Below are 57,671 nucleotides of genomic sequence, written 5' to 3'. Positions count from 1 at the left end.
CTGGGAGTTTTCTCCTGATCAGGAAGGCGGAGATCCATTCACCGTGCGTTTAAGCGACCTTCTGTTGAGTATGGTGACTCTGGCTACCAGCTTTATTCTGGCTCGAAACCTGCCCGGTCTGCTGGAAGTGACTTTGTTATCCCGTATGAAACTGCGGGCAGGCAGCAGCTATGCGATGACAACACTGCTTAGTTACACCATCTCCTGTATCGGTTTTGTCACGGCTTTGAGTTTCCTTGGTGCCAGCTGGACCAAACTTCAGTGGCTGATTGCGGCTCTGGGTATTGGTATTGGTATTGGTTTGCAGGAAATTGTTGCCAACTTTGTAGCTGGCCTGATTATTCTGTTCGAACGTCCCATTCGTATTGGTGACACAATTACTCTTGGGGAGCTTAATGGTGAAGTTTCAAGAATTCGAATCCGCTCAACCACAGTGACCGACTGGGACAACAAAGAGATCATAATTCCCAATAAACTCCTGATGGGCGAAAAGCTGATTAACTGGTCTCTCAGTAATCCAATTGTTCGGATTATCCTGCCATTTGAGGTTGCCCACGGTACTGATCCAAAACTGGTTCAGAAGCTGTTACATCAGGCTGCCAGTGAGCATCCAAGGATTGTTGAGCAGCCAGAAACACTGGTACTTCTGATGGAGTACAGCAACAGCTCACTGATGTATGAGCTGCGCACACATGTAGCACATGTGGATGACCGTTTGCCGGTCAGGGATGAATTAAATGCACGGGTTCAGGAACTATTCCGGGAGCACGGGGTCACTGTAGCGTACCCCAAACAAGATGTTTTCTTGCGCTCACCGGGAGCTGGACATGCCTGAATTTGTAACTGAAAGACAGTATCAGGAAATACGGACGATGCCGGACAAGCTGTTGCCCCTGCATTCCTGTATCCGCATTTTTCGGCAACGTGTTGAAGGTGAGGATGCTTGGACCAGTGGTATTCTGATGGATGCCAGCCGTGATCTGCTTTTGCTACAGGTTATCAGTGATCAGATTGACCTAAATGGTTTCCAGATTATTCGCCGCTCCGATATCAGCCATATCGAACGGCCGGTTCCTCAGCAGGAGTTTTTGATGAAAGCTCTAAAGCTGAAAAAGCAGGAGCCTCGACACCCTGGCATAATCAATCTTGATTCCATGCAGAAAGCTCTGCGAACCGCCGCGCGCTTAAGTCCTTTGATTACAGTGCATCAGGAGATTACCGATCCATCTGTTTGCTGGATTGGTCGCCTGAACAAAATCGATAATGACCTGCTCTATCTCCAATGCATGTCTCCAGACGCAAAGTTTGAGAGCAGCCTGGATATGTTTGATGTTGAAAGCATTACCAGAATTGACTTTGGTGGGGCTTATGAAGATGCGCTTTGGCAGGTTTACCAGACATCTTAATAGGGGGTAGGTTCCTTCAAGTGTTCTCAGCTCAGACTAATGTCTAATTTCCCATTTTCCTCCATTAGTTAGTCTTATCTACAGACATTTATGGAGGGAAGGGTCATGGAAATAAGAGGGAGTATCACAACTGGTGGCTATGAATGTAGCGAAACCTCAGGAGCATCTACAGTAACAACTTTTGGGCGGAGGGGGGCAGAAGCAGCTCGACCAGATACCGACTTAAGTCTAGGTGTTGGAGAAAGGACCGGAAGGGCAGAGAAACAATTATCAAAGCACGTCACTGTGTACATATGGCCATATAAAAGTAGACACCATATGGGACACTCCTCATTGAGCATCCATGACAGCAAGAAATCACCAGCTGAGCCGGAAACTTATGTAAGTTGGTGGCCTGAAGGGCAGGCATCTTCCAGACTCGAGCTTTATTTTGGAAAACGACCTCTTCATACAGTAGATTGTTATCTCAATGACAAGTGTAAAATGGTTAAAGAGTCAACGGCTGCTAAGTTACGTGCTGGAGAAGCTGCTCGTAAACGAATTGCTAGTGGTGTAGTAACACAAGAGTTAGTGAAAACTGCTGAATTTAAACCTAGAGGCACTCAAAAGCTGATAGACGAAAGCTTTGGACTCTATGGGGCAGCAGCATCTCATAAGGTTTACCTTCCTATAGCAGGTTTTAATAGCACAGACTCAGGTGATAGCGGTCAGTATTGTTTGTTTGGCCTTGACCAGAAGGCAATGGAAAGCGCTTGGGAAATTAAGAAGAGTAACGGTTTCTACCGTGCCTACAGTACTAAGGACAATTGCTCAGGTGCAGTTGCTGAGATGTTAAGATCTGGTGGAATGACGTTATTTATGAAGGGGCGTCATGCCAAATTATGCGACAACCCAAACAAGATTTGGGATGCGGCAAAACAGTTGAGTACAAGAATATCTCAGCTTAATGATGCAGTTGTGAAATATGAAAAAGATTTGCCTGGTGCTGTTGGGGAGGATGCCCATGCAACCGCTGTATCGCTAATTGAGACTCTGAAAGATTCTGAGGTTTCAGGGAAAATCGTAGCCAAAGCACTCAAAATTAAGAAGCTTTTAGAGGATCGAGGCAATCGAGTCTCTTTAACTTCGGCTGCGATTAGAACAATTCAACTTATAGAAAGCTTGGAAACAAACGATGACCCGAACTTGCAGGAATCTATAGCTGGTTTCAAGAAAGTTCTAATACAAATCAAAAACAATGCAATGGCACTAGATGGTTAATGAAAGATATAAAGGTTGGAGTCGATTTATTGGTATGACTCCAGCCTTTATATAAGAAATTAACGGCTCACGGCTTTAGCCTGGCCTAACCCTTTCAACGCCCAATACCGTGCCGGTTGATACCCCAGCGAACGTTGATAGTAATGCGCAGCTTCTCCCGGGCGTCCCCACTGCAAAAGCACATCCGCATACAGCTCGTTAGCAGGTTTTACCACCAGTGGAATACCATGTTCGTGCACCATGCGATCTTCCAGAATGCTTGCAGCGCGTAGCATGACTTCTGTCTTTTCTTCATTTCCTTTCGCTAACGCACCCAGCGCTTCTGCCAGGCTGTGCATTATCAATACGGCATCATGGGATGGTGGATCCAGGCCTTCAAGATCAAGGTGAATTAATCCCCGGTATTGTTTTAATGCTTTGTTCAGCCCGCTTTTATCATTTACTTTCCAGGCTGCGTAGGCATCTGCAAAAACATTGGCAGCCACAGCGCCAAGGCTGGCATCCATAGATTCAACAACAATGTTTCTGGCTTGCTTAAACTCTTCACTTTCTACTGGGGAATCCACCAGAAAGCCCGCCCGGGCGAACAACAGGTATTTTCTCTTGGTTGAGGTTGGTTTCTTTTTATAGAGAGCGTTGAGCTCTTCCAACACTTTATAAGCCTCACGCTCTTTTCCTTGTTGCAGCAAACCATAGGTAATCCAACCGACCCCGTGATATTCCAGGTTATCTTCATTCAAGCCAATATCTTTGATGCGCTGGAAAGAGGCAGCCCAGGCTCGCCGGTTAATATCCACGACTTTCTGCCAGTCGCCCTGGGTGTAGTAGTAATGGGAGGGCATGTGCAGTGCGTGAATGGAAGCCGATGATATGTTCCCAAAAGTTTCTGCTGCCCGCTTAGCCCAGAAACCCTGTACCGGATTTTCTGAGGCATGAATCAGGTAATGCAGTGCGCCGGGATGTTTTGGATTTTCCTTCAGCACTTCAACAAACATTTTGCGCGCTTCGCTATTCACTTTGAAATCCCGAACACCTCTGCGAGTGCCGAGAGTTGCGTAGGCGTAATAGACTTTAATTTCGAGATCATCCGGGAATTGTTCGTGGAGGGCTTTCAGTCTGTCGCGAAACTGTTGTAGCAGAGAACCTTCTTCATAAGGCAGAAGCCTATGACCATTGCCTTCAACCAGCAAGCGCCCGGCTTCGATCAACCCTTTTTCTTTCTCATTAATGCGTCGAAGGTCGGCATGTTCCAACATCCGTTCCAGTGCATCCTTTGCTTGCTCAGGTTCTTTGGCATACCAGACAAACATATGGCTGGCCATAATCTCGCCCCAGTAAGCCATGGCAAACTCAGGGTCGAGCTTTTGAGCTTCACGAAAGCTCCATGTCGCTTCAGGGAATTCATAGGTGTGAACCAGTTTTAATCCATTCAGAAAATGCTGGCGGGCTTTCTCATTATCGGTCGTTACATCCAGTGAAAGTTCACCAAGATTTTTGCCTCCCTGCCATGGAGGATACATGGCAACATCACCATGGTAGTGAGCAGAAAAGACAAGCTGAGCGAACAGAGTGAAAACCGCTAAAGCAGCTACCTTGAATAGGTTCATAGAAACATCCCTGTGCCTGAATCATTCTTTTCATTTAAGCACTGGATACACAAAGGGGGCGAAGCCATTTCATCAAATGACTTAGCCCCCTCAGAAAAGAAACAACTTCGTAATCAGTAACGAATCCAGCCTTTCCCTGCCAGCTGTTTCATAAACAGAATCACCCGCTGCTGCATGGACTCATAATTGTCACCAGAGAGCGCCTGCAGTTGGACAATGATTTCCTGAACTGTATTCTGACCATCAATCATTAGCCATAAACGGCTACCCAGCTCATCGAGATCTATGCGGGTAATTGGGCCTTTACCTGCCATCCACCGAGCAAAACGTTCCACCCGTTTGTTAGCATGAATCACTAACTGGATTTTGTTACCTTCCAGTTCGTTCCACTCGGTGAGTTCACGGTGTGGTTGGTTCAGAAGGAAATTACCCTTCTTCTCAGCAGTTTTTGTTTTGGCTGAATTCATTACTTTCACAATTACTTATTAAGCTTCTTTTTTACAGATCATGCTGTACAGCCAGAAGCCGAAACCGCAGTAGATCAGGCCGGCAGCAGTGTCACTGCCAGAGAGTGCAGGTATGAGATCAGACATATTGATATCGATACCCATGGTTGCCAGTACTGCAATCAGAACACCTGTGAGTGCACCACCAGCCACAAGGCCGGAAGACAGCAGAATGCCCTTGTTGGTCTTCTCTTCCAGCTCCGCTTCATCCTTAGCGAATTTACGGTTAATCAAAGAGCGGATAATGCCGCCAAAGAGGATGGAGGCGGTCATGTGGATTGGCAGGTAAACACCCAGCGCCACCATCAGTACAGGTAAACCAAGGAAGCGGAAGATCAGGCCCAGGAACATACCGGAGATAACAAATACCCAAGGCAGCTGGGCAGTCATTACACCTTTCAGTACCAGAGCCATCAACATGGCCTGAGGAGCAGGAACATCACTGGAACCAAGTCCGTAAGTGTCTTCCAGCATCAGCAGTACCGCAGCGGCAGCGAAGGCGGCGACAACAACACCAATCATCATGCCCAACTGAACTTTGCGTGGTGTGCCGCCAACAATAAAGGTTGCCTTCAGGCTTTGTGCCTGACCGCCAGAGTTGGAAACAGATACACAAACGACACCGGCAGCAATGATAGACATCATCATGCCCAGATCACCCACATAACCCATCACTTTCATGATTGCGGAAATCACCAACAGTGCAGCGATAGTCATGCCTGAAACCGGGTTACTGGAAATACCCACGTAACCAACCATGCGGCCGGAAACTACACCAAAGAAGAAGGCGAAGAAGATCACCAACAGAGCGCCAACCAGACCAACGTTACCGCCTTCCTGGCCAACCAGCGGCAACCACCACACCAGCAGGAAGCTGAGAACGCTGATACCAATGACCCAGCTGATAGGCGTTTCTTCGTGGTGACGCTTAACTGTGTCATTGCCACCAGAACCTTTCATACCTTCCATAGTTTCCGCAAAGGAACGGATCAGGGACGGGAGGGTTTGAATCAGGCTCAGGAATCCACCCGCAGCCACAGCACCAGCACCGATATAACGCACATAGTTGCTCCAGATATCGATAGGAGCCAGCTCGCTGATAGGCACAGCTGCAGGATAAACAGCAGTAGGAATGTAAGCGCCAAGGTAAGCGATCAGAGGAACCAGCACATACCAGGTGAGCATGGAACCGGCGAACATCGCCAGACCAATCTCAATGCCAACAATAAAACCAATACCGGCTGTGGAAACCACTGCGCTGATACCAAACAGGGAGCTCAAAGGTTTGATTGCCCAGGTTGGGCCATCAGACCACAACCCCATACCGCTGGACAGAAACTTATAAACAGAACCGAAGCTGATACCGGCAATCAAGGTTCTCATGCCCTTACCGCCTTCATGGGTGTTTACCATCATCTCGGTAATCGCCATGGCTTCAGGGAATGCCAGCTTGCCGTGCTCCTGCACAATCAGGTTACGGCGAATGGGGGCAATAATGTAAATACCCATGGCACCGCCGATAATCTGGATCAGCACCAGCTGCCAGAAGTGGGCTTCCACGTTCATGCCCTGGGAGCGCCAGATAAAGATGGCAGGCAGGGTGTAGATCAAACCACCAGCCAGACCTTCACCCATTTCGGCGATGGACTGGACCATGTTGGCTTCAAGAATACTGTCCCGCTCACAGATAATTTTCAGCAGGCCAACACCGAGAATGGAAGCTGGAATACCAGCTGCGATGGTCATACCGACCTGTAAGCCGAGATAAACATTCGCCAGCGCAAATACCGCTGCAAACAAGCAACCTATGAGAACAGCACGAGTTGTTAGCTCGGGCATAGCTTCAAGGTGGGAAACGTAGGGAACCAGATCATCACCATTCACGCCGCCGTAGGCACCGTGAGGCAATCCTTTGCCCTGCGCGTCTTCAACCGGGGCAGAAATGCCACCAGCCTGAATCGCTTCAGTTGACATTAAATACACTCCAAAGGAATCGCAGCCCGGCCTGCTATCGAACAACCGGGATTAGAGAGGGGGATTTCAGGGAGTGGTATAATGCGCGTATGGATTTTGTAATTTATTGACCTGCAACAACAAGCCGCTCCAAGCTTAACAGAGTGAATTAACTCACAAACTCTCTATGGACTGGTGCATTATCTGCAGAGGTGAATTAACACCTCTGCATTGATGACTTGTTATAGATTACTTGATTGTAGAGACAACTGCTTGAGCGCAAGCTTCATCGTGCTCAACATAACCACCTGCAACACCTACTGCGCCAATCAGCTTTCCACTTTCAGAGAAGATTGGAAGGCCACCACCAATCGGTAGCAAGCCAGGGAACTGTTTGAACTCTGGCTTCGTTTCAACAAACTCACCAACCTTGGCAGTAGGCATAGACCAGGACAGAGCAGTTTTGGCTTTCAGGGTTGCACCAAGGTATGCGCCAGGTAAAGCTTCATCCATACGGAAAGAGGCACGCATGTCTTCACCGCGATCAACAATAACCACCGCCATATTCCAGTTCTTCTCTTTTGCTAAAGCCTGACAGGCCTGTACACCTTTCAGGGCAGAATCTGCAGACAAATAAGGGCGGGAGTTTTCAGCCTGGGCATTGAAAGAAAACAGGGCGGTTATAGCTGCAACGGATGTTGCACGGATAAATGCTTTCATAAATTTACTCGAAAACTGATGTTTTTATTAGTGTCTGAATTGCTGTCCGAGTATATCAGTCAGATCTCTTTTGGCGTACCCAGCAGTTATTAACCAGAGAATGCTAACAGGCTTCACCATAGTCGACCTGCACTTCAGCATACCGTTCCTTTATCTTCAGAATTTCAGGTAAAACCTTGTGGAACGCCCTTACAAGTCTGGGGTCGAAATGAATATCTGACTGCAATTCAATCCAGTCTACGGCTTCTTGTACAGGCCAGGCTTTTTTATACGGCCGGTCGCTGGTCAAAGCATCAAATGTATCTGCGATAGCCACTATGCGTGAACTCAGTGGAATGTCATGGCCTCGCAATCCCGATGGATAACCAGAACCATCCCACTTTTCATGATGAGTCAGTGCTATTTCATGAGCCATTCTCATCAAAAATGAATCTTCATTACCAATTATCTGACTGCCAAACTCCGTGTGCATTTTCATGATTTTCCACTCGTCATCAGTGAGCTTTCCTGGCTTGAGTAGAATGTTGTCGGGCACACCTATTTTTCCAACATCATGCATAGGTGCTGCCAGAAACAGGAGTTCAACCCAGGAGGGATGTTCTCCAATTTCCTGTGCTATCAGGCGAGCATAGTGACTCATCCGGATAACATGCATGCCGGTTTCGTTATCTCTGAATTCAGCAGCACGCCCTAAACACTGAACTACCTGCAGCCTGGATTTGTGAAGTTCGTCTGTGCGGCTGGCAATGACATTTTCCAGATACCGGTTCTGGTCATACAGTGCGAGGTGGGTTCGTACCCGTGCTTTCACTATTTCCGGGCGAACTGGTTTCGCAATGTAGTCAACGGCACCAAGAGCAAGGCCGGTGGCTTCGTCTTCATCATTGCTCATGGCTGACACAAAAATAACCGGGATGTCCGCTGTTGATGCATTGTTCTTAAGCTGTCGGCATACCTCATACCCGTCGATATCTGGCATAACAATATCCAGTAGTATCAAATCTGGTTGAGGCGTAGCCTGAGCAATCTTTATAGCTTTGTTACCCTTAAGAGCGGCTTTCACGCGAAACTCTGGCTGCAGAATTTCCCTCAGAACATCAATATTTTCCGGGGTGTCATCAACAACAAGTACGACCTGTGTATCTGTCACACTTTGAACAGAAAACATATTTGTCCCCTTTTACTGCTCACTGATTACCGGAGTCATTCCGTGCTCTTCCATGAATGCATTCACCAGAGAAAGAGCCTGTTCAAAATCGTAATTTTCCAGAGCGCTGTTAATTGCTACCGGTTGTTCCGGATCTTTTGCAACCAGAACCATCTGAGGAGCGATAGCTGCAAAGCTGTCCAGAGCTTCGGTGTCATCTTCCATAAGTAACTCGCGGAGTTCAGTAACCTTCTCTTCAAGAAACTCTGACTCCAGAGCAGAAACAGTTTGTACGCTGTCCGTCGTATGATTCTGCTTTGATGTTTCATTCACAGTCATCTTTTCAACATGACAGAGAAGGCTATCAATGCCGTGTGTGACTTCTTCAATAGAAGCCTGAATGTCCTGTGCTCTGGCAATTAATCGTGGTTTGGCACTTCCTTTCTCTGTTTCTTCCTGTAGTTCTTTGGCTTGTCTGTACAGCTCTCTGGCACCAATATTTCCAGCAACGCCTTTCAATGTATGGGCAAAACGAATGGCTGTCTTTTGGTCGCCATCTTCAAGAGCCCTGAAATAATTGCGGGAGAAGTTTGTTTGATTACTGGTAAAGCGAGTCAGTATCTTCAAATACAGGCTGTATTTGTTCTGGCAAATCTCAAGGCCGGCCTGAGCGTCAATGCCTTTTAGAAGGCTCCAGTCCCAGACTTTGTCTTTCTCCTCCTTTGCTGCAGGCTTGCTGACTTCAGGTTTTTCTTTTTGCTTAGGCATTATCCAGCGAGCCATCTTGGTTAGCATATCTTCCACGTCTATTGGTTTTGCGATGTGGTCATTCATTCCAGCTTCAATGACGCGTTCACGGTCTCCAGTCATTGCGTTAGCCGTCATGGCCAGAACTGGTAAATCCTGCCATTTTGGGTTGGCTCTTATGAAACCGGTTGCCTCATATCCATCCATAATTGGCATCTGGCAATCCATAAGAACGCCATCAAAATCAGAACGAGATAGCCACTCCAAAGCCTGCTGACCGTCTTCTGCCAGCTCCACCTTCATGCCATTGCTGACCAGAAGATCCAATGCAAGCTCCTGGTTTATTTCATTGTCTTCAACCAGCAGGATTCTGGCTCCGGCCAATTTTTCCTGTGCAATTTCCAGTTTATGGCTGGCTTCTTTTTTACTTGTAGAGACCACCTGTTTTTCACCGAAAGCTTTTACTACGGCATCCATCATCGAAGATGCGGTCACTGGCTTGGTGAGATAAGAACGAATAGGGCTTCCCTGCCCATGCATGGTTGCGTAGTCCTGTCCAAAGGCTGTGACCAGAATGCAATGTGGAGGTTTCTGCTGACACTGGTCATTAATAAGCCTGGCAGTGTTCACTCCATCCAGGCCGGGCATGCGCCAGTCCAGAACTGCCAGATGAAAAGGTTCGGATGAAGCTTCAGCTTCGAGGATTTTCTGGAGGGCTTCGCCACCACTAGCGGCTTGCTCAACATGCATACCAAACTGGGCAAACATGGCAATCCAGATTTCCCGGGCTGTCGCACTGTCATCAACAACCAGAACTTTATGGTTTCTCAGGAAAGAAAGATCTGGTGTCACTCTTTTGGATTGAGAAATGCCAAGGGTAATAATGAATTGAAATGAGGAACCGGAATCAGGTTTGCTCTCAACCCAGATACGGCCTCCCATAATATTGATAAGCCGGTGGCAAATCGCCAACCCAAGCCCAGTTCCACCATATCTGCGTGTTGTAGAAGTATCTGCCTGGCTAAAGGAATTGAACAGGCGATTTATCTGCTCTTCTGTTAACCCAATGCCTGTGTCTTTTACCGAGATCTTCAGTTCAATATCGGCCTCTCTGCGCTCCAGGATTTCGGCAGATACCAGCACTTCCCCTTTCTCGGTAAATTTCACTGCATTATTGCCAAGGTTCAGAAGTACCTGGCCCAGACGCAGAGGATCACCAACAAGTTCGGGCATATCGGTAGGAAGTGAGAACAGAAGCTCCAGTCCTTTTTCCTCTGCGTGCAATCCGACAATACTGCTCATGTCACTCAGAACATTTTCCAGGCGAAAAGGAACCTGCTCCAAGTCCAGCTTTCCTGCTTCTATTTTGGAGAAATCGAGAATGTCGTTAATGATTCCAAGAAGAGACTGAGCAGAGCGATACACTTTATCAACGTAGTGTCTTTGCTTGCGTTCCAGACTGGTCTGCAGAACAAGTTGAGACATGCCAATGATCGCATTCATTGGGGTGCGGATTTCGTGGCTCATATTGGCCAGGAAGTCACTTTTGGTAAGAGAAGCATGCTCTGCGACTTCCTTGGCTGTTTTCAGTTCCTTCTCCATTTTCTGACGTTCGGTGATATCACTGAAAACAACAACACAGCCTTTGATTTGTCCCTGATGTTTAATTGGACGACAACTGTATTCAACATGGCACCGGCCACTGCCAGTCTTGAAAACAGCTTTGTAATCTGTCGATGACTTCCCGCTCTCCAAGGCCTGAAGAATTGGCAAAGTGGAATCCGATGATTCTTCGATTATCGGTAAAATAGGACGGCTATGGATGTCTTGTTCTTGGTAGCCAAGGACAGATAGAGCTGCATCATTAATAAACATGACGCACCCATTTTCATCTACGCCGAACAGCCCCTGACCGACAGACGTTAATATCAGTCGACTACGTTCTTCCAGCTTGCTGAGTTCTGCTGTGCGTTTAGAGACTTTCCGATCCAGCTCTCCGTTGAGGGTTTTAAGCCTTTCATTGGCCTGCCGCCCCAGAGAAAGCATGAACATGATGTAAGGGATAGTTGCTGTAAAAACGACTGCCAGAACAAACAAAAGCCCATACTTCAGTACCCGATATCCTCCGAGCACCTCGTCCTTATTCATTTCAGCAATCAAGCCGATTCCGATTTCTGGATTCCATAAAGCAACACCGCAGCTGTTGCTCTCGTCTTGGTTCTGATAGTGATTGAGTGCACTGATGCGAAGCTGTCCCTGATCTTTGCTGCCACTGAAGAAGGTCAGCAAAGGGTTTGATTTTTTAAGAGCAAAGTAGCTCCCTTCAGAAATGGAAGATTTGCTGGTATCCATAACCATTCCCTGTCGGTTTACAGGGCTGATTTCTACCTGTCCGGATACGGCTGTCTCCTGCAGGAAGTGCATAAGCTTTCTGGTGAAATTACTTTCACTGGCAACGAGAGCTATGGCTTCACCATCATCCCCATAGACGGGAGTGATTGTGTAACTTTTCCATATGCCAGATATTGCCCCAAGCCTCTTATCTGTCTCAGATGAAGTTCTATTCAAAGAAGGAAAGACCTTCGGTGATATCCAGTGTGTTTGCCCGAACCTGGCCTGCTGTAGATATCTTGAAGGTATTTCTGAGAGTGTTGTTTTTGTATTTCCAGAAATGAGGTTTCCATCAGTATCAAGAACCAACAACTCATTGCTGCTGAGTGAGTTATGGTACTCCCCCCAGAAACTATGTAACTGTTCCGTCAGGTGCTTCTTGTCATCACCCTGGTTTACGGATAACCCAAGAAGTTTTTCTATCAATGTGCGGGAGTAAGGTTTGTTAACCACATTCGAAATGCCGGCTTTTTCCAGCTGGAACATCCTGTCTACACGTTCATTGGCAGCTTCCAGTGCCAGTACCAGTCGGCTTTGAGCGCTTGCTTCTTCATGTTTGTAGTTGTACTCAAGGATAATCCAGGTCATTGCACCAGTAAGAGAAACAAACAGGGCAATACTGATCATCACCAGTCGAGCAAATTTGGGTGAGCCAAACGACAGGTGAGATGTATCCAGAGTGGAATGGCTAGCCATCACTCTGGAAATAATAAGCAGTAGAACAAAGACGATTACAAATAAGCCGGTGAGAGATACAACGGCAGTTGAGATGAAACTGTTAATTCTATCAAGGGATATCGAGTCCTGATGACGCTGAACAGTTGAATATCGATCCAGGATTGCCTGCCTCTTTTCCTGAGAAAACGTGGCAAGGAATTGATTAACTATCAACAAGAGCGGCTTTTGCTCATTTTGAATTAACCATCGAAGACTGAGAGCCGGTAAATCTGATTGATTAACGAGTTGTAAACTGCCAATGGAGTTAAGCTGCTGGAGGTGGCTGACAACTATTGGCGTTTCAACAACAGCATCGACATCGCCATTGAGCAAAGCCTGAATGCTCGTCATTAAACTGTCCATCTCAAACAGCCTGATAGAAGGATATGCTTGTCTGATCTTTGTTCCGGTTAGATGCTTTCGAGTAACAGCAACACTCTTGCCTTTAAGGTCATCAAATCTAGAAATACTGTGCTGGCCTGCACGAGTGTAAATAGCATCTTTAACCTTGAACAGTGGGTGGCTGAAACTGCCCAGGTTTTCACGGGATTTATCAAACAGGATTGATGCCAGTAAATCAATTTCCCCATCCTGAAAGCGCTTTATCAGCTCACTGAACGTGCCGGGTACAAACTGTAGTTCTATACCTGTGTCTTCCCTAAATTGCAGTAAGTACTCAGCAATAACCCCTTGAGGCTCTCCCGCATCTCCCATAGAAATAAGAGGCGCGTACTCAACTATTCCGATTCGCAAGATTTGCTTGTTCTTAAGCCACTGTTTCTGTTCTGCAGAAAGTTCGAGAGGAGCAGGTAGATGTTTTTCTGCATTAGTATGAGTGATAACTTCACTGAATATTTTCTCAGGGCTGTTTACTTCCTGAGCATGGGAAAAACTTGCTGTGCATATTACGAGAATAGCCAGAACGGCATTTTTTATACTACGTATACCGCAAATATATTGAGCAATGGATAGCCTTGGATACATCATCAGCCAACTACATAGAAACTTAATGACTGGATAAGAGCTTGTTAAACCTTAACGCAATCGGAAACAATTTTTTATTGAGTGATAAAAGGGTGCCTGAACAAGCTCACCATGATGGGATTCTATAATGACGAAAGCAAAACAACTATAAGGTTGAAGTGGAAATTCTATTAATATTTTCAAATTAATTTTTTAAGTATTCAGGTGTCGGCAGAAAAATAATTAATTAATAAGTATTGGTTGCAGTTTTATATGGCTATTAGTGTTAGGGCTATAGAGTAATGGAATGGGTTGTTTTAATAATTGGAATTTACTTTTATTTAAAGTGTGAATAGTTAAGTAGAAGAAGAAAAAATAATGATCGATTCATTATGCCTGAGTCTATGATTTGAACGTCTGGGCACTATGTTTTTTCTGAGAGAAATCTTTAATTTTTTAGTTGTTGTCTCGGTTTGTGCGTATGATTCGCTTTATGAAGTATATGCACATGAAGTTAGTGAATAGCTACGCGCAACTTGGCGCAACCTTTTCCTCCAAGGTCGTACCGCAGCCTTTGGAGCAGCCAAGACTGGTTCATCGAAACCAGACTCTGGCAGAGCAGTTGGGATATGCCTCTTTCTCTGACGATGACTTCGTACAGCTCTGTAATGGTGTAAACCTACCTAAAGACTCTCAACCCATCGCCATGGTTTATGCTGGCCACCAGTTTGGCAGCTGGGTACCAAGGCTGGGAGATGGGCGCGCCATTCTGGTAGGAGAAACCAATACGAGTGACGGCACATTCTATGATCTGCAAATAAAAGGTGCCGGGTTAACTCCTTACTCAAGAAATGGCGATGGCCGCGCGGTATTGCGATCTACCATTCGTGAATACTTATGCAGTGAAGCTCTGCACAGCCTGGGCATTCCTACGACTCGTTCTCTATGCATGATCGACAGTGAAACTCCGGTTTATCGGGAAAAAACAGAAACCGGAGCTGCAATGATCCGCGTGGCAGAAAGCCATGTGCGCTTTGGTACATTCGAATATTTCAGTTATACAAAACAGCGCGACGCGCTTCAGACATTAGCGGATTATGTTATTCAACGTCACTTTCCGGAGTGGGAGGGTGAAGATAATCGTGTCGAACTGCTTTTAGCCGAGGCGGTAAAGCGTACTGCTGAGTTAATTGCCCAATGGCAATCGGTTGGCTGGTGTCATGGAGTGATGAATACCGACAATATGTCGATCCTCGGCCACACCATTGATTATGGCCCTTTCGGCTTTCTCGATGGCTTTGATGCCGGGCATATCTGCAATCATTCCGACTGGCAGGGGCGTTATGCGTTCAGTCGTCAGCCAGATATTGGTTATTGGAATTGCACGGCTCTGGCTCAGGCTTTGTTGCCAATTCTCCCCGGCGGACAGGAAACCGCTCAGACTATTTTGAAAACCTACCCGATGTCTTTTGCCCAAAAGTACTCAGTTCTTTTACGGGCCAAGTTCGGTTTTGCTGCGGCTAAGGAAAACGACAACGAACTGATAGATCAAATCTTTCAGCAGATGCAGGAAGAGAGAACGGATTACACCATTTTCTTCCGTTCTCTGTGTGATGAGGTCGTTGAGAATCTGTTTGTGGATAGAGAAAGGTTCAGAAACTGGTATCAGCTCTATCAGCAGCGACTCAGTGAGGAAAAGCGCTCAGAACAAGATATTCGAGCTGGAATGCTTGCGTCTAATCCCAAATATATTCTCCGTAATCACCTGTTGCAGATTGCCATTGATAAAGCCGAAGCTGGAGACTACTCCGAAGTACACAGATTGTTTGAGGTGATTCAAAAGCCTTTTGATGAACAGCCTGAATACAACTCTTATGCGGATTTACCCCCTGACTGGGCTGGAGAATTGGAAATCAGCTGTTCATCGTAAAACGGGTTACAGCTGATTAACTAACTCTATCTTGTGTTATTCAATCGTTCCCTCTTGTCGGGATCATGTTGTTAATTGTTTCCTTCACATAGAGTGCTTAGATCGCTGGCTACACTCTGGGCTTGCTGCAGATAAAGGCACAACTATGCGGGTTCTCAGAACGTTACTTAGTGTTATGGGGTTGTTTCTAGGCACCACTCTCCCAGCTTATGCGCTGGAGGAGTGCAAAGATGAAGTACTGGTAGTTGTTAAGAAAGATATATTTCCTCATATCGAAAAGAGTGTGTGGGACACCTGGCTGGCGCAGCTGGAGGTAGAAGGCTGGAACGTGGCTGTAATAGTTCCGGAGTTTTACGAAGTGAACTCTCCAAACAAGTTAAAAGAATTCTTGGTGGCGCAAGAAGTTTATTTACCAAGGCTGTTTTCTTCGTCTTACTCCCCTTGTGATGCATGCGGTAAGAATAAGAAGGGTGTGATACTGGTTGGCAACTTTCCTTACGCTTATGCAGGCAGAGACAGGTATAGAGACCTTATAAAAGATGAACTCTTTTTCTTAACAGCAAGCAGTAAAGTCTGGTTGGATGGAAATCCATGGAGCGCGCCTTCTTCCACAAGTGTAAAACCAAATTCCGAATTCAAATCTTTTGATATATGGCTTAGCCGGCTTGGCCCGGGTTTTCGGGTAACAAGGTCTGCAGAAGGGCAGGGGCAGGTTATTACCGAGCACCTGAAACATAATGTCAGTGTCAGGCGTGGCGAAGTGAAGGCTCTTAAAGAGTCGGCCCACCATTCTTATCATGACTATATGTACTCGGGAGAACTGCTTGAAGTTGTTACGGAAACACCAGAAATGCTCTGGCCAGCAAAAGCTTTAGGCAGTCTTGCAGCTGGTAAGGCGTATGTAAGAGCTGCTCTCGAGTATCAGAAAACCAGAGAGAACTGGAAGCAGAAGTGGTTGGGAGATGGATGGGAGCGTTGTTACAGCTATTTTGAAACGAAATACAGGTTAATGACCCGCCCACCCTGCACTCCGATAGAGCCAGGTGCCGCTTGTGTCATGGAGAAATGGGACTTCTATTTTCAGACTCTTCCTTTCTATGTCTTGGTCACAACTTCAACGGCGTTGGTCTCCTATAAGTTTCCTTACTTACGTAAACCAATCTTGGGAATGGCTGCTCTCGCCACAGGTCTTGCCAGTTATCCAGGCTATAACTGCCCGATATTCAGTGGGATTCCCCAAAGGCATGTATTGCCACTGCTGTTGGGAGATGGAACGCTGGATGCTTCCCTGAGAGGGAAAGTAGTTCCTACAAATTAAGGCCTTGTGAACAAGGAGCTACTCTAACTCTCCTGATTTAAATGAAGTTCTCGCTGCATTTTCTTGGTTAAGCCCAACGAGACAATGCGGTGGGATTCTTTCAAATAATACTTCAAATCGTCATCTTCCAAGGTGGGTACATCAAATTGTTGTATCCACTTCATCCCTCTCGAAGCAAGATAGGGCGCAGGCTGATAACCGGGTTTTTCACTTAAGAAGTGATAGTTCTGCTCTGAAGTTTTAAAGGTAAATGCTGGTTTCTCAGCTTTTCCCCAGCCACCCACTGCAAAAACTTTCCCACCAACTTTCCATACATGAGATCCACCCCATTGAACAACATGGCTTGTAGCTGGAAGAGATTGGCAAAAGTCGTTGAACTCGTCATAAGTCATATCTGTTGCTCGTTAAGCTCACCCGGAAGGGAGCATTTTCTTTGCGTAAAGTTCAACATCTAACCCGGTATCTTCCCCACGGGCAATTTTCTTTATAACGCCTGGCCCCGGTTTTGCCATGGTGTTGCGGGCATGCACTTCTTCTCCACATTCGCTGCAACTTAATACTGGCTTGGTAAGTTTCCCGCAATCCTTGTGAATGTATTCCATAGGAATACCATCATCGTCCGATTCCCATTTATCACCCCATTGGGCAATGGCTATGAGGATGGGGTATAGCTCCAGTCCTTTTTCAGTGAGCTTGTATTGATAGCGTTTACGGTTCTCGTCGTAGAGTTCTTTGTAAAGAATATCGGCTTCAATCAAGCGAGTCAGGCGGTCTGAAAGACGGTGCTTGGTAATGCCAAGAGTTGCCTGAAGCTCAGAGAAACGCCGGATTTTCATAAAGATTTCCCGCAGGATCAAAAGAGTCCACCGATCACCAAAAATAGCTACCGACCGCGCAATTGAGCAGGACTGGGAGCTCACCTCACCCCAACGCATAAATAGTCTCCCGTTGTCTTATTTTAACATGGTTCGCTTACAAACTATTTGACAGGTTCCATTATGGAACCATACTATCACCCAACAAGCGTCATATAACAATTATTACAAGAACCAGCATCTGCATTTAAAGCAGATGCATCATCAAGCGGAGCCTGCAGCCAATGGCCAACGCAACTGTCCAGCCTGTGAAAGAGTCCGAGTTTAAAAAGTCATCCTGTGCCCTGTGCAGCATCAACTGCGGTTTGGAAATCAAAACCGGTGGCAAAGATGGCCGTGAACTTTTGAAAATCCGTGGCGATAAAGATAACCCTGCCTCTGAAGGTTATCTGTGTAATAAAGCTGCACGCCTGAATTATTACCAGATGGGTGCTGATCGTCTGAACACTCCCATGCGCAGAAAGCCTGACGGTACTTATGAAGCCGTAAGCTGGGATGTAGCTATTAAAGAAGTCGCTGCTGGCCTTAAAGGTATTCAGCAAAAATACGGCGGCGAGAAGATTTTGTTTATCGGTGGCGGCGGCCAGGGTAACCACCTTGGTGGTGCGTACAGCGATGCCATCCTTAAACATCTTGGGGTGAAGTACCGCACCAATGCTCTGGCTCAGGAAAAGACTGGCGAGTTCTGGGTAGCTGGCAAAATGTTTGGTGGTGGTCCTCATGGTGACTTTGACCATACTGAAGTGGCTGTGTTTATTGGCAAGAACCCCTGGCAGGCTCACGGCTTCCCTCAATCTCGCAAGGTCTTGAGAGAAATTGCTAAAGACCCTAAGCGTTCCATGGTGGTTCTCGATCCTTGCCTGACCGATACCGCAAAGATGGCAGACTTCCACCTGCAACTGAAACCCGGAACTGATGCATGGTGTATCTCAGCCCTGATCGCCACCATCATTCAGGAAGGTCTGGAAGATAAAACCTTTATCGAACAACACACCAAAGGCTTTGAAGAGGTCCGTGATCATTTCCAAACTCTCTCTATTGCTGAATACGCAGCCATTTGCGAACTGGATGAAGAACTGATTCGCAAAACTGCCCGTCGTATAGCATCAGCACAATCTGCAGCGGTATTTGAAGACCTTGGTGTTCAGCAAAACCTGAACTCGACCGTGGTCAGCTATCTTCAGCGCATCATGTATGTGATTACCGGCAACTTTGCCAAGAAGGGCGCTAATAATATTGCCGTGCCGTTTATGTCGGTGACTGATGCCAGTAAAGGGGATATGTCTTCCGGTGGTGGCCAGAAGGTGAAACTTGAAAAGGTCAGCCCAGTACTGGGGTCAAAGATTATTACTGGCTTAATTCCCTGTAATACCATTCCTGATGAGATTCTTACTGATCACCCCAATCGTTTCCGTGCAGCGTTTATAGAAAGTTCCAACCCTGTTCATTCCTACGCAAACAGTGCCCGTATGCGTGAAGCTATGCAGGCTTTGGAGTTCTCGGTTGTTGTTGATGTAGCGATGACAGAAACCGCCCGTCAGGCCAGTTATGTCCTGCCAGCTTCCAGCTCCTATGAGAAATATGAATGTGTGTTCTTTAGTGTTGAGTTCCCAAGAAACTTCTTCCAGTTACGCCAGCCGGTGGTTGATCCATTACCCGGAACACTGATGGAAGCGGAAATTCACACCCGTATTCTGGAAGAGTTGGGTGGTTTGAAAAAGTCTTACGTTCGAATTCTCAAAGCTGCTGCAAAGCTTGGCCATAAAGCTTTTGCCGCAGTGTTTATGCCGTTGTTAGCTATGAAGCCTGAGCTGATGAAGGTTGCGGCACCTTTGATGTATCGAACTCTTGGCCCAACCCTGAAAGACGGTAAGGCTGCATCAACGGCATTCTTCTGGGCATTAAGCCATCAGTTCGTACGCAAGAATTCACAGTATGCAGCTAACGCTGGCTTCACAGGTTCCAAATGGGCAGCAGGCGAAAAGATGTTTGATGCCGTGCTGAACAAAGCATCAGGTTTTGTATTCAGTGATTCCGGTAATTATGAAGACAGCTGGAAGCGTATGCGCCAGCCGGACAAGCGTATTCAGTTGTATATCAAAGAGCTGTATCCACAGATGACTTCCTTGGACGCTTCACAGCTGAAGCCTACAGCTGAGTTCCCTCTGGTGCTCACTGCTGGCCAGCGCCGTGGAGAAACCTCTAACACTATTATTCGGGATGCCTCCTGGGATAAGAAGAACAAGATCGCCAGTCTTTATATTCATCCGGAAGATGCTGAGAAGCTGGAGCTTGCCAATGGTGAAGATGTGAAGATCACCACTAAAACCGGTACTGCCGAAACTTACGTTGAGATCACAACGATTCAACGTCCCGGATTTATCTCTCTGCCTAATGGTGTGGGTTTGGATTACAAGAAAGAAGATGGAGAAGAGGTTCGGGTTGGTGTTTCACCTAACGAGCTGACTTCATCGGAAGACCGGGACTTCTTTGCTGGCACACCATGGCACAAGTATGTGCCTGCCCGTGTGGAGAAGATTGCTTAATAAGGTCTAGCCTCTTGGGGTGAAAGTTGAAGCGTTGACTGGAACCTTTTTAATGCCTTCCTGCCAGTTCAGCATGGTAAGGGTGACACCGCTGGCCAGAGCTTCTGCAATGGCCAGCTTTTGCATATCTTCCATAGATGCCTTACCGTTTTTGCTGGCCTGCAAATATTTCGAGATCATGTCGTAGGCTTTGACGATCTTCAGTTCCTTGGCGGGATTTATAACTTCTTTATCGGTACTCTCTGGGGGCGCAGCATCGCCTTTGGCACCTTCAATAATTGCGTCAGGAACAACCAGCTCTTTTGCCATTAAGTGTGCCAGGTCAGGATCTTTAAGCAGGTTATGTTCCTTTGTCAGCTCTTCTTTTGCGGCTTTAAAACGCTCCAGTCGTGTTTCTGCGTCAGCAATAGCTCCAGTTCTCTGATTATCATCCAGGCAGCGGACATAAAGATCAGGGTTAGCGCGACGAAGTTTCTCCATTCCCTGTTGTACACGCTCCAGATTAACAGGTCTGCCTTCCGGAAGATCCAGCGCAACAAACATTCCCTTCATTTCTAGCCATGTGGCTTTCTCCACCGCTTTAGTAAAAGCAGCCTGAACGGGAAATAATGCTTCACTCTGGCTGGCTACAATGTCGGCAACTTTCTTTGTAGTGACGGGTTCACGCAGCAAGTTATGCTGTTTCAGAAAATCTTTAAGTTGTTGGTAGTCAGGTGGTCGATGGTATTGAACATCATCACTCACAGTGAAAGACTCTGAATAATCAGGTGTAACTTCAGCAAGTTTGTCCCCAAACGAGGGGTGGTAAGAATGAACCTCATCCACCAACCCCTGCCACTGCTGCGCATTCATCAAACTGACTCTTCTGGTTTTATCACGCAGCAGGTTACCCATATCCTGCAACCCCTCCTGGAAGGCTATACCCGCCAGTTCGTTCATTCTCCGTCTGGTTAAATCCCACTGGTTTTCGCTGTCCTGAAGAGGTGTGAGTTTGGCAAGCTTGCTTTCAAGCGGGGTTCGAATTGCGGCCAGTTCCTCTAAACCTGTAATGATTTTTGGAGCCTTAAACCATTCATTAACCGGTTCACCTGACTTGGATACAATTCCGGCATGCTTTAGCCGACCTGATGGCAGAGCCTGATCGGCTTTCACCATTTTGTCCCAGTCCAGGGTGCCGTGTTCAGTTACGAAGACTGGGCAGCTCTGTGCCAGGGCTTCCATACCTCTGACTTGCTGATCCAGGTTATCTGGTCGGAGGAAATGTATGGTTAAGGTGTTGTGTTCATTATTCTGTTCTACAACTCGCGCAAGCCCCGATGAAACCATCAACGCGCACACCTTAGCGCCTTCGGAACCCCGGTTAACAGTTAATCCTCCAGAGTGGCTTTTCTCAATCGATAGAGTTTTATTGCCAGTCACCATAGCGAAACTCTTTTCCAATCGCTGAAAGCTATCCCACAGTGCTGCCTTATGGCTGGCGTTGGGTTGCCTTCGGACAAAGCTAATTAAACGATTGAAAAAGCCAGCTTTTACCGGTCTGCCGGTTACCTGCCGTTGTAATAATGAAATGCCAGTAAATGCCTGCCGCTCTTTTGGCAAATAAGTTGTTACCTGATCCTCAGGCAAAACCGTAACCTTCAGCCCTTGAGAGGTTACCCCTTGGGAGAAGCTTGTTTCCTTATTCTCTGTAGCTTTGGGTTGTACAGCGTTTCCCGCACCAAACGTTTTAAGAGGAATGTGCTTGCCCGGCTCCATGGCAAAATCCTGAATAAGTTCTCTTTTCAGGTTAGCTCAGCATTTCCAGTATCTTTGTTAAAAGCGTTCTTTGTGGGAGATTAGGGGCCATATTTAAGCCACTTGCCATTGAGGTACTCATTTACAATTCGTTGTTTCTCACTCAGGCTTTTCTGGATGTACAGAGGATGAAAGCGATATTTGGGATTTTCTCTATCTTCATCTATTGGTACATTTATGGGAGAAAACGCATTAACGCAATCAGTTGAGAGTCTCCCCCCAAGATTGTTCTCTGAATCCATTTCACGGCAACCAGCTAATAAAATATCTACAAGCGAACGGAGAACTTTCTTATCCTGATGCTTTGACTCATCAAAAATGTAATACCCACCATCCTCGATACTCGTTTTCTTGACATCCCAGCGGATAATGACGATTTCATCCCTATTTTCATGAAACCATTCACGATCAGCCTCAAGGTAAAACTCATAGTCAGTTAAAGGTTCCTCAATGTTTCCCTGATTATCAAAAGCCCATTTCGTGTTGGGCCTTTGAAGTTTTTGTTCTTCTGGTGTGACTTCGTAGAGAATGGCTGGAACAAAACTCTCCGGGTCTTCGACCAAGTCAAAAATTCGGTGCCCAGGGTACGTATTATTTGGCCCCCATGTCCCAGGGTTCCATATTCCCCAATTGGCTCGCCAGCCGAGATGTTTTACCGGGTAAACTCTACTTTCATAGGAATACCATTTCCCGTAATCACGGATAAAAGAAGAGAAATCTATCCCATGAATCGCTGTAAATACGCGCTTCTGTGTGGGGGGGCTTTCGGCAAGGATTCCCTGCGATAAGAAAAATAAAAAGATTACAAAAAGTACATGCAATGAGTTCGTAAGATGGGTCATGTATCTTCCTTGAAAGAGCTCACCAAATTTAATGTATAGAAGAGTTCAGCCTTTATCTCCACTGGATGATTTGTTGACCTCTTCTCCATCCTGGTAAATAGATTGCCCTTCCAATTCGGTACGTTTGTTCGGTACTCTGACTCTGCGAAAAATCAAAATCAAAAATCCGCAGACAGACCTAATGAAAATAGAAACGAAAGCAATTCATGCCGGCTATTCACCCGAGCCGACAACCAAGGCCGTAGCTGTACCTGTTTATCAGACAACATCCTACGCCTTTGATAATACCCAGCACGGCGCGGACTTATTTGATCTGAAAGTTCCCGGCAATATTTATACTCGCATCATGAACCCTACAACTGCGGTTCTTGAAGAGCGTATGGCAGCTCTGGAAGGCGGTATTGGTGCACTGGCAGTTGCATCCGGTATGGCCGCGATTACTTATACGATTCAGACAATTGCTGAAGCCGGCGACAATATCGTTAGCATCAACAAGCTTTACGGCGGAACCTATAACCTGTTCGCCCATACTCTGCCCAAGCAAGGCATTGAAGTGCGTATGGCGCCTCATGATGATATCGATGCACTGGTTGCCCTGATTGATGACAACACCAAAGCTGTGTTCTGTGAATCTGTTGGTAACCCGTTGGGCAATATTGTTGATATCGAAGCTTTGGCGAATGCTGTACATGCCAAAGGTGTACCCCTGATTGTTGATAACACCGTTGCTTCGCCAGCATTGTTGAGACCTTTTGAGTTCGGCGCGGATATCGTTATTCACTCATTAACCAAGTATCTCGGCGGTCACGGGACTTCTGTTGGTGGTGTGATTATTGATTCCGGTAAATTCCCTTGGGCAGAAAACAAAGAACGTTTCCCTGTTCTAAACACTCCTGATCCTTCTTACCACGGAGTTGTTTATACAGAAGCTATGGGCGAGGCTGCCTTTATTGGTCGTGCCCGCGTTGTTCCTCTGCGTAATACCGGGGCGGCAATTTCTCCATTGAATGCCTTCCAGATTCTGCAGGGTATTGAAACTCTTTCTCTGCGCATGGAACGTCACTGTTCCAACGCTCTTGCAGTAGCCAATGCGTTGCAGAATCACCCTCAGGTGGAATGGGTGAATTATTCTGGTTTGCCAGATTCAAAAGATCATGAGCTGTGCCAAAAGTATATGAATGGCCAGGCTTCCGGCATTCTCAGTTTCGGCATTAAAGGCGGGCAGGCAGCGGGAGCGAAGTTTATCGATGCATTGCAGCTTGTAACCCGACTGGTAAATATTGGTGATGCTAAGTCACTGGCCTGTCACCCAGCGTCTACAACCCACCGTCAGTTGAACGACGAAGAGCTGGTAGCTGCCGGTGTCAGCCGGGATATGGTGCGTCTCTCTATTGGTATTGAACATATCGACGATATTCTTGCCGATCTGGAGCAGGCCTTGGCTGCTTCTATCTAATATGCCCTTAAACCTGTGAGGCTTCAGCCTCACAGGTTTTTATGCCCTGCATCAGACGTTATCTTTTCACTTTTCTGTACACTGCTTCCTCATAGTTTTCTGCAGGATATGTTGGAGCACCCTGTATGGATAAATTTGACCGCCAGATCCTCAATCTTCTGCAGGAAAACCGCTACACAGCTGAACAGCTTTCTGAAGAGGTGGGGCTATCTCCCAGCGCTTGTTTACGGCGAGTCAAACATCTGCGAAAGATTGGAGTGATTGAGCGGGAAGTTGTTGTTGTTTCCCCCAAGGCTGCCAGCCGTCCTCTCACCATTATTACCACAGTAACCTTTCACGAAGAATCCCTGGTTCATCATCAGCGTTTTGAGCAGGAAATGAGAGCGCACCCTTTGGTGTCTCAATGCTATTACGTAACTGGTACCAGTGATTTTGTGATGATTTTGAGCGCGGAAAATATGGACGAGTACGAGCGGTTTGCGACGGCTTACCTTCTGAATGCCGCTAACGTGAAACAGTTTGAAACTCAGGTGGTAATGAAAACCATCAAACGCAGCCTTTCATTACCACTGTAAGTAAAGCTCTTCCTACGAAGAACTGTCCAGGGCTTGCAACTGGTTGATCATCTGGTTGCCAATACGATCAACAATAAATGGTGATAGGCCTTCGGTGTAGTTAGTGAAGCGTGGCTCTATATAGCGCCATTGCTTTCTTAATTTTTTCATTGCTGATGCTGAATCACTGCTTAATGATTCTTCTGTGGCGTCCAGCTGTGCACTGACTGCAGCCGCTAAAACATCAAGGTCTTTTTCCAGAGGCCCGCGAGTTTCATCCAGTCGTAAAGGGGATAGATAAGAGCGCATGGCGTAGCGAACCAACATATATTGAAGAGTTATGGCGGTTGCTCTTACATCATTTTCCGGAGACAGGTTCAGACGAAGTTCAGGCGTTAACTGCTCATCCAAAGCCGTATAACTTTTACGCAGGATTTCATTCAGGCGGATGGAGAAGGACCAGCCTGGATCAAGCTCAACTTCACTGATTTTTATTTCTTCCCTGACCTGCTGGTCGAAAGTATCCCATATGGAATTTGTTTTTTGAGAGTTTTTTAGCTCGGTCTGTTCATTGATGTATTGGTATCCAGCTTTTAATCCCGCCGTAATGTTTTCCAGAGCATCAGGGTCTTGTCTGAGAGCAGTATAAGTCACCAGCTGGTTACCAATATGGTAGGCGAGTTGTTGCAGGTGTCGAATTTGTTTTACTGATGGTTCTGCAGGTGTTGCTAAAACAAAAGATGAGAGTAGAGATAAACCCAATGCCAAGGTTAGACGGCGAATAAAACCAGAGAAAATCACAGCAAGATCCTTTTTGCGTTTTTATTATTTTTTCTGACTATATATCAAACAACAGAGGATACCTATATAAGACTCATACGCATCAAACCTGTAGTTCGCATATTTATAGTGAAAAAAGTCACAATTTCGATTTATTTTCCTTTTTTAGGCGTGTTAACACCGAAAATCGCCATTGTAATGCGGGAGAGTTTTTTAAAATAACTTCCATCAAACGTACCCCCTTGTCGGATTTCACAAGAAACTGATTTCGTTTACGGGGATAGTTTTTCCTGAATAAATGGGAGATTCCAATGTCACATCAAGACGGTTTTGGTTCAGAAGAATGCGCTGTTCTGGATACTTTTGATTTTATTGATACTCATGAGCATGCAATTAACGATGAAGTTGATCTGCATGCGGTGGAAGACGTTGAAGAAACTGTTGTTCCCAACGCTCTGAAGAGTATTCCAAACCGTTTTAAATCTCCGAAATACTGTGAAAACTTTTCTCTGGAAACATTGAAGACTGTTCACAACTTCCATAAAGGCCTGCCCGGTTACCAGCCAACCCCTCTGCGTAACCTGTCTACTCTGGCTGAGAAGTTGGGTGTTGGAGCACTGCTTCTGAAAGATGAAGATCATCGCTTTGATTTGAATGCGTTCAAGGTTCTTGGTGGCTCTTATGCTGTTGCCCGCCTGCTTGGTAACAAGTACAACCTCACCAGTGCCGAGCTGACTCTGGAAAACCTGAAAAACAAAATTACTGGACCCATGACTTTTACCTCAGCCACTGATGGTAATCATGGTCGTGGACTGGCCTGGGCCGCACAAAAGCTGGGGCAGAAAGCTGTTATCTACATGCCTGTTGGCACAGTGGAAAAGCGTGTTAATAACATTGAAGCTCTTGGTGCGGAAGTTATCGTCACCGACTGCAACTACGACGACACTGTTCGTATAGCTTATGAGACTTCCCAGAACAACGGTTGGGAATTTGTTCAGGACACTTCCTGGGAAGGTTACACAGATATTCCTCTGTGGATTATGCAGGGTTACACCACCATCGTGAGTGAGTCTGTTGAGCAGATCGCAGCGATGGGAATTGAGAAGCCAACTCACATTATTCTGCAGGCCGGTGTAGGCGCAATGGCTGGTGGTGTTCTGGCAGCATTCGGCAACCACTATGGCTCTGACCAGATGACTACCGTTATTGTGGAACCTGAACGTGCGAACTGCATCTATCATTCTGGTATGCACGACAAGGGTGAAGTCGTGAATGTAACCGGTGATCTGCAAACCATCATGGCTGGTTTGGCTTGTGGCGAGCCCTGCACAATTGGTTGGGATGTTCTGCGTGCAAACGCCTCTGCGTTTATGTCCTGCAAAGATCATCTGGCCGCTACTGGTATGCGTGTGTTGGCAACTCCACAGGGTGATGATGAAGTTGTGACATCTGGTGAGTCCGGCGCTATCGGTGTTGGTGTTCTTTACGCTCTGGCAGGTAAGCCAGAAGGTAAAGAGCTGATGAAGCAGCTGGGTATGGATAAAGACTCTGTTGTGTTTGTTCTCAGCACTGAAGGTAACACCGACCCGGTTAACTACCAGAAGATTGTTTGGGACGGTGCTTTCCCAGCATAAACACGTTTCCTCTAAAGCGGATGCAAGTTTCCAGATGTTTGCGTCCGCTTTATTTTTTTACAGTGAACAATGGTAATCCCGACACACTGCTAGACTTGCCCGCTTCTGTGGATATTGCACGGGTTGCACAGTGTCATTTTTCGACAGTATTCGTGATGCCCTGTTTGGAGCAACAACACCTAACGCCTATGGCGTGCAACTGGCTGAGATGGCAGATGCACGTCAGGGTGCTCTCTATTTTCTCGCCAATACCGATTTCGTTCCTTACCCGAAACAGATTTCCGTAGCTTCCTCTGTATTATCCGGGATTTTTGGTAATACGGTTTTTCTGGAAGATATTTTAACTTTGTCGTCTGCTCTGGTTACCAAAACCCCAATGATTGGCACCAGTTTTGGCCAGGTTTTATCCCGGGCTGGTTCGGCAATGGGGGACTTTGCCAGAAAGATTGATACGGAGATTTCCAACTTCTTTGTCAAAGTTCTCGATAAGCTTGCCTCCCTGTTTGGTCGTTTCAGTGAAACGGTTCGGGAAAAACTTCACTCACTATCTCCCAGTGTTTTAGGTGCGCTGGTAGGCAAGATTGTTTCCCATATTCCCGGCTGGGGTTATGTGAAATCAGCTTCCGCTATCTATCAGGGAGCGCGGCAGGCAATTGCCAGTACGTTCACTTTTTTTTCCCAGATCTGGAGTGGATATGAAGTTGAACTGTTAGGCGGCCATCCCTCAATTATTGCCAATGCTCTTGCAAGACATTCTCTATCAAAGGCCGCTCTAGGTGCCAAGGATGCAGCAGTTGAAACAACTATGATGGGGCTGGAAATTGCCGGTGATATGTCGGGAATGCTGGGTACGGTTGTGAGTGTGCTCAGCACTGTTCTGCAATCGGTGGTCAGCTTTATTGAAGGGATGGTGCAAAAATTCTTCGTGAAGAAAACTCTGCGGGAAGCGGCGGAAGACTGGAAAATACGCGAATCCTCCCGCTCTATGATTTTTAGCCATCAGCGTTTTTCTGAATGGTTTCAGAAGGCTGTTATTCCTTGTCCAATCATCGCTGCAATTACCCTGAACTCTGGCTTTGTTGCCCACCCTTATCGGTTCCTGAAATTAATCGATCCTGATGAACAATTGAAATCGGAAGGCGACTTCGCCAAAGGCGCGAAACATATCGATAAGCTCAAGGATATCAGCAAGAGCTATATTCATGAGTACGTGAAAGAGTATGAAATGCGTTTCTCCGGCAAGGATGGTCTTGTCAGTGCTCGGTTGAACGATGTCATCCTCGGCAAAGCCTACGCAACACCTCCTCCTATGTTTGCTAATAACGCAGTCCGATTAAAGAAGATCCAAACTGATACTCATGAAAGCGACTGGGAAGTTATAGAAGCTTGATCTAGTTTCTCTGCCTTAACACTCGAAAGTTGTAACGAGAGAGGTCGAGATGAAAACCAATGCAAGCCAATATCGCATGCTGTTTGTATGTACGGTTGGCTGCGCGCTCGAAACTTACGACTTCATGATTTATGCCTTGATGGCACCTTATATCAGTACGGCATTCTTCCCGGATGATGGAGCGGTCCAGGGATTGCTGCTCACCTTTGCCACCTTTGGGATTGGTTATCTGTCACGGCCTTTGGGTGGTTTAGTCTTCGGTCATATTGGTGACAGACACGGCCGAAAGAAGCCTTTCGCTGCCACAATCTTATTGATGGCAGCATCCACTGCACTTATTGGCGTGTTGCCTGTTTATGCAACCGTTGGAGTATTAGCTCCAGTCTCCTTATTGGTTCTCAGATTGATTCAAGGACTATCAATGGGAGGTGAAGTTGGAGGCGCTCTCACTTACGTTCAGGAAATCATGCCCAAGCATCCGACGATGGCTTCAGGCGCCGTTTTATGCGGAATGATTATGGGATTAGCGCTGGGGTATGGTGTTCATGCCTGTCTTGAACAGATTTTGGGTTCTTCCGGCATGGCTGAAATCGGTTGGCGGATAACCTTTCTTATCGGCGGAGTGCTTGGGGTTGTTGGTTATCTGATTCGCAGGCACTTTCAGGAAACTCAGGGATTTCTAGCACTTAAACAGTCCAACACCATCAGTCGGATACCTGTTGCTGAATTGTTTGCCTCTCACTTTATGAGAGTTCTGGCCGGAGGTTTGGCGATAATGGCCCACGGTTTTACCGCCATTCTGATACTGATCTTTTTCCCTGTATGGATTGAAAAGCTCTATCCGAAGAGTGGTTTTCAGCAAGCGGTACAAGGTATCTTTTTAAGTTTCGCGGCCGCTGTTCTTTGTCTGGTATTTGGTTATCTGGCTGACCGGTGGAAATATCGTTTGCCGCTGATTTCTTACTGCCTCGTTATTATTCTGAGTCTGCCTATGGCGGGTTTTGTCTTATCTGAGCAGACAAACCTTACTCATCTGGCACTGCAGGCTGGAGCAATTCTTGTGGGGATGGTGTGTGGCAGTAGCCTGTGGATTTTTAACCAACAGTTTCCCGCGCAGGTGCGTTATACCGGTTCGGCGGTTTCTTACAATATTGGTTTTGCTTTAGCGGGTGGAACAACACCTTTCCTGGCAACCTGGCTCATCAATCATTTTCAGAGTAATCAGGCTGCCGGAGTGTTATTAATTGCTGCTGGGCTATGCGGATTTACTGCCCTGCTGATTAATCATCAACAAAATTGCCGTAAGCCTCTGGAGCAAGGTTTTCAAAGCGGGAAAGGCGACCCAGAAAGGCAACACGTACCGAGCCGATAGGGCCGTTACGCTGCTTACCAATAATGATTTCAGCCACGCCTTTATGCTCAGTATCCGGGTTGTACACTTCATCCCGGTAAATAAACATAATTACGTCTGCATCCTGCTCGATTGCTCCGGATTCACGAAGGTCTGAGTTTACAGGGCGTTTGTTCGGGCGTTGTTCCAGAGATCGGTTCAACTGGGACAAGGCAATAACAGGGCACTCAAACTCTTTGGCCATAGCCTTGATGGAACGGGAAATCTCCGAGATTTCGTTGGTTCGGCCTTCGCTGTAACCGGGAATCTGCATCAGCTGCAGGTAATCAATCATCACCATGCCGATTTGGCCATGTTCACGGTGAATGCGGCGCAGGCGGGTACGCATTTCCTGTGGGCTGATACCGGCAGAGTCATCAATAAACAGCTTTTTCTCTTTCAGGCTTTTTACCGCATTGGAAAGCTTGGGCCAGTCTTCATCTTCCAGCTTACCGGTACGGACTTTACCCTGATCTATGCGGCCAAGGGATGACAGGCTACGCATCATTAGCTGTTCGGCAGGCATCTCCAGACTGAATACAACAACACAGTCGTCAGATGACAGTAAGGCGTTCTCCACAAGGTTCATGGAGAAGGTTGTTTTACCCATGGAGGGACGGGCTGCAACCACAATCATATCGGATGGCTGAAAACCGGATGTCATTTCATCCAGATCTTTAAAACCGGTGGTCAAACCGGTAATCATGCCGGTGGTTTTGAAAAGTTCGTCGATTTTCTCAACGGTTCTTTTCAGCAGCTCACGGGCACCGACCGGACCACCTTCTTTGGCTCGGGATTCAGCGATGTTGAAAACTTCCCGCTCTGCCATTTCAACCACATCATCAGCTTTTCGGCCTTCTGGCACATAAGCTGCGTCTGCAATTCGCTGGGATGCGCTAATTAGCTGCCGGAGAACAGAACGTTCATAAACAATCTCGGCATAGGCACGGAGGTTGGCAACACTGGGAATACTTTCAACCAGCTCGGTGAGATAAGAGATGCCACCACTTTCTTCCAGGTGTCCTTTCCGATCAAGCTCTTCTGCAACGGTAATCGGGTCAAACGGCTTGGATTCCAGAGCCAGTGCTTGTATGCATTCGAACAACTGACGGTGGGCAGGGTTATAAAAATCATCAGTTGTGACTTTATCCCCGACCTTGTCCCAGGCTTCATTATCCAGCATCAAACCACCAAGTACCGACTGCTCAGCCTCAATGGAGTGTGGCGGAGTTTTGAGGGAGGCCAGCGCCTCATCAATAGGCAGTTCTCTGGAGATCTCTGTATCCAGCATAAGCTTGGTGGAAACCTGTTTAACGTAAATCTGGAAGAAAAAATTATATTACCGGCTGGGGCAGCCGGGGTAAAACAAATAAAAAAGCCACTGCATCCTGAGATGACAGCGGCTTTTTTTGTATAGGTGTTCGTTGCTGATAGCAGTGGTTGCTAAAAGCCGTGAAACTTATTCAGCTTCAACGAATACCTTAACAGTGGCAGCAACATCAGTGTGCAGCTGCAGAGCGATGTCGAATTCGCCGATGGTGCGGATAGGACCAGCAGGCAGACGAATTTCGCTCTTGGCAACTTCAACGCCAACGGCAGAGATGGACTCAGCCAGGTCGCGAGTGCCGATGGAACCGAACAGCTTGCCTTCATCGCCAGCTTTGGCAGTGATGGTCAGTTCGATTTCATTCAGTTGTTCAGCGCGCTGCTGTGCAGTAGCCAGCTTCTCGTTAGCAGCTTTTTCCAGCTCAGCACGACGAGCTTCAAACTCAGCAACGTTAGTCTTGGTAGCAGGAACAGCTTTACCAAAAGGAACCAGGAAGTTACGGCCGTAACCAGCTTTAACTTTAACCTTGTCACCCAGTGCGCCGAGGTTGGCGACTTTTTCAAGAAGAATAACTTCCATTTGTATCTACCTTTCACCAGAAATTGGATTAGTCCGACATCCTGTGTTCGAGGCGGGCTCGAATATTCAGCAGGCTGTCTAGACAGGCCAGTAATACAACCACGGGATAAACCGCTAACAGCAATATATAAAACAGTACAAACCAGCTTCGCCCCATTCCTTGCTTCGATAACAGAGAGTGGACAAGCACAACTCCGGCAACAAGCAGGGGGACGATAAGAACAGGCTGCATGGCAGCTGCTACCAACCCCGGACTAAAAGAAACCAGCATTAACATCAGCAACATAATGAGCGATGCAATGGGCGAGAAGCGTAGCTCTAACAACTCAGCTCGTAAACCACCGGGGTTATAGAGCCGGGATTGCCAGAAGCGCCCTAACACCAGTGACAGTACAGAACTGATACAGGCGAAAAGGGAAACACTTTTCAAAAAACTGGCTTCAATTAAGGTTCGAAATTCAGCGTTTGTCAGTTCCGCTCCGCGAGCGAAAACAGTACTGAAATCCGATCCATAAAGCTTATAGAAAGCACTGACAACAGTGTTCATTTGCGGGCCGTAGTAAGTTACTACGCACCATGCGGCAATTAAACCTGTTGGTAGCACTCCCAACAGTGTACTGCTCCAGGACATAGTTCGTCGTAAGCACATGGCTAAAACCATTGTGATAACGATGCAGAGCAAACCTAAAGGTTGCCCGGCCCATGTCCAGGCGATGGCTGGAAGAATTGCCCAGAGAGCAACCTGCAAACCATCTGAAAAACCGCGCCGGAGTGTAACCAGCGCGACAGCTGCTGCGCTCAGCCAGAACATCATGGGCGTAGCGGAAGCCAGTGCTGCAACGAATGCAGCCTGTGATCTTCCGCGCATGATGAACTCGCTCAGCGCACGCATTATTCACTCCATGGCGGCGATTACTAAAAACTGCCGCTTTGTCTTACCTGATCGATTAGTGACGATCGGTGTAAGGCAGCAGAGCAACGTAACGAGCACGCTTGATGGCAGTAGCCAGCTGACGCTGGTAACGAGCCTTGGTGCCAGTAATACGGCTAGGTACGATCTTACCGGTTTCGGTGATGTACGCCTTCAGGGTGTTCAGATCTTTGTAATCGATCTCCTGAACGCCTTCAGCAGTGAAACGGCAGAACTTGCGACGACGGAAAAAACGTGCCATTTGCAACGTCTCCTTATTAGACGGTTATCCTGAAATCAGGCTTGAAACCTGGGTTATTCTGCAGCTTCTTCAGAAGCAGCTTTGTCGGCAGCAGGAGCTTCACGACGCTCTTCGCGGCGATCTTCACGACGGTCTTCACGACGCTCATCAGCTTGCATCATGATGGAAGGCTCAGTGATAGCTTCGTTACGACGAATAACCATGTTACGGATAACAGCGTCGTTGAAACGGAAGTTGCTGGTCAGTTCAGCCAGAGCTGCATCACCACACTCAACGTTCATCAGAACGTAGTGAGCTTTGTGAATCTTCTGGATTGGGAAAGCCAGCTGACGGCGGCCCCAGTCTTCCAGACGATGTACAGAACCGTTATCTTCTTCGATGAGCTTCTTGTAACGCTCAACCATTGCGGGAACCTGCTCGCTTTGGTCAGGGTGTACAAGGAACACAATTTCGTAATGACGCATGACTGCTCCTTACGGGTTATCAGCCTCCCTTGTGCGCCGAAACACTGAATTCAGCTCTCGGTGCCAGGTAAGGCAAGGAGTAATGGAAATACCTTCAGGTATCCCCGGGAAATGTATCTGTGAGAAAAGTGTTGCCACTAAAAATCACAGGAACCGGGCATTTTAGAGAAGGGCGTAGAGCCACGCAAGCGAATTGGACGCTGTATTTGCCCGGAAACAGCGTTGAAGACTGTCGGGATAATCCGATATTTCCCTGATGTAAGTGCTCCCTCTACACTGCGGGCTATGAAAACAGCCTTTTTTGCCGTGTAAGTTGAAGGGTTCTTAGCAGGAGCATTTATGAGTAACCGTGAAAAAAAAGATACCTGCCCACTGTGTGGTGATGTAGTGGGGTGTGGTGTTGTGGCTGGAAATGATATTTGCTGGTGTTTTGATCTTCCCCGTTCAGGGACCAAGCCTGAGGGACTATCTGAGAAATCCTGCCTCTGTAAGACATGCCTGGAAAAACTGAAAAAGGCCGTAGAACTCTCGGTTCCTGCTATTTAACCAAATCCTGATAGCGCTGAAGCCAGTCTTTTTCCCATTCAGCCAGCTTCTTGAAAGGCATGGGGCGTGCGATCAGGTAGCCCTGAGAGTAATCGCATCCCATAGATTTAAGCTCATGCCAGCTTTCAGGGGTTTCAACTCCCTCAGCTACGGTTCTGAGGCCCAGGCGGGAAGCCAGCTCAATATTCGAGAGCACGATGGTTTTGCTGGACTCTTTCACTCCCAGCCCCATTACAAATGACTGGTCGATCTTTAGCTCGGAAAAGGGAATGCGGTTTAGCTGCTGAAAGTTGGAGAAACCTGTTCCAAAGTCATCAATGGATAAAGAGAATCCTTTGATTCTCAGCCGGGCGAGAGTTTCCAGACTTCGAGCCATATTTCTCATCACTACATTTTCGGTCAGCTCCAGAGTCATACGGCAAGTCGAAACGCCATGATGAGCCATAATCTCTTCCAGCTTTCCGGGCATATCCATATCTTCAAGGAGTGTCGGTGAGAGATTGACTGCAACAGAAATGTCTTTCCCTTCCCTTTGCCATGTGCAGAGGTGCTCAACAATTTCGTGAACCTGCTTCCATGTGAGACGATCAATAATGCCTGACTTTTCCATAACCGGAACAAAGCGCGCTGGGAAAACAATTCCCTGCTTTGGATGATTCCAGCGGGCTAATGCTTCAGAGGATACCCAGGCACCATCACACATTCTAACTTTGGGCTGATACCAGACTTCGAATTCGTTGTTATCAAGGCCGTGGAGTATTTCTTCTTCAGTGAAAGATTCAGCCCACTTCTCGGGATGTCTTGTTCGTTCTTCCTGACGGTATTGCTTAATAACCCGGCGCATTTTGTCGCGGGTTACCGGTTTCTCTATGTTGCTGAGAACCTGTAATCCGTGCTCCTGGGCCATATCCTCAACGGTATGAACCAGCGCGGAGTCGAGAGCACTGGCAATGACCACTGTTCCGGCGAGTTTTTGTTCTGCGATATGTCTCAGGAATTCAACGCCGTCCATGCCGGGCATATCAAGGTCGCTGAGAACAATATGAACGAGGTCGGGATGGGCAACGATCTGTTTCAGGGCGTCATCTCCATCTTCAGCAGAGAGAACGCACTCGCAGCCTAAATCTTCGAGCACCTTTGTGGCTATGGCTCGTTGGAAGTTGTTGTCTTCAACGACGAGAAGAGTCAGCCCTTTACCTTCATCGGTCATGCCTGAGCCGCCTCTCCCGTTACCTGAAAATTCCCTACTTCTCTGCAAAAAGTCATCAGCTTCCCTGAGCGTCGATGCCCCAACAGAAAATATATCGACCATTGCTCCCACGGCTGCACCCCGTGGAAACAATGGTTAATCTGGGAAAAACAGGATTACTGGCCGGTGGTTATCCGCGTCCACTCACGGGAAACCAGACGGCGTAGCTTGCTATCCAGAGGTTTAAAGATGTACAGCTTCTTCTCAATGGCACCGGAAGGATAAACGCCAAGATTCTGACGAAGTTCCTTGTCTACGTACTGAGTAGCAGCCTTGTTGGGATTGGCGTAGTAAACATAGTCAGTGATGCCGGCAATGACTTTGGGTTCAAGAATGTAATCCAGGAACTTGTAAGCGTTTTCTTTGTTGCGGGCATCTTTCGGAATAGCCATAACATCATAAGAAACCGCTGCACCTTCTTTGGGGATTACATACTCAACACGAACTCCGTTACCGGCGTTCTGAGCTCGCTCGTCTGCAATCATGGCGTCTCCAGACCAGACAATCGCTACACAGATATCACCATTAGCCAGGTCAGACAGCGCTCTGGAGGAGTTAAAGTAAGTCACATAAGGAGTCACTTTAGAAAGCATTTCCGCAGCCTTGCGGTATTCACCACTTCTGCGGGAGTTCGGATCTTTGCCCATAAAGCGCAGCGCTGCCGGGAAGACTTCAGTAGGCGCATCCATAAAGGCAACGCCACAACCTTCAAGCTTCTTCATATATTTGGGGTCAAACACCAGTGCCCAGCTATCGATAGGTGCATCTTTACCCGCGTATTCTTGCACTTTGGCTGGGTTGATAGCCAAACCGGTGGTTTGCCACAGGTAGGGAACACCGTACTTGTTGCCAGGGTCAACAGCATCCATCAGCTTCATGGCTTCAGGGGAAAGGTTGCTGTAGTTCTTCAGCTTGCTCTTATTCAGAGGCTCATAAACGCCAGCCTTGATCTGGTTGGCGAGGAAGTCGTGGGATGGGGCAACAATGTCGTAACCACTGCGACCAGATAGCAGCTTAGCTTCCAGTACTTCATTGCTGTCGTATACGTCGTAAGTGACTTTGATACCAGACTGTTTCTCAAAATCTGGAATGGTTTCCGGAGCGATATAGTCATACCAGTTGTAGATATAAAGCTCACCGGCATCGCTCTTTTCTTCTTCAGCCTGAGCAAAACCAGGAATAACAGCAAGGGCAGAGAGCAGGCAGGTTGCCCGCAGCGCACTGGAAATACGAACCATGGCGGGGTTCTCCAGAAAACAGTGGAAAGAAAGTATAAAGAGAGTTTGAGACGGCGGCGGAGAATAACAGCTTTATAACGGGGTTCAAGATCTTTCAGGCAACAAAAAAGCTGCTCAGACTTTCATCCAAACAGCTTCTTGTAGAACGTTTGAGCTACGTTAGGGCTTGAGGCCGCTCATAAACTCAATTGCGCCACTGATTTCATCTTCAGAACAGTCAGCACAGGTTCCTTTGGGAGGCATGGAACGGATACCGTTAATTGCGTTAGTCAGCAGTGTGTTATAAGAACCGGCAGCAGCCAGTTTCTCTTTCCACGCTGCATCATCACCTTTCTTGGGAGCTCCCAAGACGCCAGCTGTATGGCAGGCTGTACAATACGAGTTGTAAACACTTTCACCACTGCGAGGGCCGCTACTTGCAGCTGCAGCAGGTGCCGCAGTCGCACAAGGCTGACCTTCGAGGCATACCTCACCAACAGGTGCAATACGCTCGGCAATTTCTTCACGGGTAATTTTATCGACTTCAGCCGGTGCAGCCATCACCAGACCTGTCATCATGCCCCCCAGCAAAACAGCTGCCTTAACAGCACGCATCCTGTTGACGTTTGCCACTCGCCTTTCCTCATTATTGCTCACGGACTTATTCGGGAATCCGCCTTAGTTCTCCTGACATGCTTTCTCAACCCCCCAAGATTTTTGTTCTTTGGGTTGCATGTTCAGGAACGTAAAAGACTGGCCCATTTGTTATCGCCGGTTGCGATTATAGACAAATGCTATCTTCTCAACAATGATGCGCGACCGCAGTCAAGACGAGTAAGTCGTATTTCTGAGAGTGAAAGCCGAAGTGCTTGGTAAGAGTTGCCTTTTAAAGCGCTCAAGCGCTTGAGTATCCTCAAAAAAGCCGTAGACTTGCGCAGGTCTCCTGAGTATTATTGGCGCCGCTTTCCGGAGCTCGCTTCAGGAAGTCAACATGCGAAATGCGCCCTTAGCTCAGCTGGATAGAGCGCTGCCCTCCGGAGGCAGAGGCCAGAGGTTCGAATCCTCTAGGGCGCGCCATGTTTTCCACATCAAAGCTTTTCTCTTCATCTACTACTTTAGAACTCCTGCCAAGCTTACATCTTTAAGCTCTTCGGGTATTGGCTTGCCGTTCATTATCAATAGCGCAAGTTTGCCCTGTTTCATTGCTTTCTCACTGCGATCCCCTGAATTTAAAAGCTTTGAGTAAACAGAATCTGCGAACTCTTTCGTATATGGTGCGTCGCTTGCTTTTGGGGAAGCATTAGAGGGAGGGGTGATGATTGATTGTACTTTCAGTTCACCTGCAGATGGAGGTGATGTGTTTGGTTTATGAGCCCTTCCGTACGGCAAAAAGTCACTATCTCGACTGTCTTTTTTCTTCTTTTTCTTGTCTTTGCGATGGGGGGAGATACCTTCAGTTACTTCAACAGCACGAGTAGAGGGAACTTCCATTTGTTGAGGGCGATCTACAGCCTTTTTGGCTGCTACGAATGCCACTCTGCTTTCAAACTGAAAACCAGAGTTTGCAAGGTGATATTCGACCCATGGTCTTACGTTAGAAAATGCCGATAGGTTACTGGGATTGTTTGACATAACACTTGTTAGCCAGCCATAGGTGTCTGGGTATTCTCTAAATAACCAGTTCATAAAATCCTCAGCTTGAACTGTTAAAGTTTCTTCATTTGTTCCTGTGCTGGTGCATTTTTTCTTATACAGATTGTTTAGCGCTTCCCTTAACTCAGTTGCTCTAGACCAATCCATTTTTGATATTCTAAGTCTGATAAGCGCAGTGCGTTCTTTCTGGTTAAGAAAATCGTTTTTTACTGTTTCATAATTATTAGCGCTTCCAAAACCAGTCTTAGCAAGATCCTTCAAGGTTTTCTCTACTGATGTAAGGTTTGTCAGCTGATCCATTAAGTGTGCGTGTTTGCCAGCTTTTAGTTCGATATCCCATTGATCGCTTTCAACCAGACTCACTCTTTTCACAGATAAAGTTTGCTCTGTAACGGAGGCCGAACTTGAAGGAGTCGCGGGTGGTTGCGATGTCACTCTTTCTCTTGTTGTTTGAACGAACTGTTCTGGCTCCTCGATTTTTTTTGTTCTTCTTGGAGTGTAAAGCCTTCTACTCCGGTTAATTTCTTCTATCTTAGAAGCTACTGTTTGGTGAATAAGGACATCAAGATCATCACGCTCTTGCCTTTTGAACCCTTCACCGGTGTTAATTCTGCATAACCAGTTAAATAGTTCCTGATCACTGGCGTAGATTTTTTGATCAACTTCCTTCTGATTAAAAGAAAAGTAGTCATCCATATTGGCAAAAAAAGCAGCAAATCTTTCAAGCATTCGCCAGTTCTCGGGTGTAACGACAGTGGTTATATCGCCTTTATACTCCCTAGCAAGAAGTGCTGTGTTACTGAAGCCGAGATCTCGAGCCATTCCGTTAGTGTCTTCATAGGTAGGGTAAACACGCCCTTCAGAAAACTCCTCAACCTGTAATGCTGGAGCCTGTGCTTTTATGGCCGTTTTTGAGCGCTGTTCTAGTCGAGTGGAGGAAAATGTACCTTCAACGGAAGGAGTCAGTGTTGTGCTTTCAGCATCTTTAGAGGTGACCGTTTGATTGAATGCTCGCCCATACAGAGCCTTTACACCCGGATATTTTCTTGTTGGAGAGTCTGCTCGAGTTTGTCTATGGGCCTGTCCGTAACGACCATCTACTATTGCACCATATCGTGTAGCCATGACTGTATAACCTTCCCTATATAACCGTGAAAGATTGTTAGACCATGCTTTTAGGTTTCTACTGCAACATCGGTGTCAGTAACGCTGTCATCTGGCAGGAAGGGGAGTTCTTTTTTGTATTTCTTGTGAAGTGCTAATCCGTGAGGGCGCAATATTTTGAAGCGTTCAGGATTCTTCATTGGCAGTAAATCAGGGCGTAAAGCGTGTTTGTTTTGCCTGAAAATTCTTTCTCTCGTCTTTCTTTCTTCAGGTTTGGACTCAACCCGGGCCATAGCCATTGCCAGTAAGTCGTGTGCGAGCTCTCTTCCTTTGTCTGATTCTAAATACTTTTTCTCCACCATTTTTAAGCTGGCATAGAGCGTCTCATTAGTAGCTTGATCGTAGACTGCCCGGCAATCAAACCCTGCCCGGTGAACATATTGCATAAACAGTGCATGTTTATCACAGGCTTTTTTTGTGTATTTAAGTCCGGGAATCAGCCTGAAACGGATGGGGCGTTTACAGCGGGAGCTCTTGCTGTCTCTGGCCATTTTGGCGAATTCGCATTTTCGCTTTCGGCACTCGGAAAGAAGGTAGGCATAGTATTGGGCTTCCCCTTGTGGTCCCTGTTTATCAAAGAGAGTGTCAAGAATTTTCCAGGGGCTGTTTCTGGCAGGGTCTGGATCCGTAACAATCACTCCTTTTCTCTTAAGAAATTCTCTCAGTTCCGGAGCTCCCCAAGTTTGCCATTCTTCTCTGGACGTACCTTTGGAAACAGGCATCAAGAGTTTATTGTTAAACAAAGCTGTCATTAACAGGTCTTTTTGGTCGATAACGCTCTGTTCGTTAAAGTCGAGTTCGTCGCCCGGCTGAACATTAAAGGCCTGAAAAATGTATTGGGTAATGAGTTCCTCATAGAGTGGGTGTTCTGGATGGAGAATGTGGAGCACGCGCATAAAAGTATCACCTTCTATGCAAAGGTTCTGAGGACGTTCAAATAGCCAGTAAATGACCTGAATATGAGCAAGCGTCCAGCACTTCTTTGGATTGAGGAATACGCCATTTGCGGGAATTCTCACAGGATACCTTTCCCTGCCATCGCAGCCCCTTTGGCTGCGACTCCACTCCGATGCAAGACCTTTAGCTATTCCCCCTTTTACTTCTGCGTGCTCACTCTTTTCTGTCAGGTAGCAGATATAGTCGCCCATAGCATTAAAGTAGGCATCACTTTCCTTTTTCAGCAGTCTCAGGGCTCCCTGTGTTAATACGTGAGCATCTGAAGAATGACAGCGATACATTGCATACCGACATAGCTCAACAGACCATTCTTTGTGGTGATGCTTCAATTCTGGCCAGTAAGGAACAGGTGTACCTTGAAGAAGGTCGAGTAGCGGTTGTATTCGACCATCATTTTTTTCGCACTTCCTAAGAGCTTCGCGGAGCAGTTGTTTTCTACGAATTTGTTTGGCAAAAAGTTTTTGATAAAGCTCAGGTTCGTCATCTGAGAACCGATCCCAGTGAATATCCGTGTGGTTGTAGAATAACTCTTCACCTGCTTCTATACGACGTTTGGCTCTGATATAGAGCGCGTGCTCGCCGGGTATGGGGGGTAGTTGTGGCAAGGCAACGATTTCAACGTTAGCAGGGTTAAATACGTTAAAGCCATCGTTTAAAAAACTTCCACCACCACGTCCTTCGCTTGGTACTTTCAAACCGTGCACGACCCGCGTTTGACCAGCGCCACGAATATGGCCCCAAACATCATGGTCTTCACTCTGCAGCAGTTCTGCGCGGCGCTCTGGGGTAACGTCTTCAACGACTCCGTCGTACCATGTGATGAACTCCCCTTCCAGAAAAACTCTTTGAGCGAACAAACCATAGCCAGCATCAGGAATGGTGCTTTTAGTAACGTCAATGCCATGCTTGATCGTGCATACCTGAGCCATGGCTCTTTTCTTTAATGATTGTTTTTTCCATGGCGGTGCTTCTTTTGGAAGTTTTTTATAAACAGCCTTTTTGGGATTTTTAGAGTGCTTTGATGAAGAGGTTGATGTCGAAGCCGATGTAGATGTCGGACTTGGTGGAGTCGCTGGAATGGAAGGTTCATCTTCCATATCGGTATCATCAGAGCTTTCAACAGAAGAGTCTGAATCTGATTCCAATTCTGGAAGTCGGCGGGTACATCTTCTTTTTATTGGTGTCACAAAGTCTTCATCGTCATCGGAGCTGCTTTCCGAGGCTGAATCGTGTTCTGGAGATAACAGGGATTCTGAGGCAGTTCTTTTGCGCGCTATCCGACCCGCAGCTGTGGCTGAGGAAGAATCTTGCTTCTCTTCAGAGTGAGCGTAGGTGTCGAACTCTAGCTGTTTCGCCAGAGCCCGAAGACTTCCGCAGTATCTACCATCCTTATTTAACCTTGTCCCAAAATTAAACACATTCCTGCCCTGCACAATGGAAACTGAGCATCACATCGCATCTGGCATGTGCAATCACTAACAGGGTTGTTAAAAAGAGGAGAGAATGGAGCATTACTCCATTCTCTGGAGCCCGTTTAAAGAGCCTTAAGCGGGTTGGGGTATTTGAAGGTGTAGCTCAATGTTTTCTGTAAACGATCACAGTTCACAATGCGATAAGGTTTATGCTCATCGGTAAACTGTGGTGGAACCATCTCGGCCTTTTCACTGGCCAGAGTGTAAAACTCCCTGCGGCTCGGGTGTTCTGGTGCCGAAACGTTCAGAACCTCACCGGTAATATCCTGCTCAATAAGCTGTTGAATAATACCTGCCACATCTTCCTGGTGAATCATATTAACCGGCGCATCTGCCCCAGCCATTGGGCGACCGGAGAAGTAGGCGGCTGCATTGTGACCTTCGCCCATCAATCCCGCCAATCGCAGAATAGTTGTTGCCTGAGGGTTGGCAGAGCTTACGGCGCCTTCAACTTCCAGCCAGTCCAACCCCATAAAAGATGACTTTTCTGGATCGACATCACCTTCTGTGACTTCAGCATTAGACAATGGGTAGATAAAAGTCGCACCAGTGAAAATTACCTGTCCAATGCCAGTTTCGGCTGCAGCTTTTGATATAGCAGACAACTGTTCTGTATAGGTAAAGCCGCTATCTCGCCCGGAAGGTGCCATGGTGATAACCAGAACATCGGTATCCAGAAGGTTTTCCAGTTCACCCACAGGTTCAGGGGTCAAAGCCAGTTTTACTGGTTCAATGCCAAGCAACTGCAGTTGATGAAAGCGTTCATGGCAGGTTGTTGAGCCTTTTACTGCGTAACCCGCTTGCGAAAGCATTTGGCCTAAGGCCATTCCGACCCGGCCACAACCAAGAATACTGACTCTTTTCATGCGGCTTTCTCGGCTTTTGCCAGTTCGTAGAGCGCTTCAAACTGTTCCAGCTGTTCGGCCAGGAAGGTTTTGTCTTTGTTGCGACGCAGGTAAACCTTAAAGACCGGGTGGCCAGCATGGCTGAAGAATTGAATGGATTTGGTATCTACACCGTGGAAAGGTTTGGAAACCAGAGCAATAGTACCAACCCCGTCCAGCTTCAGGTGACCCTTCAGAGGCGTGCGTTTGTCACTCATGTTGTAGTAACCAAACTTGCAGCCGCCTTTAGGGAACGGAGTCACCATTTCGAAGATGGAACCCTGAACATCTAAAACCAGCATGATGTCGCCAAGTTCGCGCAGTCGGGCGTAAACATCTTCAAGGGGTGTGTTTTCCAGCAGGGTTACCATCTCTTCCGGCATATTACGGATAACAGTGGCTTCGTTAATTTCCAGTCGGGTAGCAACATCTGCAGGAGTCTGGGAAGGGTTTTCTGCAAACAGTTCTGCAATTTTGTTTTTCATTTCCATGTTTTACTCCGTGCTTCAAGCAGCAATATTGTTAAAGGGGTAGCGTTCTAGATAATCGTTCAGGGCCTGATTCATGGTTACGTTCCAGAACTGCCCTGCGAGAGTCAGATTCAAAGAATCGCTCTCAAGTGTGGCCAGGTCATTGGTTTGCCAGGCTTCAAAAAGTGGTCGGCAGTGGTCGGACAATCTCTGTCCGGCAGCTTCATCGAGGTTGGTAAGATTAATAACCCCCAAATCAAACCCACCGCCGAGAACAGAATTGATGGCACGATCCGGGGCGGCTTCCATCATCGCCATAATTGGCTTGTTACCGGCATCAATAGCGGTGTAGTAAGGCTCAAGGGAGCGGAACGACATAATGCTGTGGCCGTTTACCTTGCCGCCAGCGCCACAGCCAAAGGGAATCATTTCGCAGCCCGCTTTGGTGTTGTGGTTGTAGATGTTGCGCTCTCTGGCAACTCCGCTGGAGTCGGGGCGTCCCCAGTGGCTAACACTCAAACGATCCCAGCCATTGGCGATCATGGTTTCAACACCAGCTTTAAACAGGCCAGCTTTAAAGGCTGTGTTGCCGGGGGCGGGCATAGAACCTTTGGCTACTGATTGCGCCATGCGGGTTTGCCCCATCATGATCAGTTGGTACAGATCTACACCGTGAATATTGGATTTGTTGATCAGATCAATGTCATGCAGCCAATGATCCAGTGTCTGCCAGGGCAGGCCGTAAATCAGATCAACGACAGTGGACACATTCTCCTGCTGGCTTAAATGCTCCAGGCGTTCCAGCAGAAATTCCTGTGGGTCAATACGGCTCATCTTCCGGCGGATGAATGTGTCGAATGTCTGTAAGCCGAGGGAAAAACGATTAAAACCCGCTTCAATGCAGGCTTCGATTTTCTCATCATCCAGTCCGTTAAAACGGGTTTCAAAGGTCATCTCAACATCATCGGCAAGAGGGAGGTGGTTTCTGATTGCCTCACCAAGCCTGCGAATATGTTGAGCGGATAAATCGGTTGGTGTGCCGCCGCCAAAGTACACGGCGCTCAGTGGCAAGCCCTGAACCCATGAGCCTTTGCCAGTCATCTGAATTTCTTTTTCCAGATAGCCGACGAACTTTTCAATCTCGGCATCCTTGGACGTGTTCTGGAAAAAGCCACAGTAAGAACAATGGGTGCGACAGAAGGGGATATGGAAATAAGCCATACGTTTCTTTGCCTGAGGCTCAGAGTCCAGAATGTCATTCCAGAGGGTTTGAGCCTGATCAGGAGAAAACGGTTTACTGCTACGGCCACCCGCATGGGCACCTTTCTTGGCAACGAAAGCGTGACGAAGTGGATCCGGGCAGTGCTGACCTGTGAGGTCAGTATCAAGTTTAACAGTCATAGTCATTCCGTTGCGCCAGTAATAGCAATGCAGCCAGCCCCTTAATCAGGGGCGACTGCGTAAGAGGGATATTCTTCAGGGTTAGAACACGTAGTTCATGGATACGGAGAAGTTGCGGCCAGGCTGGCTGTAGCGGTCAATGCCGTCTTCACCTTTTTCCATGCCGCGTACGTCATCCCAGATGTAGTACTTCTTGTCGGTAATGTTGAACAGGCCTGCGCGGAGGGTCAGCTTCTCGTAAGGCTTGTAGTAGGTGGTCATATCCAGCAGGCCGTAACCGCCAGGGTTGAAGTGTTCAACGTTTTTGCCTGCAGCACTTTCATCAATGTCGGAGCTGCTCTTACTTTTCACCAAAGTCCAGATAACCTCACCACCCCACATTTCTGATGGGTCATCGTAAGCGACACCAACCACAGCTTTCAGTGGTGCGATACTGTTGAGAGGCTTGTCGTTCTCGGTGTCTTCACCATCTGCATAAGCCAAAGATGCTCGCAGGGATGTACCAAGAGGTGCATTCATGGCTTCGTCCAGCCAGAGTTCACCACGCATTTCCAAACCTTTAATTTCAGCTTTGGCGATGTTTTCGTAGGTGGTTACACCGTCTGCATATGCAGGGTTGGAGTAATCGGTAACAGATTCAATAAAGTTGTCGTACTTGTTGTAGAACGCAATGATTTCATAGCTACCCAAAGATCCATCGCCACGCAGACCAAGCTCGAAGGAATCACTTTCTTCCGGTTTCAGGTCAGGATTGGCCTTACTCATATAAGAGCCACCATCCCTGGAGAAATACATCTCGTAGAAGCCGGGAGCTTTGAAGCCCTGGCTGAATTGGGCAAATGCATTCAGGTTATCAGTTAAAGCGTAAACAGCTCCCAGGCGAGCAGTGACTTTGCTGTCATCAATGTCTTCCACCTCATTGTCTTTAAAGGTGGAGTTGCCTTCCGGGGTGTACTCGTACTTGTCGTAGCGCAGTCCAGGAGTCACGGTCAGGCGATTGGTCACCTGGATTTCATCCTGCAGGAAGATTCCGTACTTTTTGGCTTCCACTTTGGGGATGTAGTTCTCATTTACTACACGGTTATCTTCTACATAAACAGTGGTGTTGTTGTTCTCTGTATCTGTCTGGGAGAGGTTAAAGCCGTAAATAAGGTTATGTTCTTTACCTGCCAGAGTCAGAGCTTTATCAAACTGAGCGTTTAACGTGATGCTCTCTTCGGTGTACTCATAATCCTTCAGTCGCTCATCCATTGGGATCAGGAAAGGGAGCCCCATGTCTGCTTTATAAGCAGGCATATGAGTGAGCTGCTTCTGCTCGGTTTCCTGCCAATCCAGAGTCCACTTAATCTTGTCGGCGAGAGCTGCGTTAATCTGCCACTCATGGAAAATACCAACACGGGTACGGTTGCTTTCATCTTCAGCTGTTGCGCCTGTGGCATCAGAAGACTTCAGATCAAGATCAACCTCGGAATCCATAACTTCCAATGTTGTACCTACACGGTGAGCGTCGTTGATCTGGTATTGAAGCTTGGCCAGAATGTTGTTGCTCTTGGAATCACGAGGGTCGGTTTCACCCCGGTTGCCGCCATAAATGTTGGCGCCGCCGTGGTTCTCAGTTTCATGGGCATCGCGGCGGGTATAAACCAGCATGGTTTCAAGGTCGCCAGAGCGATTGGCCAGAGTCATGGTTTCGGTAAAGCCTTCATCAACGCTGGCGTAAGCTGCTTTGATTTCAGCATGGGAATCATCACCTTCTGCTTTTAGATAATCAGAAGGGTCTTTGGTGATGTAGGCTACGGTGCCGCCAATAGCATCACTGCCATAGAGGCTGGAAGAGGGACCTTTGACAACTTCAACGGCTTTCAGTGCATCAATATCAATAAAATTGCGCTGGGAACTGATGTAACCAAAACCAGGATCGAAATGCTGGGATTGATCCACGCCGTCAACCATGATCTTTACCCGGTTGGCTTCCATGCCGCGAATGTTGAAACCTTTGCTTCCACCGCGATCATCGGTGCCAACCTCAACACCGGGCTCATAACGCATCAGGTCTTTAATGTTGCGAGCCATTTCTTTCTCAATCTGCTCGCTATCTTTCACAGAAATACTTCCGGACACATCCTTTAGCAACTTCTCGGAACGTGTAGCTGTAACAGTTACCTGGTCGAGCATGGTTGTGGATGGCTCTGCCCATGCTGTTGTGGCCGCCATAACGGATGCTGCTACTAATGTGAGCCGGAATCTCATGAATTAACCCTGATGTGTGGTTTGTCTTATGGTGGGCGAATATACAGATGCAAATGAGAATGGTTATTGATTAAGATCAAATGAGAATGGTTATCATTGCGGCCATTCGGTAAATACGTTTCCCAAATTGCTGTTTTGAGGCTGGTTTGTGGTTGGCTGAGAGTTTTGTGCCATCATGCAGGCTTTGACGGGGAGTGAGTCATGGCTGACGGAGGGGAAGCTTTGCAGCGTTATTTTGTTCTGGTGGTTGTACTGACCATTTTGTCTGGTTGTTCTCAGCCTTTTTTGCAGCCTCAGAGTGATGATCATCAAGCAAAATCTTATGAACGCTTGGAGCAGATAACTTCGGAAGGTCGCCCGGAGGCGACAAGTCAGCTGTTAAGGGAAGGTCGTATAGCCTGGCAGGCAGGGAATGATGGAGAGAGCTTACAGAAATTGGGGCGGGCTTTACGCATTTCTCCGGATGATGGGTTGATCTACTTCTATCTTGCCAGCATCAAAGAAAGTTCTGGGAATTCTGAAGAGGCAGCATCCCTTGCTAGGCGAGGGTTGTACTTTGCGACAAACCCTTCACTACAGAATCAGTTGCGAAAACTCCTGAGTCAGATCGAGACTAGCCCCTAGGGCCTGTTGATGTTTTATACCCGGCTCAGTGGCTCTAAAAGCCGTCAATCGTTAGAAAGGCTTGTGAAAATCGTAGTTATTCTACATTGAGCAAGCCTGACGTAGCGAGTGGCGGCTTTTAGAGTCACCCGAAGGGCATTACCGAGGGCTTCCATGGCTGCGTTGCAGTGTTTTGAAAGGCAATAAGCATTCCGGCAACACTGCGCCTACCCATGAAAGCCCTCGATAATGCTGAGTTCGGGTATAAAACATTAACAGGCCCTAGTGATGAATTTCATATTGAGTCATTCAGTATGCCGGTATAGTGTGGCGAACTTTTATTTTTGGAGTGCACGATTTTGAGCGCTAAAGTTTCCGCCCTGCTGAATGATCTGGAAAAAACGTTGCGTTCTGAAGGTCATTGGGTCGCTACACCCCCAAGTGTTGAAGCGTTGTCTAGTCAGGAGCCTTTCTGCATCGATACCCTGTCGTTCCCTCAGTGGTTGCAATGGATTTATATCCCGCGCCTCAGGGCTATGATTGAACACAAGTCTCCCCTGCCCACCGGCTCGCAGATTCAGCCTTATGCAGAAGAAGCATTTGCTGCCATGCGCGTTGATGGCGCGCACCTGCTGCCGATTATTGGTCGCCTCGATGAAGCGATGAGCTAATAGATTTTTAATGTCGTTTGCCTTTCCGGGGAAATCTGTAAACGAAGCCTGAAATCTGAGTCTAGAATTGCGTGACTGCGTTTTTGCGGGTTCCCCGGAGGTTTGTAATGCAGTCTGACTCTTTTATTCGCCGCGGCTGGTCTTTCCACCGTTTCTGGCTTCTGTCGTTTATTGCTGTTTTTCTGGTTGCATGCCACGCACCGCCAAAACATCATCCCGGGGATGGTAAGACTTATAAATTAACCGTTCTGCATACTAACGATAATCACGGCCATTTCTGGAAAAACAGAAAAGGTGAAGGCGGGATGGCTGCCCGTAAAACGCTGATCGACCAGATCAGGGGGGAGGTGACTAAACAGGGCGGCTCGGTGATCCTGCTGTCTGGCGGTGATATCAATACTGGTACACCAACGTCTGATATGTTGGATGCCATGCCTGATATCAAAGGTATGAACATGATTGGTTACACCGCATCCGCAGTGGGTAACCATGAGTTTGATAACCCTTTACCTGTGCTGATGAAGCAAGCCCGCTGGGCAAACTTCCCCTTCCTTGCCGCTAACATTTACGACAAAGCAACTGGCAAGCGGTTATTCCAGCCTTATATTGTTGTCGACTCTGGCGGCTTAAAAGTAGCGATTCTCGGTTTAACAACGCTGGATACGGTAGAAACATCCAATCCTGATGTAACCCGTAACTTGAAGTTTACCGATCCGGTGAAAGAAGCAAAAGCTCTTATGCCGGAGATGCGCAGCAAAGCGGATATTGTTATTGCTGCAACTCACCTTGGTTGGTACTTCAGAGGCAACTATGGGGTGAATGCTCCTGGGGATGTGAACCTGGCCAGGAAGGTGAATGGTATTGATATCATTGCTGGTGGCCACTCCCAGGATCCACTGTTCCGTCCGGATATTATTAACTCAACCTACATCATGCAGGCCTTTGAGTGGGGCAAGTATGTTGGTCGTGCAGACTTCATCTACAAAGATGGAATCCTGAAGATGACCAACTACGAGCTGATCCCCGTAAACCTGAAAGAGAAGGTTGTACGTGGCGGCAAGTCTGAATATGTGAATGTCGGGCCGGTGATTTCTGAAAACAAAGCCATGCTGGAGTTGCTGGAGCCCTATAGAAAGGAAGGCGAAGCACTGCTTAATGTTGTGGTGGGCTCTGTTGATAAGCGACTGCCCGGCGAGCGTGCTGAGGTACGTTTCCATGAAACAGCCCTTGGTCGTTTAATTGCTGAGGCGCAGAGAGACAGGGCAAAAGCTGATCTGGCGGTTATAAACAGTGGTGGTATTCGCGCAAGTATTCCCGCAGGACAAATTACCTACCGGGATGTGCTGACTGTGCAACCATTTGGTAATCAGGTGGCTTATATGGAACTCAGTGGTAGGGATTTGAAGAACTATCTGCAGGTTGTTGGAAGCATGCCTCCAGACAGTGGTGCCTTTGCCCATTTCTCTAACGTTGCCATGGTTATTGAGGGCGGCAAACTGAAGCAGATCACTGTTGGTGGGAAGCGGGTTGAAGACGAAAAAATCTACCGTATGGCAGTGAACAGCTTCTCTGCCGCGGGAGGCGATGGTTACCCTCAGCTTGATAATAAGCCCGGTTATGTGAACACCGGCTATATAGATGGTGAAGTGCTGAAGGATTACATTCAGAAGATTTCACCAATCAAGGTGAGCACCTATGAGCCTAAAGGTGAAGTGAAGCGGTACTAATTGTTAATGCCCGGTTTCACGATTGTGTGCCGGGCATTTCTCAATACTTACTTCTTACAGTATTCCTGGATTCCTTCATCGGCACGCTTCAACTGTTCCAGTTTTTCTTCATGGGAAAGTGTGCGTACTGTACCGTCAGCATCTTTCATTTGAATACGATGACTACTCAGTAGGCGTTCTTTGTTTTCAGTCGCTTTGCGGCAAGCTTCCTGTTGTTGCTTAGCAAGCTTGCTGAGCTGTTGATCGTATTCTTCGGTTTCGCTGCTATCAGCTGATCTTGGTTCACGTTCAGGCTCGCTGCGTTCTGTACGTCCACCGTCAGCAGTATTTACCTTTGTTGTTTTGAATTGGGTAAATTCAGCGCCTTCCGGAGGCTGTTTGCCGAAATGGACGGTGCCATCGCTGTCTGTCCATTTATAGACAGTGTCTTGTGCACTGGTGTTGAAAGAGGCTGTCATAGCCATCACCAGAAGAAAGGGTGTGATTTTTTTCATCTATGCCTCGGGCATATCTTTCTTATTGATCTTGAGAGCTACTGTACATGTATATGTGGCAGGCTTGAAGTGCCGGGGCAGTTGCGCTATTGACTCACCGGGGTTGAAAGTCAACAATGAGCCGGAACGCACATATTAGAGCGCTTGTTTTATAAATTGGAAGGCGTGGGAGCATTGATCGCGACCAGTCTTTGCTTCGGGATACTATTATCCGCACTACCCGGAGCCATTCCTCAAGGCAGAATCTGCACTGGAATGTATAAGTCAGTACAAACTGGCTAACCATAATAAGAAAGTGTTACGAGATGGTGAATGTCAGATTCTATGTTTTCATGCATATATCTAGCGTTTCACCAGAAAGGTACTAACAATTCAACCTGGGGTTTTTCAGGCGCTCTTTAAGGGGCTCAGATTAATCGGGTTGCAGAATAAATAACGGTGGTTCCGTGACTGAGGGTAAGCAGGTCGAACTTCTGTCCGGTGCGGACATGGTGGTAAGGGCGCTCGCTGATGAGGGTGTCGAATACATTTACGGTTATCCCGGCGGTGCTCTTTTGCACGTTTATGATGCCATTTTTCGCCAGGACAAAATCACACACGTATTGGTTCGCCATGAACAGGCGGCCACACACATGGCAGACGGTTATGCCCGTTCCAGTGGTAAAGCCGGTGTCGCTCTGGTTACTTCCGGACCAGGGGCAACTAATACAATAACCGGTATCGCAACTGCCTATATGGACTCCATTCCCATGGTTGTTCTGTCAGGTCAGGTGCCTTCTCAGTTTATTGGTACGGATATGTTCCAGGAAACCGATATGGTGGGTATTTCCCGTCCTATCGTGAAACACAGTTTTCTGGTGAAGCGTGCTGAAGATATTCCGGAAGTCATTAAGAAAGCCTTTTATATCGCACAAACAGGTCGTCCTGGTCCTGTTGTTGTCGATCTCCCAAAAGATATTACTGATCTCACCAAAAAGTACCCTTATGAGTATCCGGGCAAAGTTAAGATTCGTTCTTACAGTCCTCCTCAAAAAGGCCATAGCGGTCAGATTCGCAAAGCTGTTGATTTGCTGATGAAGGCTCGCCGCCCGATTATTTATGCAGGTGGCGGTGTGGTTATGGGTAATGGTTCTGAAGAATTGACCAAGCTGGTGAAGCAGAGCGGTGCTCCAGTTACCAATACTCTGATGGGGTTAGGCTCTTATCCGGGAACTGATAAGCAGTTTGTCGGTATGTTGGGCATGCATGGTAGTTATGCTGCCAACCTGGCTATGCACCATAGCGATCTTGTTCTGGCTGTTGGTGTGCGCTTTGATGATCGTGTGACTAACAGCACAAGCAAGTTCTGCCCAACGGCCAAAATCGTTCATGTGGATATTGATCCTGCCAGTATTGCCAAGAACATTCCTGTGGATGTTCCCATAGTTGGGCCTGTTCACAGTGTTCTGAAAGAAATGAATGACCTGGTGGCAGCGGCTAAAGATTCACAGGATCAAGAAGCTCTGGGGAACTGGTGGAAGCAGGTTAATGAATGGCGAGACGGGCAGGGTGGCTTGTTCCCGTTCGAGACTGCCGAAGGTGTTATTAAACCTCAGCAGGTTGTTCAGGCTTTGTATGAAGCCACTAAAAATGACGACACCTACATAACGACAGATGTCGGACAGCACCAAATGTTTGCCGCTCAACATTATCTGTTTGATAAGCCTAATCGCTGGATTACATCTGGCGGGCTGGGAACTATGGGCTTTGGTTTGCCTGCCGCTATGGGAGTTAAACTCCATAATCCGGATGCTCACGTTGCCTGTGTGACAGGTGAAGGCAGTATCCAGATGAATATTCAGGAGCTGTCTACCTGTTTGCAATATGATCTGAATGTGAAAGTTATTAACCTGAATAATCAGGCGCTGGGAATGGTTCGTCAGTGGCAGACAATGCAGTACAACAGTCGTTACTCCCACTCTTATATGGAGTCACTGCCAGACTTTAAGAAGCTGGTGGAAGCCTATGGTCATGTTGGTATTACAGTTACGGATGCCAAGGACCTTGCTCCTGCAATGGAAGAGGCCTTCTCTTTGAAAGATCGCCTTGTGTTCCTTGATGTGGCTGTTGACACCAACGAGCATGTTTATCCGATGCAGATCAAGGATGGTTCCATGCGTGATATGTGGCTGACTAAGACGGAGCGTACCTGATGCGGCGTATTATTTCTGTACTCGTTGAAAACGAACCCGGTGCCCTGTCTCGTATTGTTGGTCTGTTCGCTCAGCGTAACTACAACATTGAAAGTTTGACTGTTGCGCCAACTGAAGATGAAACGCTGTCTCGCCTGACGGTTGTTACAGACGGCAAACCTGAGACAATTGAGCAGATCACCAAGCAGCTGAACAAGCTTATTGATGTGGTGAAGCTGGTGGATCTGACAGAAGGTTCCCATGTTGAGCGGGAGTTGATGCTGATCAAGGTGAAGGCCCATGGAGCCCTGCGGGCGGAAATTAAGCGAACTGCTGACATATTCCGGGGGCAGATTGTTGATGTCACTAGTGGTGTTTACACAGTTCAGTTAACAGGAACCGGTGAGAAGCTGGATGCCTTTATTGATGCTGTGGGCGAAACCTCCGTTTTGGAAGTAGCTCGCAGTGGTGTAACCGGTATTGCCAGAGGTGAAAAGGTACTAAGTCTTTAACCTTTTGGAGCCTTAACCCTTTGAGTGTTATCCAAAAGCCGTTTTTGCCTTAAAGCAAAAACGGCTTTTTTATGCTTTAAATTTGGTTGGCAGCCTGTTCCCAGAATGCACGTATTAAAGGGTTTTTCAGCTTCTTCTCCTGAGCGCACAGCCCCACGTCATAAGGTTTGAGTTCTGGTTTGCTATCAAGAATCTGGACCTTGCCTGCTAGTGGGCTGTTCTCCAGAACAATCAATGGCACAACGCCAACACCAAATCCCAGACTTACCATACTGACAATGGCTTCATTACCGGCAACCTGGGCGTAGATGCGTGGCTTGATGCTTTTGTCGGTGAACCATGAGTTCACTCTCTGCCGGGCGACACCTTCTTCGGAGAGAATCATCGGTGTATTTGCCCATTCATCAGGAGTTGTTGGTTTGCTGAAGTCTTCCAGTGGGGCAATAAACAATAGTGGTGAAACGGCGATATCTTGAAAGGCCAGGTTTGCAGGCAGGGTGCTGGGGTGGGCGGCTATGGCAATATCTTCTTTCCCGGAAAGAATATGGGAAATGGCCAGCTCGGGATCGCCCGTGTGGAGCTTAATCTCAATGCGAGGATACTGCTGGCGAAATTCATAAAGAATATCGTAAAGGAAGCTGTAACTGGCAGTTACCGAGCAATAAACGCTGAGCTCCCCTTTCAGCTCCTGAGTGCTGGAGCGCAGGCTGCTACTGACACTCTCCCACTGGCTTATGGCTTCCCGAGCATATTTCTGAAAAGCTTTGCCTTCAGTCGTTAATACAACACTGCGGTTATCCCGCTCAAACAGTACCGTTCCCAAAGAGTCTTCAAGAGATTTGATGCTCCGGCTCAGGGTAGGCGGGCTGATATGACAAATTCCACTGGCACGTCCGAAATGCAGAGTTTCAGACAGGGCAAGGAAATGCTTGAGTGGGCGGAAGTCCATGGCCGCAAGACTCTCCAGATCATGTTTTGCAGGGATTATCTCCCGAGAGTTCTTCGGGAATCCAGAAAATCCCCTCACCAGCCGATAGTTGCACTATCAGGGAATAGATAAACAGGTGCAGATCAGTGGCATATCAATGGATTCGAAATGTTGCGTGGAGCTTTCTCTTTCTGGCAGGGAGTATTTACGGAAGCATTCAGTATGCTGTGCCTCCTAAGCCGGATAATTACATTCGGGATCTTATAGAAGAGAAGGTTGACCTGATCCTTAATAATTTCCCTGACAAAGAGCTGGCTCGTTTGCTGAAGCCGTACCGGGATGAACTGGTTCGTGAAGTGTTGCGAGCCTGTGAAAAGATCGATTGTCGCCCCGGACAGCTGACATTTGAGGAGGCTATTGCCGCAATACTTAAATGGCAGAGCGGCAACCTTGGTGGGATCAGTTTGGGAGGGTTTAATGCTCCTATGTCCGCTGCTGCTGAGAAAGGGCTATTGGCTTCACCGATGATGCCGGAAGTCAGAGATACCTGTACCGCAATTGTGGAGGGTGAAATCTCCATGAAATATGGCTTTTTTAAAGAGAGAAAGGTGCAGGTTTTTGTAAACCCGGAGCTGGCAAAAAAGAAGCAGGGACCTGTGGTGTTCTACTGGCATGGTTCTAACGAAGATTGGGGGCAGATTTACCGGGTTCTCGGAGATGGCGTTATTAATCAAATAACGAAAGAGGGTGGGGTCGTGTTTGCCCCTCATGCAGGCTCACCTGATGCGTTACCCTGGCATGTTATGAATCCAGCTCTGGTTTGGAAGCATAATGATTTTCAGCTGGCAGATCAGCTGGTGGCTTGTGCGGAACAAGAGTTCGATATTGACGATCGGCGCATCTACAGCATGGGATTCAGTGCCGGTGGTATTCAAAGCGCGGCCATGGGACGTATGCGCTCGAATTATATAGCTGGAATTGTGAGTTATTCCGGAGGTCAGCTGCCGTGGTTCAAACTTCTGCCAACAGGCGCTCCAAACAATTATTACCCTGCCTTTGTGACTTATGGTACGGAAGGGCAGGACAAAGTGCCTTTCGTAGAGTTTTCAGATACAAGCGAAAAACTGATTCAGTATATGGATAGCCGTGGGTTTCATAAGGCTATCGACTGTGAACAAAATCGTGGGCATAGCATGCCTGATAGTACAAGGCAGGTAGGTTGGGATTATATACGCAAGGTCAGCTACTCAAGGGTTTCTGAGTCTCGGGTTGAGAGGGGCGGTAAGGCGCAGATTGAAGAAAAGTCAGGGGATAGCTGTCGCTGATTCGTGTTTCTAAATGTGAAATGTAGTTTTTCAAATATATCATTTTACGAAATGGGGTGCTCTCGCTATTGTTGGCTCCGAAAAAGCATTTTGCGCTAAAAACAGCAGTACAAGCAGAAGCGTTAACGTCGCTCAGGAGTCAGGTTATGCAGGTTTATTACGATAAGGATTGTGATCTTTCCATCATCCAGGGAAAGAAAGTTGCCATTATCGGTTATGGTTCCCAGGGTCATGCCCATGCCAATAACCTCAAAGACTCTGGTGTTGATGTTACCGTAGGTCTGCGTTCCGGCTCTGCTTCTGTAGCGAAAGCTGAAGCTTCTGGCCTGAAAGTTAAAGATGTTGCCGATGCAGTATCTGAAGCTGATGTAGTAATGATCCTGACTCCAGATGAGTTCCAGTCCCAGCTGTACAAGGCGGAAATTGAGCCAAACCTGAAGCAGGGTGCAACACTGGCCTTCGCTCACGGTTTTGCCATTCACTACAATCAGGTTGTTCCTCGCGCTGATCTGGACGTTGTAATGATTGCCCCTAAGGCGCCAGGTCACACTGTTCGCTCTGAGTTTGTAAAGGGTGGCGGCATTCCTGATCTGATTGCTATCTTCCAGGATGTATCTGGTAAGGCTAAGGAACTGTGCCTCTCTTACGCTTCCGGCGTTGGTGGTGGTCGTTCCGGCATCATCGAAACAACTTTCAAAGATGAAACAGAAACAGACCTGTTTGGTGAACAGGCTGTTCTGTGTGGTGGTGCTGTTGAACTGGTTAAGGCTGGCTTCGAAACTCTGACTGAAGCTGGTTACGCTCCAGAGATGGCTTACTTCGAGTGTCTGCACGAGCTGAAGCTGATTGTTGACCTGATGTACGAAGGTGGCATCGCCAACATGAACTACTCCATCTCTAATAATGCAGAATATGGTGAGTATGTAACTGGCCCTGAGGTTATTAATGACGAATCTCGTCAGGCCATGCGCAATGCCCTGAAGCGTATTCAGAATGGTGAGTACGCCAAGATGTTTATCACTGAGGGTGCAATGAACTACCCATCAATGACTGCTTACCGTCGTAACAATGCTGCTCACCCAATTGAGAAGGTTGGTGCGAATCTGCGTGAAATGATGCCTTGGATCGCTGCCAACAAGATTGTTGATAAGGCCAAGAACTAAGCTTGTCGGGAGGAGTCTTTGCTCCTCCCTTTTAATTTCCCTTCCCATATTATTTCCCCTCTTTTAACTCTCTTGCTATAAACCAAGCAAATAATCCATCTGTGCTATGGCTAATAAGTGATTGCCGCATAATCATGTTAAAGTGGCACGGTCTTATATAAAGGCGGTTAATAATAATGGATGAGCAAAAGGACAAATCAGGTTCATCTTCAGTAGATGGGTTGCTGCCCGTTGATGAGCATGTAGAAGAAGTGGCCGAAGGGGGGCAGCAGGTAAAACGCCGGGGGGTGTATCTGTTACCGAATCTCCTGACTACCGGGGCTCTCTTCTGCGGATTTTACGCCATTGTCAGTGTTACAGCTGAGCAACCTGATTTCAGTGCTGCGGCGATAGCAATATTTGTTGCCATGATTCTTGATGGTTTGGATGGCAGGGTTGCCCGCCTTATTAATGCCCAAAGTAAGTTTGGTGCTGAATACGACAGTCTTTCCGATATGGTTTCTTTCGGCGTTGCTCCGGCGTTAGTCGTTTTTAGCTGGGCGCTTTCTGATCTCGGAAAAATTGGCTGGATGGTAGCCTTTATATATGCAGCTTGTGCAGCATTGCGCTTGGCAAGATTTAACACCATGGCCGATACGGCGGATAAACGTTATTTCACAGGTTTGAATAGCCCAAGTGCTGCGGCACTGGTTGCTGGGCTGGTATGGTCGCTTAGTGATTTCGGTGTGGATGGAAGCTCAATCGCGGTCGCTCTTCTCGCAGCATTAATTACCGGGCTTGCCGGTATTATGATGATTAGCAACTTCCGCTATCACAGTTTTAAACAGCTCGACCTTCGTGGTCGTGTTCCTTTCATCTTTATTATTGCCCTGGTGCTCGTTTTTGCGGTTGTATTTACAGATCCGCCACGAGTGTTGTTTGTTGTCTTCCTTATATATGCATGTTCCGGTCCTGTAATGGGAATCTTTCATGTGGGAAGCAAGTCACCCAAAGATGCTTAATGTGTTTTTAGCGACTAACGAAAAGCAGTCTGTCAGGGCTGCTTTTTTATAGGTGCAAATAACTAATCCGCTTCCTCGCTTATTTATAGTGGCTGTCTATACTCAGTTTCTGTTGGATGAATTGAGTTGAATGAGCGTTTTTAATACAGATGTTGTTTGAAAAGCTTTTCTACAAGTTTTCATAAAACACCTGTTGACGCAGACGTCTTTGGCCGTATAATTCGCCGCCTCTCTGGTGACCGGAAACGGACGCAGAGAACGGAGTGTAAACTCAGGCAGCGACCGACGGTCGTCAGTGTTTCGAAAGTGATTTGAAATGCTGATTGACACAGCGTCACAACGCTG

At 47.3% G+C, this 57,671-nt stretch carries 47 protein-coding genes and 1 tRNA gene (1 of these 48 running past the window's edge); 21 read left to right on the top strand and 27 right to left on the bottom strand.

Features of this window, described 5'->3' with window-relative positions; genetic code table 11:
* The 3 genes from ACY2RR_RS20215 to ACY2RR_RS20205 all read left to right on the top strand — a co-directional run.
* A protein-coding gene (locus tag ACY2RR_RS20215; protein ID WP_490109995.1) for a mechanosensitive ion channel domain-containing protein crosses the window boundary here: on the top strand, positions 1 to 835 show its final stretch. The gene continues 2,429 nt to the left of window position 1, outside the view; 835 of the gene's 3,264 nt are visible here — the last part of the coding sequence; its start codon lies beyond the left edge, outside the window; its stop codon occupies positions 833 to 835.
* Positions 828 to 1,406 carry a hypothetical protein gene (locus tag ACY2RR_RS20210; RefSeq protein ID WP_490109994.1) on the top strand — a complete coding sequence of 193 codons (579 nt, stop codon included), beginning with the start codon at positions 828 to 830 and terminating at the stop codon, positions 1,404 to 1,406. The genes ACY2RR_RS20215 and ACY2RR_RS20210 overlap by 8 nt, the downstream gene beginning before the upstream one ends.
* Positions 1,407 to 1,511: 105 nt before the next feature.
* Positions 1,512 to 2,666, top strand: a complete 1,155-nt coding sequence (locus ACY2RR_RS20205; RefSeq protein WP_490109993.1) for a hypothetical protein — start codon at positions 1,512 to 1,514, stop codon at positions 2,664 to 2,666.
* A 59-nt stretch (positions 2,667 to 2,725) separates the two neighbouring features.
* Here ACY2RR_RS20205 and ACY2RR_RS20200 read toward each other — a convergent pair whose 3' ends face one another.
* The 6 genes from ACY2RR_RS20200 to ACY2RR_RS20175 form a co-directional block, all read right to left on the bottom strand.
* Positions 2,726 to 4,273, bottom strand: coding sequence for a tetratricopeptide repeat protein (locus tag ACY2RR_RS20200; RefSeq protein ID WP_490109992.1), 1,548 nt, complete (start codon positions 4,271 to 4,273; stop codon positions 2,726 to 2,728).
* Positions 4,274 to 4,386: 113 nt separating this feature from the next.
* Positions 4,387 to 4,740 carry a PqqD family protein gene (locus ACY2RR_RS20195; protein WP_490109991.1) on the bottom strand — a complete coding sequence of 118 codons (354 nt, stop codon included), beginning with the start codon at positions 4,738 to 4,740 and terminating at the stop codon, positions 4,387 to 4,389.
* A gap of 18 nt (positions 4,741 to 4,758) precedes the next feature.
* Entirely contained in the window at positions 4,759 to 6,753 is a 1,995-nt protein-coding gene (locus tag ACY2RR_RS20190; RefSeq protein ID WP_490109990.1) for an OPT family oligopeptide transporter, read from the bottom strand.
* Between the two features lie 228 nt (positions 6,754 to 6,981).
* Positions 6,982 to 7,452, bottom strand: a complete 471-nt coding sequence (locus ACY2RR_RS20185) for a GlcG/HbpS family heme-binding protein (protein ID WP_490109989.1) — start codon at positions 7,450 to 7,452, stop codon at positions 6,982 to 6,984.
* A 103-nt stretch (positions 7,453 to 7,555) separates the two neighbouring features.
* Positions 7,556 to 8,620, bottom strand: coding sequence for an HD domain-containing phosphohydrolase (locus ACY2RR_RS20180; RefSeq protein ID WP_490109988.1), 1,065 nt, complete (start codon positions 8,618 to 8,620; stop codon positions 7,556 to 7,558).
* Between the two features lie 12 nt (positions 8,621 to 8,632).
* Positions 8,633 to 13,441 (bottom strand): response regulator, encoded by a 4,809-nt coding sequence (locus ACY2RR_RS20175; protein ID WP_490109987.1) that lies wholly within the window; start codon positions 13,439 to 13,441, stop codon positions 8,633 to 8,635.
* A 484-nt stretch (positions 13,442 to 13,925) separates the two neighbouring features.
* Here ACY2RR_RS20175 and ACY2RR_RS20170 point away from each other — a divergent pair, with 484 nt between their 5' ends.
* Together ACY2RR_RS20170 and ACY2RR_RS20165 are read left to right on the top strand one after the other, a co-directional pair.
* The gene (locus tag ACY2RR_RS20170; RefSeq protein ID WP_490109986.1) at positions 13,926 to 15,347 is read left to right on the top strand and encodes a protein adenylyltransferase SelO; all 1,422 of its coding nucleotides are present in this window, start codon (positions 13,926 to 13,928) and stop codon (positions 15,345 to 15,347) included.
* Positions 15,348 to 15,492: 145 nt separating this feature from the next.
* Positions 15,493 to 16,665, top strand: coding sequence for a hypothetical protein (locus ACY2RR_RS20165; RefSeq protein ID WP_490109985.1), 1,173 nt, complete (start codon positions 15,493 to 15,495; stop codon positions 16,663 to 16,665).
* Between the two features lie 23 nt (positions 16,666 to 16,688).
* Here the strand turns inward: ACY2RR_RS20165 and ACY2RR_RS20160 are convergent, their stop codons facing one another.
* Together ACY2RR_RS20160 and ACY2RR_RS20155 are read right to left on the bottom strand one after the other, a co-directional pair.
* Positions 16,689 to 17,057 carry an MmcQ/YjbR family DNA-binding protein gene (locus tag ACY2RR_RS20160; RefSeq protein WP_490109984.1) on the bottom strand — a complete coding sequence of 123 codons (369 nt, stop codon included), beginning with the start codon at positions 17,055 to 17,057 and terminating at the stop codon, positions 16,689 to 16,691.
* Positions 17,058 to 17,075: 18 nt separating this feature from the next.
* On the bottom strand, positions 17,076 to 17,600 hold the full coding sequence (locus ACY2RR_RS20155; protein WP_490109983.1) for a winged helix-turn-helix transcriptional regulator: 525 nt from the start codon (positions 17,598 to 17,600) through the stop codon (positions 17,076 to 17,078).
* A 164-nt stretch (positions 17,601 to 17,764) separates the two neighbouring features.
* On the opposite strand from ACY2RR_RS20155, the gene ACY2RR_RS20150 reads away from it, so the two are divergent.
* On the top strand, positions 17,765 to 20,086 hold the full coding sequence (locus tag ACY2RR_RS20150) for a molybdopterin-dependent oxidoreductase (RefSeq protein WP_490109982.1): 2,322 nt from the start codon (positions 17,765 to 17,767) through the stop codon (positions 20,084 to 20,086).
* A 6-nt stretch (positions 20,087 to 20,092) separates the two neighbouring features.
* On the opposite strand, the gene ACY2RR_RS20145 is transcribed toward ACY2RR_RS20150, so the two are convergent.
* Together ACY2RR_RS20145 and ACY2RR_RS20140 are read right to left on the bottom strand one after the other, a co-directional pair.
* Complete coding sequence (locus tag ACY2RR_RS20145; RefSeq protein ID WP_490109981.1) at positions 20,093 to 21,841, bottom strand: hypothetical protein; 1,749 nt, start codon at positions 21,839 to 21,841, stop codon at positions 20,093 to 20,095.
* 80 nt (positions 21,842 to 21,921) lie between these two features.
* Positions 21,922 to 22,722 carry a hypothetical protein gene (locus ACY2RR_RS20140; protein ID WP_490109980.1) on the bottom strand — a complete coding sequence of 267 codons (801 nt, stop codon included), beginning with the start codon at positions 22,720 to 22,722 and terminating at the stop codon, positions 21,922 to 21,924.
* 181 nt (positions 22,723 to 22,903) lie between these two features.
* Between ACY2RR_RS20140 and ACY2RR_RS20135 the strand changes: the two genes are divergently transcribed.
* Both ACY2RR_RS20135 and ACY2RR_RS20130 read left to right on the top strand, forming a co-directional pair.
* The gene (locus tag ACY2RR_RS20135) at positions 22,904 to 24,178 is read left to right on the top strand and encodes a bifunctional O-acetylhomoserine aminocarboxypropyltransferase/cysteine synthase (protein ID WP_490109979.1); all 1,275 of its coding nucleotides are present in this window, start codon (positions 22,904 to 22,906) and stop codon (positions 24,176 to 24,178) included.
* A gap of 125 nt (positions 24,179 to 24,303) precedes the next feature.
* A complete protein-coding gene (locus tag ACY2RR_RS20130) occupies positions 24,304 to 24,753 on the top strand; it encodes an Lrp/AsnC family transcriptional regulator (RefSeq protein ID WP_490109978.1) in 450 nt (149 codons plus the stop codon).
* A 12-nt stretch (positions 24,754 to 24,765) separates the two neighbouring features.
* Here the strand turns inward: ACY2RR_RS20130 and ACY2RR_RS20125 are convergent, their stop codons facing one another.
* On the bottom strand, positions 24,766 to 25,533 hold the full coding sequence (locus tag ACY2RR_RS20125) for a hypothetical protein (RefSeq protein ID WP_490109977.1): 768 nt from the start codon (positions 25,531 to 25,533) through the stop codon (positions 24,766 to 24,768).
* Positions 25,534 to 25,823: 290 nt separating this feature from the next.
* Between ACY2RR_RS20125 and dpaL the strand changes: the two genes are divergently transcribed.
* The 3 genes from dpaL (at position 25,824) to ACY2RR_RS20110 (ending at position 29,908) form a co-directional block, all read left to right on the top strand.
* Entirely contained in the window at positions 25,824 to 27,146 is a 1,323-nt protein-coding gene (gene dpaL / locus ACY2RR_RS20120) for a diaminopropionate ammonia-lyase (RefSeq protein WP_490109976.1), read from the top strand.
* Between the two features lie 130 nt (positions 27,147 to 27,276).
* Positions 27,277 to 28,536, top strand: a complete 1,260-nt coding sequence (locus ACY2RR_RS20115; RefSeq protein ID WP_490109975.1) for a hypothetical protein — start codon at positions 27,277 to 27,279, stop codon at positions 28,534 to 28,536.
* Positions 28,537 to 28,585: 49 nt separating this feature from the next.
* Positions 28,586 to 29,908, top strand: coding sequence for an MFS transporter (locus ACY2RR_RS20110; RefSeq protein WP_490109974.1), 1,323 nt, complete (start codon positions 28,586 to 28,588; stop codon positions 29,906 to 29,908).
* On the opposite strand, the gene dnaB is transcribed toward ACY2RR_RS20110, so the two are convergent.
* The 5 genes from dnaB to rpsF form a co-directional block, all read right to left on the bottom strand.
* Positions 29,817 to 31,217, bottom strand: a complete 1,401-nt coding sequence (dnaB, locus tag ACY2RR_RS20105) for a replicative DNA helicase (protein ID WP_490109973.1) — start codon at positions 31,215 to 31,217, stop codon at positions 29,817 to 29,819. The two genes, ACY2RR_RS20110 and dnaB, sit on opposite strands and share 92 nt — an antisense overlap.
* Positions 31,218 to 31,385: 168 nt before the next feature.
* Positions 31,386 to 31,832: a 50S ribosomal protein L9 gene (gene rplI, locus ACY2RR_RS20100; RefSeq protein WP_490109972.1), complete on the bottom strand. Its 447-nt coding sequence runs from the start codon at positions 31,830 to 31,832 to the stop codon at positions 31,386 to 31,388.
* Between the two features lie 28 nt (positions 31,833 to 31,860).
* On the bottom strand, positions 31,861 to 32,724 hold the full coding sequence (locus tag ACY2RR_RS20095) for a hypothetical protein (RefSeq protein ID WP_490109971.1): 864 nt from the start codon (positions 32,722 to 32,724) through the stop codon (positions 31,861 to 31,863).
* Between the two features lie 55 nt (positions 32,725 to 32,779).
* On the bottom strand, positions 32,780 to 33,004 hold the full coding sequence (gene rpsR, locus ACY2RR_RS20090) for a 30S ribosomal protein S18 (RefSeq protein ID WP_281646359.1): 225 nt from the start codon (positions 33,002 to 33,004) through the stop codon (positions 32,780 to 32,782).
* Positions 33,005 to 33,057: 53 nt separating this feature from the next.
* The gene (gene rpsF, locus ACY2RR_RS20085) at positions 33,058 to 33,468 is read right to left on the bottom strand and encodes a 30S ribosomal protein S6 (protein ID WP_490109970.1); all 411 of its coding nucleotides are present in this window, start codon (positions 33,466 to 33,468) and stop codon (positions 33,058 to 33,060) included.
* Positions 33,469 to 33,807: 339 nt separating this feature from the next.
* On the opposite strand from rpsF, the gene ACY2RR_RS20080 reads away from it, so the two are divergent.
* The gene (locus ACY2RR_RS20080; protein ID WP_490109969.1) at positions 33,808 to 34,014 is read left to right on the top strand and encodes a cysteine-rich CWC family protein; all 207 of its coding nucleotides are present in this window, start codon (positions 33,808 to 33,810) and stop codon (positions 34,012 to 34,014) included.
* Here the strand turns inward: ACY2RR_RS20080 and ACY2RR_RS20075 are convergent.
* The 3 genes from ACY2RR_RS20075 to ACY2RR_RS20065 all read right to left on the bottom strand — a co-directional run bounded on the left by ACY2RR_RS20075 (position 34,007) and on the right by ACY2RR_RS20065 (position 37,113).
* Positions 34,007 to 35,224 carry an EAL domain-containing response regulator gene (locus ACY2RR_RS20075; protein ID WP_490109968.1) on the bottom strand — a complete coding sequence of 406 codons (1,218 nt, stop codon included), beginning with the start codon at positions 35,222 to 35,224 and terminating at the stop codon, positions 34,007 to 34,009. The genes ACY2RR_RS20080 and ACY2RR_RS20075 overlap by 8 nt on opposite strands.
* Positions 35,225 to 35,379: 155 nt before the next feature.
* Entirely contained in the window at positions 35,380 to 36,501 is a 1,122-nt protein-coding gene (locus ACY2RR_RS20070; RefSeq protein WP_490109967.1) for a polyamine ABC transporter substrate-binding protein, read from the bottom strand.
* A 159-nt stretch (positions 36,502 to 36,660) separates the two neighbouring features.
* Complete coding sequence (locus ACY2RR_RS20065; protein ID WP_490109966.1) at positions 36,661 to 37,113, bottom strand: c-type cytochrome; 453 nt, start codon at positions 37,111 to 37,113, stop codon at positions 36,661 to 36,663.
* A gap of 367 nt (positions 37,114 to 37,480) precedes the next feature.
* Here ACY2RR_RS20065 and ACY2RR_RS20060 point away from each other — a divergent pair.
* Positions 37,481 to 37,557 (top strand) — tRNA-Arg (locus ACY2RR_RS20060).
* Positions 37,558 to 37,590: 33 nt separating this feature from the next.
* Here ACY2RR_RS20060 and ACY2RR_RS20055 read toward each other — a convergent pair.
* The 6 genes from ACY2RR_RS20055 to ACY2RR_RS20030 all read right to left on the bottom strand — a co-directional run bounded on the left by ACY2RR_RS20055 (position 37,591) and on the right by ACY2RR_RS20030 (position 46,731).
* Entirely contained in the window at positions 37,591 to 39,258 is a 1,668-nt protein-coding gene (locus ACY2RR_RS20055) for a hypothetical protein (RefSeq protein WP_490109965.1), read from the bottom strand.
* A 50-nt stretch (positions 39,259 to 39,308) separates the two neighbouring features.
* Positions 39,309 to 41,672, bottom strand: coding sequence for an SET domain-containing protein-lysine N-methyltransferase (locus ACY2RR_RS20050; RefSeq protein ID WP_490109964.1), 2,364 nt, complete (start codon positions 41,670 to 41,672; stop codon positions 39,309 to 39,311).
* A 116-nt stretch (positions 41,673 to 41,788) separates the two neighbouring features.
* Positions 41,789 to 42,592, bottom strand: a complete 804-nt coding sequence (locus ACY2RR_RS20045; RefSeq protein WP_490109963.1) for a Rossmann-fold NAD(P)-binding domain-containing protein — start codon at positions 42,590 to 42,592, stop codon at positions 41,789 to 41,791.
* Positions 42,589 to 43,101: a heme utilization cystosolic carrier protein HutX gene (hutX, locus tag ACY2RR_RS20040; RefSeq protein WP_490109962.1), complete on the bottom strand. Its 513-nt coding sequence runs from the start codon at positions 43,099 to 43,101 to the stop codon at positions 42,589 to 42,591. Before hutX ends, ACY2RR_RS20045 begins: the two co-directional genes overlap by 4 nt.
* Positions 43,102 to 43,116: 15 nt before the next feature.
* Positions 43,117 to 44,481: a heme anaerobic degradation radical SAM methyltransferase ChuW/HutW gene (gene hutW / locus ACY2RR_RS20035; protein WP_490109961.1), complete on the bottom strand. Its 1,365-nt coding sequence runs from the start codon at positions 44,479 to 44,481 to the stop codon at positions 43,117 to 43,119.
* Between the two features lie 81 nt (positions 44,482 to 44,562).
* Positions 44,563 to 46,731, bottom strand: coding sequence for a TonB-dependent hemoglobin/transferrin/lactoferrin family receptor (locus ACY2RR_RS20030; protein ID WP_490109960.1), 2,169 nt, complete (start codon positions 46,729 to 46,731; stop codon positions 44,563 to 44,565).
* A 201-nt stretch (positions 46,732 to 46,932) separates the two neighbouring features.
* Between ACY2RR_RS20030 and ACY2RR_RS20025 the strand changes: the two genes are divergently transcribed.
* From ACY2RR_RS20025 to ushA, 3 genes are all read left to right on the top strand, one after another.
* Entirely contained in the window at positions 46,933 to 47,355 is a 423-nt protein-coding gene (locus tag ACY2RR_RS20025; RefSeq protein WP_490109959.1) for a hypothetical protein, read from the top strand.
* Positions 47,356 to 47,693: 338 nt separating this feature from the next.
* Positions 47,694 to 48,005, top strand: a complete 312-nt coding sequence (locus ACY2RR_RS20020; RefSeq protein WP_490109958.1) for a YqcC family protein — start codon at positions 47,694 to 47,696, stop codon at positions 48,003 to 48,005.
* A 107-nt stretch (positions 48,006 to 48,112) separates the two neighbouring features.
* Positions 48,113 to 49,732, top strand: coding sequence for a bifunctional UDP-sugar hydrolase/5'-nucleotidase UshA (ushA, locus tag ACY2RR_RS20015; RefSeq protein WP_490109957.1), 1,620 nt, complete (start codon positions 48,113 to 48,115; stop codon positions 49,730 to 49,732).
* Between the two features lie 47 nt (positions 49,733 to 49,779).
* On the opposite strand, the gene ACY2RR_RS20010 is transcribed toward ushA, so the two are convergent.
* Positions 49,780 to 50,226, bottom strand: a complete 447-nt coding sequence (locus tag ACY2RR_RS20010; protein WP_490109956.1) for a DUF4124 domain-containing protein — start codon at positions 50,224 to 50,226, stop codon at positions 49,780 to 49,782.
* Between the two features lie 446 nt (positions 50,227 to 50,672).
* On the opposite strand from ACY2RR_RS20010, the gene ACY2RR_RS20005 reads away from it, so the two are divergent.
* Positions 50,673 to 52,418 (top strand): acetolactate synthase 3 large subunit, encoded by a 1,746-nt coding sequence (locus ACY2RR_RS20005; protein ID WP_490109955.1) that lies wholly within the window; start codon positions 50,673 to 50,675, stop codon positions 52,416 to 52,418.
* Positions 52,418 to 52,909 (top strand): acetolactate synthase small subunit, encoded by a 492-nt coding sequence (ilvN, locus tag ACY2RR_RS20000; protein ID WP_490109954.1) that lies wholly within the window; start codon positions 52,418 to 52,420, stop codon positions 52,907 to 52,909. Before ACY2RR_RS20005 ends, ilvN begins: the two co-directional genes overlap by 1 nt.
* 76 nt (positions 52,910 to 52,985) lie before the next feature.
* Here the strand turns inward: ilvN and ilvY are convergent, their stop codons facing one another.
* A complete protein-coding gene (gene ilvY / locus ACY2RR_RS19995) occupies positions 52,986 to 53,858 on the bottom strand; it encodes an HTH-type transcriptional activator IlvY (RefSeq protein ID WP_490109953.1) in 873 nt (290 codons plus the stop codon).
* Between the two features lie 125 nt (positions 53,859 to 53,983).
* On the opposite strand from ilvY, the gene ACY2RR_RS19990 reads away from it, so the two are divergent.
* The 3 genes from ACY2RR_RS19990 (at position 53,984) to pssA (ending at position 57,326) form a co-directional block, all read left to right on the top strand.
* Positions 53,984 to 55,162 (top strand): hypothetical protein, encoded by a 1,179-nt coding sequence (locus ACY2RR_RS19990; RefSeq protein ID WP_490109952.1) that lies wholly within the window; start codon positions 53,984 to 53,986, stop codon positions 55,160 to 55,162.
* 146 nt (positions 55,163 to 55,308) lie between these two features.
* Positions 55,309 to 56,325, top strand: coding sequence for a ketol-acid reductoisomerase (gene ilvC / locus ACY2RR_RS19985; RefSeq protein ID WP_490109951.1), 1,017 nt, complete (start codon positions 55,309 to 55,311; stop codon positions 56,323 to 56,325).
* A 176-nt stretch (positions 56,326 to 56,501) separates the two neighbouring features.
* Complete coding sequence (gene pssA / locus ACY2RR_RS19980) at positions 56,502 to 57,326, top strand: CDP-diacylglycerol--serine O-phosphatidyltransferase (protein ID WP_490109950.1); 825 nt, start codon at positions 56,502 to 56,504, stop codon at positions 57,324 to 57,326.
* Positions 57,327 to 57,671 lie beyond the last annotated feature (345 nt).

The sequence above is a fragment of the Parendozoicomonas sp. 2304DJ65-17 genome, from assembly GCF_058148445.1.
Note: the sequence above shows the minus strand (reverse complement) of the source record. Positions and strands in the feature narration are given on the sequence as shown.

Excerpts from the sequence above, each read along its gene's own strand:
- ACY2RR_RS20210 (WP_490109994.1), top strand. The coding sequence starts at position 828 with ATGCCTGAATTTGTAACTGAAAGACAGTATCAGGAAATACGGACGATG.
- ACY2RR_RS20205 (WP_490109993.1), top strand. The coding sequence starts at position 1,512 with ATGGAAATAAGAGGGAGTATCACAACTGGTGGCTATGAATGTAGCGAA.
- ACY2RR_RS20200 (WP_490109992.1), bottom strand. The coding sequence starts at position 4,273 with ATGAACCTATTCAAGGTAGCTGCTTTAGCGGTTTTCACTCTGTTCGCT.
- ACY2RR_RS20195 (WP_490109991.1), bottom strand. The coding sequence starts at position 4,740 with ATGAATTCAGCCAAAACAAAAACTGCTGAGAAGAAGGGTAATTTCCTT.
- ACY2RR_RS20190 (WP_490109990.1), bottom strand. The coding sequence starts at position 6,753 with ATGTCAACTGAAGCGATTCAGGCTGGTGGCATTTCTGCCCCGGTTGAA.
- ACY2RR_RS20185 (WP_490109989.1), bottom strand. The coding sequence starts at position 7,452 with ATGAAAGCATTTATCCGTGCAACATCCGTTGCAGCTATAACCGCCCTG.
- ACY2RR_RS20180 (WP_490109988.1), bottom strand. The coding sequence starts at position 8,620 with ATGTTTTCTGTTCAAAGTGTGACAGATACACAGGTCGTACTTGTTGTT.
- ACY2RR_RS20175 (WP_490109987.1), bottom strand. The coding sequence starts at position 13,441 with ATGATGTATCCAAGGCTATCCATTGCTCAATATATTTGCGGTATACGT.
- ACY2RR_RS20170 (WP_490109986.1), top strand. The coding sequence starts at position 13,926 with ATGAAGTTAGTGAATAGCTACGCGCAACTTGGCGCAACCTTTTCCTCC.
- ACY2RR_RS20165 (WP_490109985.1), top strand. The coding sequence starts at position 15,493 with ATGCGGGTTCTCAGAACGTTACTTAGTGTTATGGGGTTGTTTCTAGGC.
- ACY2RR_RS20160 (WP_490109984.1), bottom strand. The coding sequence starts at position 17,057 with ATGACTTATGACGAGTTCAACGACTTTTGCCAATCTCTTCCAGCTACA.
- ACY2RR_RS20155 (WP_490109983.1), bottom strand. The coding sequence starts at position 17,600 with ATGCGTTGGGGTGAGGTGAGCTCCCAGTCCTGCTCAATTGCGCGGTCG.
- ACY2RR_RS20150 (WP_490109982.1), top strand. The coding sequence starts at position 17,765 with ATGGCCAACGCAACTGTCCAGCCTGTGAAAGAGTCCGAGTTTAAAAAG.
- ACY2RR_RS20145 (WP_490109981.1), bottom strand. The coding sequence starts at position 21,841 with ATGGAGCCGGGCAAGCACATTCCTCTTAAAACGTTTGGTGCGGGAAAC.
- ACY2RR_RS20140 (WP_490109980.1), bottom strand. The coding sequence starts at position 22,722 with ATGACCCATCTTACGAACTCATTGCATGTACTTTTTGTAATCTTTTTA.
- ACY2RR_RS20135 (WP_490109979.1), top strand. The coding sequence starts at position 22,904 with ATGAAAATAGAAACGAAAGCAATTCATGCCGGCTATTCACCCGAGCCG.
- ACY2RR_RS20130 (WP_490109978.1), top strand. The coding sequence starts at position 24,304 with ATGGATAAATTTGACCGCCAGATCCTCAATCTTCTGCAGGAAAACCGC.
- dpaL (WP_490109976.1), top strand. The coding sequence starts at position 25,824 with ATGTCACATCAAGACGGTTTTGGTTCAGAAGAATGCGCTGTTCTGGAT.
- ACY2RR_RS20110 (WP_490109974.1), top strand. The coding sequence starts at position 28,586 with ATGAAAACCAATGCAAGCCAATATCGCATGCTGTTTGTATGTACGGTT.
- dnaB (WP_490109973.1), bottom strand. The coding sequence starts at position 31,217 with ATGCTGGATACAGAGATCTCCAGAGAACTGCCTATTGATGAGGCGCTG.
- rplI (WP_490109972.1), bottom strand. The coding sequence starts at position 31,832 with ATGGAAGTTATTCTTCTTGAAAAAGTCGCCAACCTCGGCGCACTGGGT.
- ACY2RR_RS20095 (WP_490109971.1), bottom strand. The coding sequence starts at position 32,724 with ATGCGTGCGCTGAGCGAGTTCATCATGCGCGGAAGATCACAGGCTGCA.
- rpsR (WP_281646359.1), bottom strand. The coding sequence starts at position 33,004 with ATGGCACGTTTTTTCCGTCGTCGCAAGTTCTGCCGTTTCACTGCTGAA.
- rpsF (WP_490109970.1), bottom strand. The coding sequence starts at position 33,468 with ATGCGTCATTACGAAATTGTGTTCCTTGTACACCCTGACCAAAGCGAG.
- ACY2RR_RS20080 (WP_490109969.1), top strand. The coding sequence starts at position 33,808 with ATGAGTAACCGTGAAAAAAAAGATACCTGCCCACTGTGTGGTGATGTA.
- ACY2RR_RS20075 (WP_490109968.1), bottom strand. The coding sequence starts at position 35,224 with ATGACCGATGAAGGTAAAGGGCTGACTCTTCTCGTCGTTGAAGACAAC.
- ACY2RR_RS20070 (WP_490109967.1), bottom strand. The coding sequence starts at position 36,501 with ATGGTTCGTATTTCCAGTGCGCTGCGGGCAACCTGCCTGCTCTCTGCC.
- ACY2RR_RS20055 (WP_490109965.1), bottom strand. The coding sequence starts at position 39,258 with ATGGCTACACGATATGGTGCAATAGTAGATGGTCGTTACGGACAGGCC.
- ACY2RR_RS20045 (WP_490109963.1), bottom strand. The coding sequence starts at position 42,592 with ATGAAAAGAGTCAGTATTCTTGGTTGTGGCCGGGTCGGAATGGCCTTA.
- hutX (WP_490109962.1), bottom strand. The coding sequence starts at position 43,101 with ATGGAAATGAAAAACAAAATTGCAGAACTGTTTGCAGAAAACCCTTCC.
- hutW (WP_490109961.1), bottom strand. The coding sequence starts at position 44,481 with ATGACTGTTAAACTTGATACTGACCTCACAGGTCAGCACTGCCCGGAT.
- ACY2RR_RS20030 (WP_490109960.1), bottom strand. The coding sequence starts at position 46,731 with ATGAGATTCCGGCTCACATTAGTAGCAGCATCCGTTATGGCGGCCACA.
- ACY2RR_RS20025 (WP_490109959.1), top strand. The coding sequence starts at position 46,933 with ATGGCTGACGGAGGGGAAGCTTTGCAGCGTTATTTTGTTCTGGTGGTT.
- ushA (WP_490109957.1), top strand. The coding sequence starts at position 48,113 with ATGCAGTCTGACTCTTTTATTCGCCGCGGCTGGTCTTTCCACCGTTTC.
- ACY2RR_RS20010 (WP_490109956.1), bottom strand. The coding sequence starts at position 50,226 with ATGAAAAAAATCACACCCTTTCTTCTGGTGATGGCTATGACAGCCTCT.
- ilvN (WP_490109954.1), top strand. The coding sequence starts at position 52,418 with ATGCGGCGTATTATTTCTGTACTCGTTGAAAACGAACCCGGTGCCCTG.
- ilvY (WP_490109953.1), bottom strand. The coding sequence starts at position 53,858 with ATGGACTTCCGCCCACTCAAGCATTTCCTTGCCCTGTCTGAAACTCTG.
- ilvC (WP_490109951.1), top strand. The coding sequence starts at position 55,309 with ATGCAGGTTTATTACGATAAGGATTGTGATCTTTCCATCATCCAGGGA.
- pssA (WP_490109950.1), top strand. The coding sequence starts at position 56,502 with ATGGATGAGCAAAAGGACAAATCAGGTTCATCTTCAGTAGATGGGTTG.